The 57671-nt window shown below is 60.0% G+C and carries 50 protein-coding genes, 1 pseudogene and 1 riboswitch (1 of these 52 running past the window's edge); of the genes and pseudogenes, 29 read left to right on the top strand and 22 right to left on the bottom strand.

Features of this window, described 5'->3' with window-relative positions:
- Both AC1DYO_RS27195 and AC1DYO_RS27190 read right to left on the bottom strand, forming a co-directional pair.
- Positions 1–992: the 5' portion of an acetyl/propionyl/methylcrotonyl-CoA carboxylase subunit alpha gene (locus AC1DYO_RS27195; protein WP_477267500.1), read on the bottom strand. It extends 688 nt beyond the left edge of the window; only the first 992 of its 1680 coding nucleotides appear in the window; it begins with the start codon at positions 990–992; its stop codon lies off the left edge, out of view.
- Between the two features lie 21 nt (positions 993–1013).
- A complete protein-coding gene (locus tag AC1DYO_RS27190; protein ID WP_477267499.1) occupies positions 1014–2129 on the bottom strand; it encodes an ABC transporter ATP-binding protein in 1116 nt (371 codons plus the stop codon).
- Between the two features lie 185 nt (positions 2130–2314).
- Here AC1DYO_RS27190 and AC1DYO_RS27185 point away from each other — a divergent pair, with 185 nt between their 5' ends.
- The 10 genes from AC1DYO_RS27185 to AC1DYO_RS27140 all read left to right on the top strand — a co-directional run bounded on the left by AC1DYO_RS27185 (position 2315) and on the right by AC1DYO_RS27140 (position 14211).
- Complete coding sequence (locus AC1DYO_RS27185) at positions 2315–3400, top strand: extracellular solute-binding protein (protein ID WP_477267498.1); 1086 nt, start codon at positions 2315–2317, stop codon at positions 3398–3400.
- Between the two features lie 23 nt (positions 3401–3423).
- Positions 3424–4074 (top strand): TetR/AcrR family transcriptional regulator, encoded by a 651-nt coding sequence (locus tag AC1DYO_RS27180; RefSeq protein WP_477267497.1) that lies wholly within the window; start codon positions 3424–3426, stop codon positions 4072–4074.
- A 32-nt stretch (positions 4075–4106) separates the two neighbouring features.
- Entirely contained in the window at positions 4107–5678 is a 1572-nt protein-coding gene (locus AC1DYO_RS27175) for a class I adenylate-forming enzyme family protein (RefSeq protein ID WP_477267496.1), read from the top strand.
- A 3-nt stretch (positions 5679–5681) separates the two neighbouring features.
- Positions 5682–7229, top strand: coding sequence for an acyl-CoA carboxylase subunit beta (locus AC1DYO_RS27170; protein ID WP_477267495.1), 1548 nt, complete (start codon positions 5682–5684; stop codon positions 7227–7229).
- The gene (locus AC1DYO_RS27165; protein ID WP_477267494.1) at positions 7226–8914 is read left to right on the top strand and encodes an ABC transporter permease subunit; all 1689 of its coding nucleotides are present in this window, start codon (positions 7226–7228) and stop codon (positions 8912–8914) included. The genes AC1DYO_RS27170 and AC1DYO_RS27165 overlap by 4 nt, the downstream gene beginning before the upstream one ends.
- A gap of 16 nt (positions 8915–8930) precedes the next feature.
- Positions 8931–10109 carry a thiolase C-terminal domain-containing protein gene (locus AC1DYO_RS27160; RefSeq protein WP_477267493.1) on the top strand — a complete coding sequence of 393 codons (1179 nt, stop codon included), beginning with the start codon at positions 8931–8933 and terminating at the stop codon, positions 10107–10109.
- Positions 10106–10513, top strand: coding sequence for a Zn-ribbon domain-containing OB-fold protein (locus AC1DYO_RS27155; protein ID WP_477267492.1), 408 nt, complete (start codon positions 10106–10108; stop codon positions 10511–10513). The genes AC1DYO_RS27160 and AC1DYO_RS27155 overlap by 4 nt, the downstream gene beginning before the upstream one ends.
- Before the next feature lies 1 nt (position 10514).
- Positions 10515–10958 carry a MaoC/PaaZ C-terminal domain-containing protein gene (locus AC1DYO_RS27150; RefSeq protein WP_477267491.1) on the top strand — a complete coding sequence of 148 codons (444 nt, stop codon included), beginning with the start codon at positions 10515–10517 and terminating at the stop codon, positions 10956–10958.
- Entirely contained in the window at positions 10958–11695 is a 738-nt protein-coding gene (locus AC1DYO_RS27145) for an SDR family oxidoreductase (protein WP_477267490.1), read from the top strand. Before AC1DYO_RS27150 ends, AC1DYO_RS27145 begins: the two co-directional genes overlap by 1 nt.
- Before the next feature lie 62 nt (positions 11696–11757).
- Positions 11758–14211, top strand: a complete 2454-nt coding sequence (locus AC1DYO_RS27140; protein WP_477267489.1) for a GcvT family protein — start codon at positions 11758–11760, stop codon at positions 14209–14211.
- 202 nt (positions 14212–14413) lie between these two features.
- On the opposite strand, the gene AC1DYO_RS27135 is transcribed toward AC1DYO_RS27140, so the two are convergent.
- The 16 genes and pseudogenes from AC1DYO_RS27135 to AC1DYO_RS27060 all read right to left on the bottom strand — a co-directional run bounded on the left by AC1DYO_RS27135 (position 14414) and on the right by AC1DYO_RS27060 (position 29920).
- Positions 14414–15208, bottom strand: coding sequence for a hydroxymethylpyrimidine/phosphomethylpyrimidine kinase (locus AC1DYO_RS27135; RefSeq protein WP_477267488.1), 795 nt, complete (start codon positions 15206–15208; stop codon positions 14414–14416).
- Positions 15199–15804: a thiamine phosphate synthase gene (locus tag AC1DYO_RS27130; protein WP_477267487.1), complete on the bottom strand. Its 606-nt coding sequence runs from the start codon at positions 15802–15804 to the stop codon at positions 15199–15201. Before AC1DYO_RS27130 ends, AC1DYO_RS27135 begins: the two co-directional genes overlap by 10 nt.
- Positions 15801–16574 (bottom strand): thiazole synthase, encoded by a 774-nt coding sequence (locus tag AC1DYO_RS27125; RefSeq protein WP_477267486.1) that lies wholly within the window; start codon positions 16572–16574, stop codon positions 15801–15803. The genes AC1DYO_RS27130 and AC1DYO_RS27125 overlap by 4 nt, the downstream gene beginning before the upstream one ends.
- Positions 16575–16577: 3 nt before the next feature.
- Positions 16578–16775, bottom strand: coding sequence for a sulfur carrier protein ThiS (gene thiS, locus AC1DYO_RS27120; RefSeq protein ID WP_095486993.1), 198 nt, complete (start codon positions 16773–16775; stop codon positions 16578–16580).
- Positions 16744–17745 (bottom strand): glycine oxidase ThiO, encoded by a 1002-nt coding sequence (gene thiO, locus AC1DYO_RS27115; protein ID WP_477267485.1) that lies wholly within the window; start codon positions 17743–17745, stop codon positions 16744–16746. The genes thiS and thiO overlap by 32 nt, the downstream gene beginning before the upstream one ends.
- Positions 17742–19577, bottom strand: a complete 1836-nt coding sequence (gene thiC / locus AC1DYO_RS27110) for a phosphomethylpyrimidine synthase ThiC (protein WP_477267484.1) — start codon at positions 19575–19577, stop codon at positions 17742–17744. The genes thiO and thiC overlap by 4 nt, the downstream gene beginning before the upstream one ends.
- 103 nt (positions 19578–19680) lie before the next feature.
- A riboswitch (TPP riboswitch) is annotated at positions 19681–19797 on the bottom strand.
- Between the two features lie 108 nt (positions 19798–19905).
- A pseudogene (gene panD, locus AC1DYO_RS27105) lies at positions 19906–20351 on the bottom strand (aspartate 1-decarboxylase).
- Between the two features lie 65 nt (positions 20352–20416).
- Positions 20417–21400, bottom strand: coding sequence for a beta-ketoacyl-ACP synthase III (locus tag AC1DYO_RS27100; protein WP_477267483.1), 984 nt, complete (start codon positions 21398–21400; stop codon positions 20417–20419).
- Positions 21397–22662 carry an adenosylmethionine--8-amino-7-oxononanoate transaminase gene (locus AC1DYO_RS27095; RefSeq protein WP_477267482.1) on the bottom strand — a complete coding sequence of 422 codons (1266 nt, stop codon included), beginning with the start codon at positions 22660–22662 and terminating at the stop codon, positions 21397–21399. Before AC1DYO_RS27095 ends, AC1DYO_RS27100 begins: the two co-directional genes overlap by 4 nt.
- Entirely contained in the window at positions 22662–23297 is a 636-nt protein-coding gene (gene bioD, locus AC1DYO_RS27090) for a dethiobiotin synthase (RefSeq protein WP_477267481.1), read from the bottom strand. The genes AC1DYO_RS27095 and bioD overlap by 1 nt, the downstream gene beginning before the upstream one ends.
- On the bottom strand, positions 23294–24433 hold the full coding sequence (locus AC1DYO_RS27085; protein ID WP_477267480.1) for an 8-amino-7-oxononanoate synthase: 1140 nt from the start codon (positions 24431–24433) through the stop codon (positions 23294–23296). Before AC1DYO_RS27085 ends, bioD begins: the two co-directional genes overlap by 4 nt.
- Entirely contained in the window at positions 24430–25371 is a 942-nt protein-coding gene (gene bioB / locus AC1DYO_RS27080) for a biotin synthase BioB (protein ID WP_477267515.1), read from the bottom strand. The genes AC1DYO_RS27085 and bioB overlap by 4 nt, the downstream gene beginning before the upstream one ends.
- Positions 25372–25527: 156 nt before the next feature.
- Positions 25528–26382 carry a carboxylating nicotinate-nucleotide diphosphorylase gene (nadC, locus tag AC1DYO_RS27075; RefSeq protein WP_477267514.1) on the bottom strand — a complete coding sequence of 285 codons (855 nt, stop codon included), beginning with the start codon at positions 26380–26382 and terminating at the stop codon, positions 25528–25530.
- Positions 26382–27923: an L-aspartate oxidase gene (locus AC1DYO_RS27070; protein WP_477267479.1), complete on the bottom strand. Its 1542-nt coding sequence runs from the start codon at positions 27921–27923 to the stop codon at positions 26382–26384. The genes nadC and AC1DYO_RS27070 overlap by 1 nt, the downstream gene beginning before the upstream one ends.
- On the bottom strand, positions 27920–28894 hold the full coding sequence (nadA, locus tag AC1DYO_RS27065) for a quinolinate synthase NadA (RefSeq protein ID WP_477267513.1): 975 nt from the start codon (positions 28892–28894) through the stop codon (positions 27920–27922). The genes AC1DYO_RS27070 and nadA overlap by 4 nt, the downstream gene beginning before the upstream one ends.
- A 66-nt stretch (positions 28895–28960) precedes the next feature.
- Positions 28961–29920 (bottom strand): NUDIX hydrolase, encoded by a 960-nt coding sequence (locus AC1DYO_RS27060; protein ID WP_477267478.1) that lies wholly within the window; start codon positions 29918–29920, stop codon positions 28961–28963.
- A 766-nt stretch (positions 29921–30686) separates the two neighbouring features.
- On the opposite strand from AC1DYO_RS27060, the gene AC1DYO_RS27055 reads away from it, so the two are divergent.
- Positions 30687–30902 (top strand): hypothetical protein, encoded by a 216-nt coding sequence (locus AC1DYO_RS27055; RefSeq protein ID WP_477267477.1) that lies wholly within the window; start codon positions 30687–30689, stop codon positions 30900–30902.
- A gap of 83 nt (positions 30903–30985) precedes the next feature.
- Here AC1DYO_RS27055 and AC1DYO_RS27050 read toward each other — a convergent pair whose 3' ends face one another.
- Together AC1DYO_RS27050 and AC1DYO_RS27045 are read right to left on the bottom strand one after the other, a co-directional pair.
- Positions 30986–31876, bottom strand: coding sequence for a LysR family transcriptional regulator (locus AC1DYO_RS27050; protein ID WP_477267476.1), 891 nt, complete (start codon positions 31874–31876; stop codon positions 30986–30988).
- Positions 31877–32147: 271 nt separating this feature from the next.
- A complete protein-coding gene (locus tag AC1DYO_RS27045; protein WP_477267475.1) occupies positions 32148–32978 on the bottom strand; it encodes a putative hydro-lyase in 831 nt (276 codons plus the stop codon).
- 667 nt (positions 32979–33645) lie between these two features.
- Between AC1DYO_RS27045 and AC1DYO_RS27040 the strand changes: the two genes are divergently transcribed.
- The 11 genes from AC1DYO_RS27040 to AC1DYO_RS26990 all read left to right on the top strand — a co-directional run bounded on the left by AC1DYO_RS27040 (position 33646) and on the right by AC1DYO_RS26990 (position 48134).
- Positions 33646–35313, top strand: a complete 1668-nt coding sequence (locus AC1DYO_RS27040; protein WP_477267474.1) for a GMC family oxidoreductase — start codon at positions 33646–33648, stop codon at positions 35311–35313.
- On the top strand, positions 35310–35744 hold the full coding sequence (locus AC1DYO_RS27035) for a hypothetical protein (protein ID WP_477267473.1): 435 nt from the start codon (positions 35310–35312) through the stop codon (positions 35742–35744). The genes AC1DYO_RS27040 and AC1DYO_RS27035 overlap by 4 nt, the downstream gene beginning before the upstream one ends.
- 220 nt (positions 35745–35964) lie before the next feature.
- A complete protein-coding gene (gene gloA / locus AC1DYO_RS27030) occupies positions 35965–36375 on the top strand; it encodes a lactoylglutathione lyase (protein ID WP_477267472.1) in 411 nt (136 codons plus the stop codon).
- Between the two features lie 111 nt (positions 36376–36486).
- The gene (locus tag AC1DYO_RS27025) at positions 36487–37440 is read left to right on the top strand and encodes a C-terminal binding protein (protein WP_477267471.1); all 954 of its coding nucleotides are present in this window, start codon (positions 36487–36489) and stop codon (positions 37438–37440) included.
- A gap of 276 nt (positions 37441–37716) precedes the next feature.
- On the top strand, positions 37717–39132 hold the full coding sequence (locus AC1DYO_RS27020) for an FAD-binding oxidoreductase (protein ID WP_477267470.1): 1416 nt from the start codon (positions 37717–37719) through the stop codon (positions 39130–39132).
- 454 nt (positions 39133–39586) lie between these two features.
- Positions 39587–40852 carry an aspartate aminotransferase family protein gene (locus tag AC1DYO_RS27015; protein ID WP_477267469.1) on the top strand — a complete coding sequence of 422 codons (1266 nt, stop codon included), beginning with the start codon at positions 39587–39589 and terminating at the stop codon, positions 40850–40852.
- Between the two features lie 61 nt (positions 40853–40913).
- The gene (locus AC1DYO_RS27010; protein ID WP_477267512.1) at positions 40914–42989 is read left to right on the top strand and encodes a hydantoinase/oxoprolinase family protein; all 2076 of its coding nucleotides are present in this window, start codon (positions 40914–40916) and stop codon (positions 42987–42989) included.
- Between the two features lie 109 nt (positions 42990–43098).
- Positions 43099–44859 carry a hydantoinase B/oxoprolinase family protein gene (locus AC1DYO_RS27005; RefSeq protein ID WP_477267468.1) on the top strand — a complete coding sequence of 587 codons (1761 nt, stop codon included), beginning with the start codon at positions 43099–43101 and terminating at the stop codon, positions 44857–44859.
- Between the two features lie 109 nt (positions 44860–44968).
- A complete protein-coding gene (locus AC1DYO_RS27000) occupies positions 44969–45388 on the top strand; it encodes a nuclear transport factor 2 family protein (RefSeq protein ID WP_477267467.1) in 420 nt (139 codons plus the stop codon).
- 174 nt (positions 45389–45562) lie between these two features.
- A complete protein-coding gene (locus AC1DYO_RS26995) occupies positions 45563–47149 on the top strand; it encodes a GMC family oxidoreductase (RefSeq protein WP_477267466.1) in 1587 nt (528 codons plus the stop codon).
- A 97-nt stretch (positions 47150–47246) separates the two neighbouring features.
- Positions 47247–48134, top strand: a complete 888-nt coding sequence (locus AC1DYO_RS26990; protein ID WP_477267465.1) for a fumarylacetoacetate hydrolase family protein — start codon at positions 47247–47249, stop codon at positions 48132–48134.
- A gap of 129 nt (positions 48135–48263) precedes the next feature.
- On the opposite strand, the gene AC1DYO_RS26985 is transcribed toward AC1DYO_RS26990, so the two are convergent.
- Together AC1DYO_RS26985 and AC1DYO_RS26980 are read right to left on the bottom strand one after the other, a co-directional pair.
- Entirely contained in the window at positions 48264–49199 is a 936-nt protein-coding gene (locus tag AC1DYO_RS26985) for a MurR/RpiR family transcriptional regulator (RefSeq protein WP_477267464.1), read from the bottom strand.
- A gap of 185 nt (positions 49200–49384) precedes the next feature.
- Positions 49385–49705: a hypothetical protein gene (locus tag AC1DYO_RS26980; protein ID WP_477267463.1), complete on the bottom strand. Its 321-nt coding sequence runs from the start codon at positions 49703–49705 to the stop codon at positions 49385–49387.
- A 536-nt stretch (positions 49706–50241) separates the two neighbouring features.
- Between AC1DYO_RS26980 and AC1DYO_RS26975 the strand changes: the two genes are divergently transcribed.
- The 7 genes from AC1DYO_RS26975 to AC1DYO_RS26945 all read left to right on the top strand — a co-directional run.
- Entirely contained in the window at positions 50242–51357 is a 1116-nt protein-coding gene (locus AC1DYO_RS26975; RefSeq protein ID WP_477267462.1) for an ABC transporter ATP-binding protein, read from the top strand.
- Between the two features lie 78 nt (positions 51358–51435).
- Entirely contained in the window at positions 51436–52908 is a 1473-nt protein-coding gene (locus AC1DYO_RS26970; RefSeq protein ID WP_477267461.1) for an extracellular solute-binding protein, read from the top strand.
- The gene (locus AC1DYO_RS26965) at positions 52905–53822 is read left to right on the top strand and encodes a carbohydrate ABC transporter permease (RefSeq protein ID WP_477267460.1); all 918 of its coding nucleotides are present in this window, start codon (positions 52905–52907) and stop codon (positions 53820–53822) included. Before AC1DYO_RS26970 ends, AC1DYO_RS26965 begins: the two co-directional genes overlap by 4 nt.
- 63 nt (positions 53823–53885) lie before the next feature.
- Entirely contained in the window at positions 53886–54752 is an 867-nt protein-coding gene (locus AC1DYO_RS26960) for a carbohydrate ABC transporter permease (RefSeq protein ID WP_477267459.1), read from the top strand.
- A gap of 90 nt (positions 54753–54842) precedes the next feature.
- Entirely contained in the window at positions 54843–55820 is a 978-nt protein-coding gene (locus AC1DYO_RS26955) for a thiamine pyrophosphate-dependent dehydrogenase E1 component subunit alpha (protein WP_477267458.1), read from the top strand.
- A gap of 13 nt (positions 55821–55833) precedes the next feature.
- Entirely contained in the window at positions 55834–56841 is a 1008-nt protein-coding gene (locus tag AC1DYO_RS26950; RefSeq protein WP_477267457.1) for an alpha-ketoacid dehydrogenase subunit beta, read from the top strand.
- A gap of 6 nt (positions 56842–56847) precedes the next feature.
- Positions 56848–57671, top strand: an 824-nt coding sequence (locus tag AC1DYO_RS26945; protein ID WP_477267456.1) for an acetoin dehydrogenase dihydrolipoyllysine-residue acetyltransferase subunit, incomplete at its 3' end; no start/stop codon positions are given.

The raw sequence follows: 57671 nt of genomic DNA, 5'->3' as shown, positions 1-57671 counted from the left end.
GCGTGCCCGCGTGCCGCAGGGAAGCTCTCCGGCAAGCGGTCGCCCTCGGCGATCCTGAACATCTCACGAATGAGGTCGACCCCTGTCACTTCCTCCGTCACCGGGTGTTCGACTTGAATTCGTGTATTTACCTCTAGGAAGAAAATGTCGCCGTCGCCGGTCAGAAGAAACTCGCAGGTTGCGGCGCCTTGATATCCGACCGCTGAAAGGACGGCCACGGAAGCCTCTGTCAGCCGCGCGATTTGCCCCGGATCGAGGAAGGGAGCCGGGGCTTCCTCCACCAGCTTTTGATGTCGCCGTTGCAGAGTACAATCTCGCGTCGATACAACGACCACCCGACCGTAAGCATCTGCCAGGCATTGCGTTTCGACATGTCGGGCGTGCTCGACGTACCGCTCGATAAAGCATTCGGGACGCCCGAAAGCGAGTTCGGCTTCGCGGCGCGCGGCGGCGATCTGCGCTTCAAGGTCAGCGTCCTGGCGAACGATCCGCATCCCCCGTCCGCCGCCGCCATTCTGCGCCTTAACGATCACCGGCAGGCCGTGCTCCTCGACGAACACGCGCGCTTTCTCGGTGGTCAGGTCATCGCCCTCCCAGGAAGGAAGCAACGGCGCTCCGGCGCGTCGGGCAATCGCGCGAGCCGCCACCTTGTCACCCAATTGTGCGATCGCCTCAGGCGAAGGCCCGATCCAGGTCAGACCAGCCGCCAGCACGGCTGCGGCGAATGTTTCGTTTTCTGAGAGTAGTCCATAGCCCGGATGCACGGCATCGGCCCCGACACGTGCCGCGACGGCAAGAATTGCCGCCTGGTTCAGATACGTCTCGCGCGGGGCGGTGCCTTTCAGGATATGGGATTCGTCAGCACTTCGGACATGCATAGCCTGGCGATCGGCCTCCGAAGCAATGGCAACTGAAATGTAGCCGGCATCCTTGCAGGCGCGCACGATACGAAGTGCGATTTCTCCACGATTGGCGATCAGGATTTTCTTCATTGTGTCGGCCTATCGAGTTCGTCAGCTGTCGAGAAGAACAGTAGCCGAGCGGTCCCACGTAATCGACACATCGTCGCCTGCTTTCGGGACGTCGGACTTGTTGCACTCGACCAAGATCTCGCTGTCATCCGGCGCCAGGACTGTCACAAGGCATCTGCTGCCTAGAAAGAGAGTCCGACATACGTTGACTTTTAGGGGTCGCGCGAGCGCCGCGTCAGCCGTCCGGCCCGGATTAAAGAGGATGTCCTCTGGTCGCACCAAAAGCGCCGGGCTGGAAGTTTTCCCGCGCTCGGCGGTCTGGCTGAGGCTTACCGGGCCATAGGCAGTCAGGGCGATATTGTCTTGCATCGACTGGACATCGATCAAATTCGCTTCACCCAGGAACCTCGCGACGAACCGCGATCGCGGTCGTGAATACAGATCGCTTGGCGTCGAGTATTGCAAAATCTCGCCGTGCGACATGACGGCAATCTTGTCGGAGAGAATGAAAGCTTCCTCCTGATCATGCGTCACGTAGACCGCGGTGATGCCAGTTCGCTGCTGCAGTTCGCGAAGATCTGCTCCGAGTTGCTGCCGCAGGCGGCGGTCCAATGCACCCATGGGCTCGTCAAGAAGCAGAAGCGAGGGACGATAGGCCAATGCGCGCCCAATCGCCACCCGCTGCTGCTGGCCGCCACTCAGTTGACCGATAGTATGCCCGGCGGCATGGGGCAACTCGATGAGGTTGAGGATCTCCTTGACGCGGGCCTCCCGGTCAGCGGCGCTCCAGTTGTGCAGTTTCAAGGGATAAGCGATGTTTTCTGCGACATTCATGTGCGGAAAGAGCGCGTAGTTTTGAAACACGAACCCGATGTTGCGCGCCTGGACCGGCAACGCCGTGACGTCGGTATCGCCAATAAGAATATGTCCCCGGGTAGGAGCGATCAAACCGGCGAGCGCGCGCAGGAGTGTAGTCTTCCCCGAGCCGGAAGGCCCGAGCAGGGTGCAAAACTGGCCGCCTGCCACGTCCAACCTCGTGGACTTTAGGCCGACGAAGCCGTTTGGGAAGATCAATTCAAGCCCATCAATCGTGATGCTGTTCGCGGTGGTCGGCGATCTTGCGGGGTCAACGGTCTGGGGAACTCGCATACGATCCATTTATAACGGTTGTCCAAAATAAGTTCGGCTTGGGCGCGTCCGACTAGCGATCATAGCGCCCGTCCCTTCGCAAAATCAAGCCGACTCGGTCAACTGTGTCAATAATCATGATTTTCGGCTTGACGAAGCCTCCGCCGCGGTGTTTTTAATATAACAGTTGTAATAAAACAACGAAGGGGAATGGCATGACATCGCTTAAGGCACTTGCATGCGCGCTGCTTTGCAGCGTTGGAGCACAGTCGGTTGCACTTGCGGCAGACGTTTTACCCAAGGATCTGCGCGACAAGGTCAAGGGTGAGCTGGTCTGGCATGACGCATCTGGGGGTGCGACAACCCGGGCCCGCGACGAGACTACGAACAAGAACTTCGCCGCCGAGACCGGGATTACAATCAAGTCGGACTTCAATGCCGATACGACGAAGTTCTTCGCTGCAGAGGATTCCGGCGCTCAGATTCCCTGGAGCTTGATTGAGTTCCCGACCAAGGGCGATTTCATCCGCGCCCGCGATGCCGGTTACGTTGAGAAGCTCGATCCCTCCATTGTGGACTTCTCCAAGCTGGATAAGGGCGCTTACGACGATTACGGCGTTGACGTGATGCGTTACGGCATTGTGCTGACCTACAATACCGAGAGGTTTTCCGCAGCTAGTGCGCCGACAAGCCTGCGTGACCTGTATGACCTTGCCAAGTTTCCGGGAAAGCGCTGCATGTTCAAGTACCCGCAATTCGGAGCGGTGCTTGAGTCCGCGCTTCTGGCCGACGGCGTTTCGCGCGAAAAGCTTTATCCACTTGATCTCGACAAGGCCTTCGCCAAACTCGATTCAATCAAGTCAGACATCCTTTGGTGGAGCAATGGCGACGATGCGATCCGTCTCTTGTCGAGCGGTGAGTGCTCGATCGGCGTAGCCTGGAGCGGTCGCGTCTACAATGCCGTGAAGAACGACAAATCGCCACTGGCGATCGCCTGGCAGGACTCGCTCTATTCCTCCGCTGTTTATGCTGTGCCCAAGGGCGCTCCCAACGCCATCGCGGGACAGGCAATGATTGCTCACTTCATCGGCGATACGGAAGGCCAGAAGGCTCTGGTGAAGAAAATCACCTACGCAACGGGCATCGCCGGCCTGTCGCCGTCCGACTACGGCGAAGACGTTGCAGCGTGGATCGTGGCGGGCGACAATGCCAAGAAGGCGATCCTGGAGAATGCCGACTACTACGCGAAGAATCTTCCAGACGTAGTTGATCGGTTCAATCGTTGGGTCGCCCTGAACTGATCCCAAGGGAGGGCCTCTACATCATGCCACGGATTGTGGACCACAACGAACGGCGACGCCAGATCTGCGATGTCCTTCTGGATATCGTGGCCGAGTCCGGGATGGCGGGCGTCACGATCCGTGCTGTGGCGGAACGCTCAGGCTGGTCGACTGGCGTCATTGGTCATTATTTCCATGGACGCCAGGACCTATTGCTCGGCGGCTTGCGCCGCGCGGCGGAAATTCTGGCGGAGCACAATACACGCGTCCTCACGACGCTCGATGGCCTGCAGGCGCTCGAGCAAATCCTTGAGGGCAGTGTTCCGCTGGATAGCCGTCGACTGGCGCTGAGCCGGATCTTCTTCTTCTTCTTCGTGGAAGCGATAACAGATAAGGGGTTGCGTGAGGAGGTCGAGTCCTACCTAGTGGGCTGGCGCAAGTCAGTCGCTACGGCCTTGCGCCGGGCTCAAGAACATGGCGATCTTCCAGACGATATCGACCGCAAGGCAATAGCGACGGACCTTGTCGGACTGGCAGACGGTCTTAGCCTGCATGCTCTTCTCGACGAGGATGTGATGGCCCGATTGCGCGAGCAATCGCCGGTGCGTTTCTGGATCCGACGCCTCACAACAGTTGCGGCTTCTGGCGCCGCTACCGGTCTGCCCTCGGCAGAAGAAATTCGCGCGACTGGCTAGGCCACTCGTCTAAACTTTATGGAAGCAACACTATGGTCAGCTCCAATCTGGGTGCGCTCGGCTGTGTATCGTCAATCCTTGGCGATTACGGCCCGCAAGCATTGCAGCACCCCGGCAAAATTGCGCTGGTATGGGAAAATGGCTTCCGGACATATGGCCAGTTGCGGGAACGGGCTCTTAGGCTTGCCGGGGCGCTGCGCGAGATGGGTCTGCAGACCGGCGATCGGGTGGCGACCCTGCTGTTCAACCGGGGCGAGACATTTGAGCTTTATTTTGCCTGCGCCTACGCAGGGCTGACTTTCGTTCCAGTCAGCTTCCGGCTGACCTCTCCCGAGATCGCGTCGATCCTTAACGACTGCGAAGCGACCGTGGTCTTCACCGAAGCTGATTTGATGGCCTCGCTCGAAGGCGCGTTGCCCTCCCTCGAGCGGCGACCTCGCATCATCATGCTGGAGACTGATGCTGGAGGAGCCGGGTTTGAAGGCCTGGCGACGACAACCCCACCGATTGGGGCCCCCATCCCGAATGATGTGCATATGATCCTTTACACATCGGGCACAACCGGGCGCCCGAAAGGCGTCGCCATGCGGTCTCAGGCGATCGTGTGGTGCGCCATGCAGCAGGTCACGCAGTTCCGCCGCCTCGACCACAAATCTGTGATGCTGCTCAACGCGCCAATGTTCAACACGGCGGCGATGAACGAGAGTTCCATACCCACCTTTTTCGTGGGTGGCACGGTGGCGATCATGCCCAGCCGCGGTTGGAGTGCCGGGCGTCTGATCGATTTCATCAAGCAGTGGCGGGTGAGCCATGTGCTGATGTTTCCTTCGATGTTTCGCGATCTAATTGCCGCGGACAATGAGGAGCGCGTGCCTCTCGATACCATGTTGTGGTGGTACACCGGGGGCGAGAATTGTCCGCCCGCGCTGATGGCTGAAGTCCGTCGGCGCTGGCCGCATATCAGCCTGACGATCTCATACGGCTCGACCGAATCCGGCATGGCGACGCTCATCGAAGGCGATGACATCGAAAACCATCCCGGCTCGGTCGGCAGGGTCGCGCCGGGACAGTCGATCCGTCTTCTCGATCAAGAAGGGGTTGCTGTGCCGGTCGGAGAAGTCGGTGAGGTCTGGACGGCGGGCCCCTCGGTGATGACGAACTATTGGCAAAGCCCTCAGCTCGACGCTGAAACGGTCAAGAATGGTTGGCTCAAGATCGGCGATCTAGCCCGCATGGACGAGGGGGGCTGGATTTACATTGTCGGTCGCACCAAGGACCTGATCATCTCCAAAGGTCAAAATATTTACCCGGCCGAGATCGAGAACGCGTTGCGCCAGCATCCCGCAGTTCTCGATGTCGCAGTCGTCGGCGTGCCTGATCCTGAGTTCGGCGAAGCCGTGTGCGCCTGCGTGATGATGCGCAAGGGAGAGGTCGCTGGAAAAGACGAAATCCTCAGTCTCGCGCTGCAGCGGCTCGCCTCATACAAGAAGCCGCGTCACATGTTTTTCATGGACGCTTTTCCGGTCCGCAACGCGACCAAGATCGACAAGGCCGAACTCGCGCGCCTGTGTGCGACGATGCTTTCCGACAGCGTAGGAGCATGATCAATGGCCAACCTTCCGCATCCTGAATGGGCGCCGCTACTCGAAGAACTGGAGCGCCGCAGGCTCGTCGCCATGGCGTCAGGTGGCCCTGACCGTGTCGCACGCGAGCACAAGCACGGTCGATCGACCGCGCGTGAACGCATCCTGAAGCTGGCCGATGACGGGAGCTTCCTGGAGATTGGGACTTTTGTGACCACCCCGACGAAAGACGGGTCATTGCTGGCGTCGACCTTCGTCTGCGGGCTCTGTGAAATCGACGGGCGTCCGGCCGCCATTGGGGCCGAGGACTACAGCGTCGAGGGGGGAGGGGTTGGCGTCCACCTGCCGCGCTACAAGGGCGGTTGGACGGGTTTCATCGAAGAATTCGCACTCGGCTATCGGATTCCCCTGGTGTTGCTGATCAACGGCGTGGGCGGATCCGTAATCCTGCAGGAGGCGATCGGCTATCCTGAACTGCAGGCAGCCAAACCGACTTATCCCATGTTCGATATCATGGAGCATGTGCCGGTTCTCACCGCCGTCCTCGGACCCACCGCGGGCAGTTCGGCCGCGCGTGCCCACATGTCGCATTTTTCGGTGATGACCAAGGATAACGGCTGCCTGTTTGCGGGCGGGCCGCCAGTGGTCAAGCAGGCGCTGGGGCTTGAGATCGACAAGTTTGCCCTGGGCGGCGTCGACGTGCATGTACGCACCTCAGGCATTATCGACAATCAGGCCGCGAACGAAGACGATGCCCTGGCCATGTTGCGGCGGGTCTTTTCCTATCTCCCCAACAATGTGAGTGATCGTCCTTCTGTCCTGCCGACCTGGGCGGCTAATGACCAAGAGGAGATTCTGGCGATCGTCCCTCCCAGTGCCCGGCGTATTTATGATGCGCAGGCATTGTTGCGCTGCGTGGCAGACACCGACAGTTTCTTCGAGATAGCGCCCGATTATGGCCGGTCAGTGCGCACCGGTCTCGGGCGTATCGAGGGGCATGTGGTTGGTTTGATTGCTTCGGACAATCGGTTCCTCGCCGGCTCGCTTGATGTGTCCTCGTCGCTCAAGCAAACGAAATTTGTCGAGTTATGCGACCGTTTCCACATTCCGATTGCGTACCTCGCGGATGTGCCGGGCTTTCTGGTCGGCCCGAAGGCGGAAGAAGCGGGCGTCCTCAGGTTTGGTGCAATGGCGCTGCGCGCGATCCAGAAGGCCGAGGTCCCCGTCTACACAATTCAGGTTCGTCGCTCCTATGGTCTCGGCGGTGTGGCCACCGGCAGTGCCAACCCCATGAGCCTACGCTTGAGCTGGCCAAGTGCCGCTTGGGGCGACATGCCGATCGAGGGCGGAGTCGAAGCCGCATTCCGTGCTGATTTGGACGCCGTTTCCCCCCAGGACCGACCCGCGTTGAAAGAGAAGCTCACCAAGCGTTTTGAAGCGCAGGCTTCCGTTTGGCGCGCGATCGAGAATTTCTCCGCTGAAGAAATGATCGATCCCCGTCACACCCGCGGTCACTTGGCCCGGCTCGTCAAGTTGTTCTACGGCCGCCCAGCCACCAGTCCCGCCTCATGACGACCACAGCCGCAGTCGTTAGCGGGCGCCTTGCCGTCCGCACTGGACGCCTCGCTTTGGTGGCGCCGGCAGCTGTGCTGTTTGGCCTGATGCTGTTCTGGCCGCTCTACAGCATCCTGCTGCGCAGCCTCAACCAGCGTGGGCGGGCCGTCTTCGACAGCATTTATTGGGGCAACTATATAGCGATCGCGAAGGACGATCTGCTCCGGCAGGTCGTATTGGAAAGTCTGATGCTCGCGATCGTGGCGACGGTGATCACCGTCATCTTGGCGTTCCCAACCGCCTACCTCATTTCGCGCATGTCGCGTCAGATGTCATCCCTCATGATGGTCGTGATCTTGATGCCGTTTTGGGTATCGATCATCGTCAGGCTCTTTGCGTTTACGACAATCCTGGGGCAGCAGGGAATCGTCAACGCCGGCCTTGCCGTCTTCGACCTTGGCCCGCTGCCGCTCCTTTACAACACCTTTGCCACCATCACCGGCATGGTCGCGTATTTGCTCCCGTATTTGATACTGGTGCTGGTCTCTGCCATGCGATCGATTGACGTGTCGCTCCTGACGGCCGCTCGCACCATGGGCGCAGCGGAGCGCAGCGTTTTCCTAGATGTCTATTTCCCTCAGATACGACCGACATTGCTGAGTGGGACGGTGCTGGTGTTCGTACTGGCGCTGGGTTTTTTTCTCACCCCGGCGATTCTTGGCGGGCCGCACAACCTAACGATCCCCATCTTCATCCAACAGCAAATCCAGATTTATCAGTGGGGCAAGGCCGCCGCGATGGGGGTAGTTCTGCTGCTCGTTTCCACGCTAGGCTATCTGGTCGCGTTGCGCGTCGGCGGGAAGGGAATATTGACGCCCGTACAGTCCGGCACGCGCGGTGCTGCGGCAGATGAGCCACTTAGGCTTACTGCGACCACGGCGCTTTGCGTAGTGGCCCTCGCCGCCGTTATGGTCATTCTGATCTTGCCGCTTCTGATTGTCATCCCGACAGCCTTTACCGAAACCACGCAGATTCGCTTTCCGCCTGTCGGATTTACCTGGAAATGGTTCGCCGAAGTCGTGACATCCGACACTTGGATCGAAGCATTCTTGAAAAGCGTGCGGGTTGGCCTGGCTACCGCTGTGGTATCGACTTTGTGCGGCTTGGCACTGGCGCGCGCCGGTTCGCGCTTGGGCTCCAGTTTCTGGCAAGGCGTGATCCAGGTCGTCGCGATCGCGCCGCTGATCGTGCCTGTGATCCTCCTCGCGATCGGCATCTTCGACGTTCAGGGCCGGCTGGGGCTCATTGGCACTGATGCAGGACTCGTTCTCGCACATGCTGTGCTGTGCATTCCGCTTACGTTTTTGGTGCTGGCCAACGCCTTGTCCTTTGTCGACGTGTCCATGGAGCAGGCGTCGTGGACCATGGGTGCTGGGAACATCAAGGCTTTCTGGTCGATCGTGGTTCCAAGCATCATTCCGTCCATCATCGGCTCCTTGATCATCTCCTTCGTGACCTCCTGGGACGAAGCGGTCATCGCGATGTTCCAGACCAGTTTCGACAAGACTTTGCCGGTCACCATCTATTCGCTGCTGCGCAGCGGCATCACGCCGGCTGTATCGGCCGTCGCGGCGATTGTTACCGCCCCGGTTCTTGTCGGCGCGCTGATTTACGGCGTTCGGTTCGCCAGAAAAGCCGGCTGAAAAGAAAGGAACTCGAATGAGCGCAAACGACAGTTTTCCAAGCGGCTCTGCCTGCATTGTCGGTGCGTATGAATCGCCACGGCGAAAAGCACCCGACATCCATCCGTTCCAGATCCACGCGGAGGTGATCGCAGGAGCGCTGGCGGATGCGGGCCTGACCGTCGCCGATGTCGATGGCTTTGCTACGGCCGCTTCGTTTCCAGCCGAAGCTGGCTGGCAGCTATCCGCCGTCGAGGTCGCGGAATATGTCGGTCTACGCCCCTCGTGGCTGTGCAGCACCGACATCGGAGGAGCAATGACGCTGAGCCACGTCGGCAACGCCGTTGCTGCCATCCGGGCCGGCCTCTGCAAGGTGGCCGTCATCAGCTACGCCGCCTCAGGAAGATCTTGGCGCCTGCCGGCTAGCGACTTCAATACAGGCCCCACGGGTCCAGGCCAATATGAGGTCCCGTACGGCGTGTCGACGATCTCGGCCTATGCGCTTGCGGCGACCCGCTACATGCACCAGTTCGGATTAAAGCCGGAGCAATTGGCGCAAATTGCGGTGCAGATGCGGGCATACGCCAACCGCAATCCGCATGCCATGTATCGCGACTTGATCAGCGTCGACGACGTTTTGTCGTCGCCCGTGATTTCCACACCCCTGCACAAGCTCGATTGCTGCGTGGTCAGCGATTCCGGCGGTGCTATCATCGTGACATCGCGCGAACAAGCGCGAGATACACGACGCAGTGGCCCTGCGGTTCTCGGTTTTGGCGAAGCAATTAGCCACGGGCAGATAAACCAGATGGCCGACCTTACAACCACGGCCGCCGAGTACTCCGGTCGCCGCGCCTTTGCCAGCGCTGGACTGGGGCCGGAGGATATCCGTGTCGCCCAGATCTACGACTCCTTCACGATCACCGTGGCATTGACGCTGGAGGCCCTCGGATTTGTCAAACGCGGCGAGATTGGCGATTTTGTCGCCAGCGGCCAGCTCGGCCCCGAGGGGCGCCTACCGATCAATACGGACGGCGGCGGTCTTTCGTCCAACCATTCCGGGCGTCGCGGCATGTATGCCGTGATCGAAGCGGTGCGCCAGCTGAGAGGTGAAAGCCCCGGACTGCAACTTCGTTCGCCCGAACTTTGCCTCGTCAACGGAACCGGTGGCTGGCTCTCCGCCACCGCCACGCTGATCTTGGGGAACGCAGCATGACCGAACTGGATTCGATCCTTCCCGTCCAGGACGCTGTGTCCACAGTCTGGTTCGACGCCGCGAGGAACGGCACGCTCCTCCTGCAACGCGATCCGGCCAGTGGACGCTTTCAGTATTATCCACGCGCCCACGTCGTTGGTGCTCCCGACCGGGAGCCCGAATGGGTCAAGGCGTCGGGCGCGGCGACGCTTTACTCCTATACGATCGTGAAGCGCTCCGTTCATCCACAGTTCGCCAGCTACGTTCCCTTCACCCTGGCCGTCGTCGAATTGGCCGAAGGGCCACGCATGACGTCCTGGATCGTGGATGTTCCAGAGGAGGAACTCCGCTGCGACATGAACCTCACGGTTGTTTTCCGCGAAATTCACCCTGGGCTGATCATGCCCTGCTTCACAAAGGTCTAGTATGGAAATCACATTCGACAGGATCGAGGTCGGTACCGAATACGGATCCGTAGGCCGCACGGTATGCGAAGCCGATATCGTCAACTTCGCCGGGGTCACAGGCGACTTCAATTCTCTCCACATGGACGAGCAATGGGTTCGCTCGAACACCCCATATCCAACCCGCATCGCGCACGGACTTTTGGTTCACGCCATCGGTGAAGGACTGCGCTGCGGAGAGTTGGACAGTTGGAAGATCCTCGCTTTCCTGGAGACGCAACGAAAGATGCTTCTGCCGGTGTTGCCGGGCGATCGGATCCAGCAGAACTACCGTGTGGCTTCCAAGAAGCCGACATCTAAGGACCCGTCGAAAGGTGTCGTCGAAGTTGAAGTCACGGTGACCAATCAAAAAGGCGAGACCGTGCAGTCCGGATACAACAGATACCTGATTGGTGGAGCAGCGTGATGCGTGGCCTGAAAGACAAAGTCGTCGTCGTCACGGGCGCGGCACAAGGCATCGGCAGAGCCACTGCGCAACGCCTCGCACAAGAGGGGATGGTCGTGGCGGTGTCGGACCGCAATTTTGCGGGCGCTGAGCAGGTGGCCGAAACAATTTCGGCTGCAGGCGGCCGGGGCCTGGCGTTGTCACTGGACGTGACAAGCCGTGAAAGCTGGAGTGAATGCATCGGGCGTGTGGTCGACGCGTTCGGTGGCATAGACGGGCTCGTCAACAACGCAGGCATGACGCGCGACAGCTCGCTTCTAAAGATGAAAGATGCGGACTGGAATGACGTGATCGATGTCAATCTGCGAGGACCTTGGCTGGGCTGCCAAATTGCGGTTCCCCACATGACCGCCAAGGGCGGATCCATTGTCAATCTTTCGTCGGAAGCACGGTGGGGGGCGTTCGGACAGTCCAACTATTCGTCGGCCAAGTCTGGACTTGTGGGTCTGACCCGTACCGTAGCCTTCGAGCACGCGCGCCATCGCGTGCGGGTAAACGCGGTCGCACCCGGAACAGTGACGACGGCGATGGTCGAAGCGGTTCCGGACGATGTCCGCAAAAGCTGGCTGCAGAACATCCCAATGCGCCGGGAGGGGGACCCATCGGAAATCGCTTCCGTGATCGCATTCCTTCTCTCCGACGACGCAAGCTATGTCACCGGCCAGATCATCGGCGTGAATGGTGGCTCGATCATCTGACACTCGCATTGTTGGTGCCTGCTGGACCGCCGGGCCGAACGACAAAATCAAGGGCATGAGTCATGAATATTCCTTCCAAGGCTGACGTCGTGATCGTTGGCGGTGGGGTCGCCGGGTGCTCGATCGCCTATCACCTTACAAAGCTCGGCATCACGGATGTGGTGCTTTGCGAGCGCCGTCAATTGACGTGCGGCACCACTTGGCATGCTGCAGGCTTGGTCACTCAGCTGCGCGCAACGCAACGCATGACCGAACTGGCGAAGTACACTGGCGAACTGTTCGCTCATCTTGAGGAAGAGACCGGTCAGGCAACCGGCTTCAAGCGAAACGGTTCCCTGCGCGTTGCCACGACCTCCGCACGCTATGAAGAACTTGCCCGGGGCGCTTCCATGGGCCGCAATTTCGGCTTGCCGGTCGAAGCGGTGACAACAGGCGAAATCAAGGAACGTTGGGCTCCCGTCAACATCGAGGGGATCGTCGGCGGTTTCTGGTTCCCGCACGATGGCCAGGTCAACCCGGCCGATGTGACGATGGCTTACGCGAAAGGCGCCCGCAGCGGAGGCGTGCGTATCATCGAGAACCTGCCGGTCACACGCATCCTCGTTGAGAATAGCCGTGCTGTGGGGGTAATGACGGAGCACGGCAGGATCGATGCGCGCACCGTGGTGATCTGCGGCGGAATGTGGTCGCGCGATCTGGCTGCCGAGATCGGGGTAACCATACCGCTCCACGCGGCTGAGCACTTTTACGTGGTCACCGAGGCAATTCCCGATCTGCCACGCAATCTTCCCGTTATGTTCCTCGGCGACGAGTGGACATACTATAAGGAAGATGCCGGAAAGCTGCTCGTTGGCTTTTTTGAGCCGGTTGCAAAACCATGGGGTCAAAACGGCATCTCGAGGGACTTCTGCTTCGACGCGCTTCCAGACGACATCGACCACATCGCGCCGCATTTGGAGACCGCGGCCGGTCGCGTGCCGCTGCTGGCGCAAACTGGCATGCAGCTGTTTTTCAACGGACCCGAAAGCTTCACCGCGGACGGCCGTTATCTGCTCGGCGAGACGGCTGAAGTTTCTGGCCTGTACTGCGCCACCGGTTTCAATTCGCTCGGTATCCTGTCGTCGGGCGGGGTGGGAAAGTCGCTTGCTTCCTGGATCCGCGATGGTCGGCCGCCGGTCGAACTGATTGATGTTGATGTGCGTCGCACACAAAGCTTCCAGCGAAACCGCAAGTACCTAGAGCATCGTACCGTGGAGACCCTGGGCCTCAATTTCGATATGCATTGGCCGGGCCGGCAGTTCGTCTCCGCGCGCGGCGTGCGGCGCTCGCCCTTCCATGACCGGCTGGTCGCGGCGGGTGCGTTCATGACCGAAACGGCGGGCTGGGAACGGCCTGGGTTCTTCGGCACCGCCGAAGAAGTCGCCAACATCGAATATTCTTACTATCGCCCAAGCTGGTTCGCCAATGTCGGTGCCGAATGCCACAACACGTCACAGAATGTGACACTGTTTGATCATAGCTGTTTCGTGAAGTACCGGGTCGAGGGTCCCGACGCGCTCAAGACAATGAATTGGATCTGCGCCGGCGACTGCGATGTTGGTATCGGTCGCGTCGTCTATACGCAGTGGCTGAACGAGGCTGGCGGCATCGAGGCTGACGTCACGGTTACGCGCCTGGCGGAAGATGCATTCCTCATCGTCACGGTGGCGGTCTCGCAGCGACGCGATCTGACGTGGTTCAAAAGGCATCTGTCAGAAGGCGCTCACGTACATATCACAGATGTCACCTCGGGCTTGCCAATGATTGCGTTGATGGGCCCAAAGACGCGTGAACTGATGTCGCGCCTGTCGCCGGACGACTTCACCAATCAGGCATTCCCCTTCGGCACGAGCCGCGAAATAGATCTTGGCTATGCGCGTGTACGTGCGAGCCGGCTGACGTTCGTCGGTGAACTCGGCTATGAAATCTATGTAGAGAGTGAGTTTGCCGCGCATGTCTACGAAGAGATCATGAAGGCCGGACGAGATCTGGGGCTTCGACCCGGCGGCTTCTTCGCTCTGAATTCCCTGCGCATGGAAAAGGGATATCGCCATTGGGGTCATGACATGGGCGAGGAGGACACGCCCTACAATGGTGGTGTGGGCTTCGCCGTCGCGCTCGATAAGCCCGGTGGCTTTCTTGGCCGGGATGCTCTCGTCAAGCAGAAATGCGACGGGCCGATCAATCGCCGACTGGTTCAGGTAAAGCTCTCGGGCGGTCCAGACATGCCGATGCTCTATCATCACGAGCCGCTTGCGCGCGATGGCAACCTGGTCGGCTCCATTACATCTGGAGCCTACGGACACCGAATTGGCGCCTCACTTGGGCTCGGCTATGTGAATAATGCCGATGGCGTGACCAAGGAGTGGCTTGCCGCTGGAAAATGGGAGGTCGAGATTGCTATGGAGCGTCACCCTGTGGAAGTTCAGTTGGGGCCTTGGTACGATCCGCAGAACCATCGCGTGCGTAACCAATAGCACTACCCGGCGGTCTTTCTACAGCACGGGCTGTCCAGGACCACACAAAGGACCGGCGCCTTTGTTGGTGCCGCAAGGATGCAATCTCGGGTGAAAAATAGGCTGCGTCGCCGGATCAGCCGTCGCCGGAAGCGATCGGAAGTGTCGTCCCGGACTCATGATATATGTCGGATCAAATGCCCTTTTGATAGCTGCCATCGCCTCAATCGCAGAGCCGTGCCCCAAACAAAGCACCGTTATTCGACTTCTTCCCTTGGAGCTTCTCGAAAACAAACAACTTGCCTTCGCGCACGCCGTCTTCGAGTGGGCTCGCTTTCGCCATATGCGCCGCAATCGCACTGGCCAGCATGCATCCCGTCCCGCGCATCGACGTAGCCAGACGCGGTGTGTCGAAGCGGACTGGTTCGTGATCGGAGCGCAACAGAACATCGGTTGATCGAGGTCCCGATGCATGGCCGCCCTTGATCAGCAGGGCCTGCGCTCCGGCGTTCAGCAATTCCTGGCCTTGCCACACCGCGCTGTCTTCATCCATCGCCAGTTCCGAGCCAACAAGGAGCGCCAGTTCGATGAGATTGGGCGTGACGAGACGGCAAAGCGGCATCAGACTGCGCTTCATGACGGCGATGGCATCTGCTTCCAGCAACGCCCGGCCTGAGGTCGAGGCGAGCACGGGGTCGAGGATTGCCGGCACCTGCGGATTCTCGCGGAGCACGCCGGCAACGGCAACAACGATCTCGGCCGTTGAGAGCATGCCGATCTTGATGGCTGCCACCGTGTTGGCCTGCAGCGCGGCGCGCATCTGATCGGCCACAAGATCGGGCTGCGAAGGATGGATTTCCATGACGGCTTCGTGCGTCTGCACCGTCAGCGCGGCAACGGCAAGACAGGTGCGCACGCCAATCGAAGAGATCGTCTCGATGTCGCGCGCAATTCCGGCTCCGCCGCTGGAGTCCGACCCACCGACGACGAGCACATAAGGGTCTCGCCTCAGCGCCATCGGCCTGTCTTTTCGATCCATTCTCGCGTGCGCGCTTCGGGGTCGTCGTTCAGCGTGATGTCGGTGACCACCGCCGCGCTGTCCGCGCCAGCCGCAAAGACACCGTCGAGCCGGTCCGGGTTGAGACCACCAATGGCGACCAGGGGAATCGGTGCGACCCGGCGCTTCCACTCGCTGATCCGTTCGACCCCTTGCGGCGCCCACTTCATGTTCTTCAGGATGGTCGGATAAATCGGGCCGAGCGCGATGTAGTCGGGCCCGGCGGCAACAGCGATTTCCAGTTCGACATCATCATGTGTGCTCAGTCCAAGCCTTAGACCGGCTGCCCGAATCCGCGCGAGGTCGGCGGTTTGCAGATCCTCCTGGCCGAGATGGACGAAGTCGCAACCTTCCTCGATCGCCAGCCGCCAGTAGTCATTGATGATGAGTTGGCATTCGTGTTGGGCGCAAAAGGCCTTCGTCCTCTGGATTTCCGCGCGCAAGCCGGCCTCATCCATGGTCTTGATGCGAAGCTGCACCAGCTTCACGCCGAGCGGCACCAGCCGTTCGATCCAGGCAGAGCTGTCGACGATCAGGTAGAAGGGATCGAGCTTCATGAAAAAACGGCCTTGCCGATCATCGGTGTCGATGGCACGGCGAGGTCGCGCGGTTCGAGCATTCCCGAACTGAAAGCCTCACGACCGGCGTCGACCGCCTTGCCGAAAGCACGCGCCATGCCGACCGGATCGGCCGCCTTGGCGACCGCCGTGTTCAGGAGCACGGCGTCAAAGCCGAGTTCAATGACGGTGGCCGCGTGCGACGGCCGTCCGAGCCCCGCATCCACGATCAGCGGGACGTCAGGGAAATGTCCGCGCAGCGAACGCAGCGCCGTGATGTTGACCGGCCCGAGCGCCGAACCGATCGGTGCGCACCACGGCATCAAGACCTTGCAGCCCACCTCCAGCAACCGCTCGGCGACGACAAGGTCATCGGTGGTATAGGGGAATACATCAAAACCGTCCTCGCACAGGATGCGGGCGGCTTCGACAAGGCCGAACACGTCTGGTTGCAGCGTGTCGTGGTTGCCGATCACTTCGAGCTTGATCCAGTTCGTACCGAAGACCTCACGCGCCATTTTCGCGGTCGTGACCGCTTCCCTGGCGGAGTGACAGCCGGCAGTGTTGGGCAGGATTCTGACACCCAGCGACCGGATCAACGACCAGAATTTTTCGCCGGCCCTGCCGCCTGCCATCTCACGGCGCAACGAGACCGTCACCACCGACGTGCCCGACGCCTTGACCGCCTCGGCAAGGATGGTCGGCGAACGATATTGAGCGGTGCCGAGAAGCAGACGCGACGGAAGCTCGGTTCCATAAAGCTCGAACATGGTCTAGCCTCCCTGCATGGGTGAGAGGATTTCGATCCGGTCGCCGTCGCTCAACTGGAATTCCGCCCGGTTGGCTTTGTGCACGAGGTCGCTGTTGACGGCAGTGGCGAGCCAATCGCCCTCATAGTCGAGCGCGGCAAGCAGCTCCGCCAGCGTGGTGGCGGCAACCTCATGCGCTTCGCCGTTGACCATCAGTTTCATGAGCAGGTTCCTTGGGTCCGTCTTGATTGAAAACCAGGTCGACAGCCTGGCGCGCCATGGCGGGGGCGAGGAGAAAACCGTGGCGATAGAGCCCATTGATCGCGACGGTGTCTCCGCTCGTTTCGACGCGGGGCAGGTTGTCGGGAAAGGCCGGACGAACGCCGACACCGGTTTCAACGATCTCGGCCTCGCCAAAGGCCGGATGGAGGGCATAGGCGGCACCCAGCAGCTCCATCATGGAACGCGCCGTGACCGGCCCGCCGGACTGGCTCTCAATCATCGTCGCGCCGATCATGAACTGCGTGTCGGCACGCGGCACCGCATAAAGCGGAAAGCGCGGATGCAGCAGCCTGACCGGGCGCGACAGCGAGACATCAGGCGTGCGCAGGATCAGCATCTCGCCGCGAACGCCGCGCAGCCTGTCATCGGCTGCTGCCAATCCCGTGCAGTCGATCTGACGATCGAAACCGGAAACATGCCCGGCGTCGGCGCCAAAGTGGAATTCGACACCCATGGCGGCGAGCTTGCCTTGAAGTGCCGCCATCGCCTGGCGCGGGTCGAGATGAGCCTCATCGGGAAACAGCAATCCGCGCCGGAAGCGGCCGGCGAGGCCGGGCTCCAGGATCGCAATTTCGTCTTCATCGACACGCCGATGCCCCGACGTGCGACTGGCGAACCGGTCAAGCTCACCGGCATCACGCGGCATGGCCACGACCAGTGTTCCGGCCCGTGTCACCTGACCCGGCAGCACCGCATCCCACCAGTCGGCAGCGTCACGTCCGAGATCCAGCACCGGCTGCTCGGCGCTTTCACGCTCGCACCATGGCGCCAGCATGCCGCCGGCGAACCACGATGCATTGCCGCCAACACCATGCCGGATCTCGGCGACTGTGACCGTCGCGCCGCGGGCGGTGAGTTCGAAGGCCGCGGTGAGGCCGGCGACGCCGGCCCCTTTGACCAACACCCTCATGATGGTTTCGGCGCCTCTGGCATGAGTGCTACGCCGGTCTCGTCAGCCGGCATGTAGAGATCGCCACCCTCACGGTATTTCGCCGCCATCGCCGCCATGCCCTCCTTCTGTGCTTCGGCGCGAATGTCGTGGGAGATGCGCATGGAGCAGAATTTCGGTCCGCACATCGAGCAGAAATGTGCCACCTTGTGCGCCTCCTTGGGCAAGGTCTGGTCGTGGAAAGAGCGCGCCGTTTCGGGATCGAGCGACAGGTTGAACTGGTCCTCCCAGCGGAACTCGAAGCGCGCGCGGGAAAGGGCATCATCCCTGACTTTCGCTGCCGGATGGCCCTTCGCCAGGTCGGCGGCATGGGCGGCGATCTTGTAGGTGATCACGCCAATCTTGACGTCGTTGCGATCGGGAAGGCCGAGATGCTCCTTGGGCGTGACGTAGCAGAGCATGGCGGTGCCGAACCAGCCGATCATGGCGGCGCCGATGCCTGAGGTGATGTGGTCATAGCCCGGCGCGATGTCGGTCGTCAGCGGTCCAAGCGTATAGAAGGGCGCCTCGCCGCAGACAGCGAGCTGCTTGTCCATGTTCTCCTTGATCTTGTGCATCGGCACGTGGCCAGGCCCCTCGATCATCACCTGGCAATCCCTCGCCCAGGCGATCTGCGTCAACTCGCCGAGCGTTTCCAGTTCGGCGAATTGCGCCGCGTCGTTGGCATCGGCGATCGAGCCGGGACGAAGGCCGTCGCCGAGCGAGAAGGACACGTCATAGGCGCGGCAGATGTCACAGATCTCCGCGAAATGCTCGTAGAGGAAGCTTTCCCGGTGATGGTGCAGGCACCATTTGGCCATGATCGAGCCGCCGCGCGAAACGATACCCGTGACCCGGCCAACGGTCAGCGGGATGTAGTGCAGCCGCACGCCGGCGTGGATGGTGAAATAGTCCACGCCCTGTTCGGCCTGCTCGATCAGCGTGTCGCGGTAGACCTCCCAGGTCAGGTCCTCGGCAATGCCGTTGACCTTTTCGAGCGCCTGATAGAGCGGCACCGTGCCGATCGGCACCGGTGAATTGCGCACGATCCATTCGCGGATGTTGTGGATGTTGCGGCCAGTCGACAGGTCCATCACCGTGTCGGCGCCCCAGCGGATCGCCCAGACCATCTTTTCGACCTCTTCGGCCATCGACGAGGTGACGGCGGAGTTGCCGATGTTGGCGTTGATCTTGACCAGAAAATTGCGGCCAATGATCATCGGCTCGCTCTCGGGATGATTGATGTTGGCTGGAATGATCGCTCGTCCGCGTGCCACCTCGTCGCGCACGAATTCCGGCGTGACGAAATCGGGAATGGCCGCGCCGAAGCTTTCGCCGTCGCGCGGCAGCTTGCCGCGCAGGACCTCGCGGCCGAGGTTTTCGCGGATTGCGACGAACTCCATCTCGGGCGTGATGATGCCGGCGCGCGCATAGGCGAGCTGTGTCACCGCCTTGCCGGCCTTGGCTCTGAGCGGCCGGTTGCGAATGGGAAATTCCGGCGTCAGGCGCTCGCCTACCGCGAATCCATTGTCTTCCGGCCGGACATGGCGGCCGTCATAGGCTTCGACATCGCCCCGCGCCTTGATCCATTCATGGCGAAGCCGGGCGAGGCCTTTTTCGATGCTGGTTTCGACAGTCTGGTCTGTATAGGGACCTGACGGATCGTAGACGATGACAGGCGGTTCGCCCGCCGTAGGATGGACGGAGATTTCGCGCATCGGCACCTTGATGTGCGGATGGAGGACGCCAGGCTTGTGGATTTTCCGTGAGGCAGGCAGCGGTCCCGTTGAGACGGCTGGGGTGAGGGCATTCATCGTGAGGCTCCTTTGCTCATGCATTGGAGACCCAGTTCTGTGCCGGAAGGATGAAAAGACGCTTCTGTCGACCTGCCGAAACAGGACCTCGGGCGTAAACTCCCGCAAAGCGCTTGCACCGTCCCTACGCCAGTATGAACTGGATCAGGTTCAACGGGTCACTGCGCCGCGATAGCCAGCAGTATCTCAGCCCCTTGCCGGGACTCCCCTGGTGAATGTTTTCGAATTGACCGAGCCGACACTGCTTTGTCAAGCGCATTTCCACCTGCGGCGGTGATCGGCGACTAACGAACCCCCGCGCAAAGCACGGGCAAATATCGAGAGGAAGTCACGCGCCGGAGACCAGCGCAGGAATGGCCAAAGCCTCATTCGCCTCGTCAAGGATCGAGAAGCTGTAACGCCCATGTGCGTCAAGATCGACGGAGTAGCTCAGGCGATCGAGCATGTGATTGTCCTGGTCGAAGGTGATGATCCGCGGCTTCAACGAGGTGATTCGTCCAGGTAGATGGAGTTGCAGACAATGATCTGGTCGTCTGGCTGGCAGGCGCGGGCCGCCGCCCCGTTGAGAATGCAGCATCGGGAGCCGCGTTCGCCCAGAATGACATAGGTCGAAATCCGCGCACCGGAATTCTTGTTCCATATCTCCACGACTTCCATCGGCAGGATCCCGGCTGCCTCGCAGTGGTCAGGGTCGAGTGTTATCGAGCCGTGGTAGTCGAGGTTCGCTTCGGTGACGTGGATGCCGTGCAGCTTACCGGCGACTATTTTTCGCATTGGTCTTGTTTCCCATCATCATGGATGACTTGTCCCGCCATCCTCTGGGCGGCCGGGTCGCCCCGCTAAATTCCAACGACGAGGGCGCCGCCGCTGAGACCCGCGCCCGCGGCCGTCAGCAGGATTTTCTCGTCCGGCCGAAACGGCTGCGTGCGATGGGCGAGCGACAGCGAGAGCGGAATCGTCGCAGCAGAAGAATTGCCGTATTCGACGATCGTCTTGACGATCGCTTCATCCGCAATGCCGAGGTTTCGCCCGACCGCATCGAACATGCGGGCATTGGCCTGGTGCGGCACGAACCGGTCGATGTCTTGCGGCCGCATGTGGGCGGCAGTGAGCGCGTCCTGAGAACAGGCAGTCATCATCTCCACGGCCTTGGCGAACACTTCGCGGCCATCGGTGATCGTCATCCGGGTCTGCTCGAGGTCGAGGCCGTCATGGAACGGATTGTTGCTTCCTCCCGCGGGTATCTGGATCAGGCCGTAGCGTGAGCCGTCGGAATCCACCGAAGCGCCGAGAATGCCTCGATCGGCATCATCGCAAGGACCGATCACCACCGCGCCGGCGGCATCGGCAAACAACACAGCGCTTGCGCGCTCGGCCGGGTTGATGCGGCGGCTGAGGATGTTGGCGGCAATCACAAGGGCTGCCTTGCCATGCAGGCGGGTGAAACCGTCGGCGAACATCAGCGCATAGATGAAGCCAGCACAGGCGCCGGTCAGGTCGATCGCGCCGGCGCGGCAGAGCCCGAGCCGATGCGCTACCAGGGGTGCGCTCGGCGGCAGGAGGTGATCGGGTGTCGAGGTGGCGAGCAACAACAGGCCGATGTCTCTCCGGTCAATGGCGGCGCTCGCCAGCGCCATGTCGCCCGCTTGCGTGGCGAGGCCCGACAGCGTGTCTTCGTCGGTTGCCCAGAAGCGCGAACGAATTCCGGTGCGCCGCTCGATCCAGCCGGGTTCGAGGCCGAGACGGTTTTCGATTTCCGGGTTCTCGACCTTGCGCGACGGCGCATGATGGCCAAACCCGAGAATGCGCGACGATCTGCTCATGGCCTCGAGCCGAAGCGGTCGCCGGCCTCCTCGATGGCGTCATAGAGCCCGTCCAGTTCCTCGCCGGTGATGCAATAGGGTGGCAGAAGATAGAGGACATTGCCAAGCGGACGCACGAGCAGGCCGCGCTCGAGGAAAAAAGCGCGTAATTTCGGCCCGATCTCGGCCAGATAACCGGCCGAGCCGGTGCGCAGATCGAGGGCCGCGATCGTGCCGGTCGTCCTGCTGTCGGTGAAGTTGGCATTGTCACGAAAGCGCCGAAGCCCGGCGGCCTGCATCGCACTCAACGCCGCGACCCGCTCGGCCACAGGCTCGTCGCGCCAGATCTCGACATTGGCGAGTGCTGCCGCGCAGGCAATCGGATTGGCGGTGTAGGAACTCGAGTGGAAGAATGTCTTCTTCCGGTCCACCGAATAATGAGCCTGAAAGATCGCATCCGTGGCAAGCGTTGCGGCCAGCGGGATTACGCCGCCAGTCAGGCCTTTCGAGGTGCACAGGATGTCCGGAGAGATCGATGCCTGCTCGCAGGCGAACATGGTCCCGGTGCGTCCCCAGCCCGTCATAACCTCATCGGCGATCAGCAGCGTGCCGGAGGCCTCAGTGATCTTCTTCAATTCAGCCAGAACCCAGGCCGGATACATCAGCATGCCGCCGGCGCCAAGCACGAGTGGTTCGACGATCAGCGCGGCGACGCGCCGGTCGCGGCTGACGGCCTCGAAACGATCCAGCGTTTCCTGTTCGTGCCCGGCGGCCGGGAAGGGGATGGTGTCGACCTCGAACAGCAAAGGCTCGTAGGCAGCGTTGAACACGCCGCGGGCGCCGACACTCATCGTCCCGATCGTGTCACCATGATAGCTGTGCTCCATGACGACGATGCGCGAGCGCGGTGCGCCGATGTTGCCGAAATAGCCGAGCGCCATCTTCAGCGCGACCTCGACCGAGGTCGAGCCGCTGTCGGAATAGAACACCCAGTCGAGTCCGGGCGGAGCGAGGCCGACAAGTGCGCTGGCCAGGCGTTCGGCCGGCTCATGGGTGAAGCCGGCGAAGATGATCTGGTCGAGGCTCGCCGCGGTCGTCTCGATAGCCTTCATGATTCGGGGATGGCGGTGCCCGTGCGTGACGACCCACCAGGAAGAAATGGCATCCAGGATGCGCCTGCCGTCGGCCTTGTGGAGATAGGCGCCTTCCGTCCGGACGATTTCAGGAATGGTAGGTTCAAGCGCGTGCTGGGTGAAGGGGTGCCAAACCTGGGACTGCGGCATCATTCGCCTCCCGCGACCGCTGTGAGGTCGAAGCCGGCAACCATCGCTTCCCGCAGCGTTTCACTCGTCAGCGGATCGATGTGCGGCAGCCTGCCAAGCTGTGGCACGCTGCTGAATTCCACAATTGTTCGCTGCGTATCGGCCACTTCATCGCCGATGAAGGCAATGCCGATGAGCGGGATAGAGCGGGCCCTGAGCGCCTCGATCGACAGCAGGGTGTGGTTGATCGTGCCGAGCTTGGTACGGGCGCATAGAATGACCGGCACCCGCCACTGAGCGAATATGTCGATGAACTTGGTGCGCCGGTTGAGCGGCACCATCAGTCCCCCGGCACCTTCGATGACGATCGGACCCGGCAAGTTCGGAAGCGAGAGCTCTGCGACGTCTATCGCAACGCCGTCGAGTTCGGCTGAACGATGTGGCGACAGTGGCTCCTTCAGCCGATACACTTCGGGCAGCACGCGCCCCGGCGGCAGGCCTGCGAGCCGTTCCACGACCTCGCTGTCGGTTTCGCCGTCGAGGCCCGATTGCACCGGCTTCCAGTAGAAGCCGTCGAGCAAACCGGCGAGCCCGGCCGAAAACACTGTCTTGCCAATGCCGGTGTCTGTTCCGGTGACGACGATGCGTTTGGTCATGCCGATCCCAGCACCTCGGCAAGTGCCTCGACCATCGCCGAAATGTCGGCTTCGCCGACGTTCAGCGTCAGCGAAATGCGCAGGCGCGATGTGCCCTCGGGAACGGTCGGCGGACGAATGCCGCGAATGTCGAAACCGCGTGCCTGCAGCGCCGCCGCCACCGCCATGGTGCGTCCGACATCGCCGATGACAAAGGGCTGGATCTGCGAGCCGCTGGGTGCCACGCCGCAGCGCTCGGCCAGTTGGCGGCCCGCGAAGGCAACGCGCTCCTGCAACTGGACACGGCGTTGGGGCTCATCGGACAGCATGGCAATCGCCTCTCGAGCCGCGACCGCCATTAGCGGCGATGGCGCGGTGGCGTAGATGAATGGCCGGCAACGGTTGACGAGATAGTCACACAACGTCCGCGGTCCGGTGACGAGTGCGCCGGACGCGCCGAGCGCCTTGCCGCAAGTATGGAGCGCAATGATGTTGTTGCGGCCCTCGAACGCGGCGGCCAGCCCGCGGCCGTCCGGTCCCCAGACACCGGTGGCATGCGCCTCATCGACGACGATGAATGCCTCGTGCCGATCGGCGAGCGCGATCAGGCTCTCCATCGGCGCACGGTCGCCATCCATGCTGTAGAGGCTTTCGATTCCGATCCAGGCGCGCCCCATGCCGCCTTCGGCACGCCAGCGGGTGATCGCATCCTCGACAGCATCGACGTCGTTGTGCGCGGCGAGCTTGAACTCGGCGCGGCCAGCGCGGGCCCCCTCATGCATGCTGGCATGGGCGAGTTCGTCGAGAACCAGAAGGTCGCCCTTCTGCGGCAAAGCGGTCAGGAGAGCGAAGTTGGCGATGTAACCGCTACCGAAGAACAGCGCGCGTTCGGCTCCGAAGAACACCGCAGCATCCGCCTCCAGGGCCTCGTGTTCCGGGGCATTGCCGCGCAACAGCCGCGATCCGGTGGCGCCGACCGGCGTGCCCCGCGCGATCGCCGCCGCAACCGCATCGCCAAGCCGTTTGGAAGCGGCAAGTCCGAGATAGTCGTTCGAGGAGAAGTCGAGACCGGCGCGCGGCGACAGCGTCCGCAGCCGGTCCTTGCGCGCCAGTCCCTGCAAGGTCGCGTCATAGCGGGCAAGCGGTGCCCCGTTCATTGCGCCTCGAGTTCCATAGGCTCGATGCCGAGGCGCCGGAACAGCAGAATATCCTTGTCTTCGCCAGGATTGTCCGCCGTCAGCAGCGTGTCGCCGACGAAGATCGAATTGGCGCCGGCAAAGAAGCACAGTGCCTGCATCTCGTCGGTCATGGCGGTGCGGCCGGCGGAAAGACGGACATGCGATTTCGGCATCATGATGCGCGCCAGCGCGATCACGCGTACGAATTCGATCGGCTCGATCGGCTTGGCTTCGGCAAGCGGGGTGCCGGCGATCGGGATCAGCATGTTGATCGGAACGCTTTGCGGATGCTCCGGCAGATTGGCCAGCGTCACCAGCATGTCGATCCGGTCTACCGGTTCTTCGCCCATGCCGACAATGCCGCCGCTGCAGACCTTTATGCCGGCCTGGCGAACCTGCTCGAGCGTATCGAGCCGATCGGCAAAGCTGCGCGTGCTGATGATCTCGCTGTAGTAGCGTTCCGACGTATCGATGTTGTGGTTGTAGTAGTCGAGACCCGCCTGTTTCAGACGAGCGGTCTGCTCAAGATCGAGCATGCCAAGGGTCATGCAGGTCTCCATGCCGAGCGCCTTGACGCCTTCGACCATGGCCACGACCGCATCCATGTCGCGCGCCTTGGGGTTTCGCCAGGCTGCGCCCATGCAATAGCGGGTGGCGCCGGCGTCGCGCGCCTTGGTCGCCTCTGTGATGACGCGCTTGACCTCCATCAGCTTCGACGCCTTCAGGCCGGTTTCGTGGTGCGCCGACTGGCTGCAATAGCCGCAATCCTCGGGGCAGCCGCCCGTCTTGATGCTGAGAAGCCGGCTGAGCTGGACCTTGTTGGGATCGAAATTCTGGCGGTGAACGGTTTGCGCCTGAAACAGCAGGTCGTTGAAAGGCGCGTCGTGGAGCGCCTGGGCTTCTTCCAGCGTCCACATCCGATGGTGGTCGAAGGATTGAGCTTCAGGCAGGGTCTTTTCCGAAATTGCTGCGCGCATTTCCATCCTGTTCCTTGCGTTGTGCGACACGGGCGCCTTTGAAAGGGCGGACACGGTCGAGAGAAGCTGGGTAGGCTAGATGGTCAGCCTCGAGGGTCAAGTCTGACGGTAGTCGAGGCCGATATCGAGGATCGGCGCGCTGTGAGTCAACCAGCCGATGGAAATCAGATCGATGCCGGTTGCGGCAACGGCTGGCGCAATCGCGGCGGTGATCCTGCCAGACGCTTCGGTGATTGACCGTCCCGCAACCAATGCCACAGCCTCGCGCAACTCATCGATCGACATGTTGTCGAGCAGGACGGCGTCGGGGGTGAGGCCCATGGCCTCTTCCAACTGGACCAGCGTATCGACCTCGACTTCGATCTTGACGAGATGGCCGACGCTGCGTCGCGCACGCTCGATTGCCGGGCGAATTCCGCCGGCGATGGCGATGTGGTTGTCCTTGATCAGGATCGCGTCGTCGAGACCGAAACGGTGATTGGAACCGCCACCGGCGCGCACGGCATATTTTTCGACAGCTCGCAAACCGGGCGTCGTCTTGCGCGTACAGACGATCTTTGCGCCGTGGTCGCGAACCGCCGCAACGACCGATGCCGTCGCCGTGGTGATGCCGCTCAGATGACAGAGAAAATTGAGCGCTGTCCGTTCCGCCGTGAGTATAGCGCGGGCCGGGCCGCTGACAGTTGCGATGACCTCTCCGGGCGCCACTTCGCTGCCGTCCGTACGATGCACCTTGATGTCAACGTTCTGGTCGATGAGCCTGAAGGCAAGCGTCGCCAGATCGATCCCGGCGACTGTTCCGGCTTGGCGCGCACTCAGCACGGTTGTCGTATGATGATCCTTTGGCACGATGGCATCGGTGGTCAAGTCGCCAGCCCTGCCGAGATCTTCGAGCAGAGCTGCCCGCACCAGAGGCTCGAGCATGATTGCGGGAAGCGGTGAGAGGTTCATCATGCGACGCTTTCCAGCGCTGGCGAGGATGCAAGTTCCCGCGCCGCAGCAATGGCCGCATCGAGCGTGATTTCGGAACGGCGAGCCACGGTTGCATGATGCGGAAAGTCGGTCCGGAAATGAGCGCCGCGGCTCTCCCGGCGCAGCAAGGCGGCAATGGTGATCATCAACCCGACGGCGGCGGGATCGGACGCCGCATCGTGGCGTTCTGCGAGCGGCAACAAGGCGCTTGCGGCGGCTTTCAAGGCTTCGCCATCCCGCACGACGCCGAGCGCGCGCGACAAAAGAGAGCGCACTGGTATCGGATCGGGCGAAGGGCAATCGCTTGCAATCGCCGGCGTTGCTCGGCGGGCAGGGGTTCCCGCCAGGCTTTCCGCAACCCAGCGCGCGCAGACCACGGCCTCGGTCAAGGAATTGCTGGCAAGCCGGTTGGCGCCATGCAGCCCGGTCGAGGCGACCTCACCGCAGGCCCAAAGTCCCGGGATCGACGTGCGCCCGGCCAGATCCACGGCGACGCCGCCCATGTGGTAGTGCTGCGCCGGCCGGATGGGAATGAGGTCGCGCGCCGGATCGATGCCGGCCTTGCCGCAGGCTGACGCGATCGTCGGAAACTGCCGGGCGAATGCAGCACCCGGCTTTTCCCGCGCGTCGAGGAAGACTAGATGACCGTCCGCGAGATGCTTCCAGACTGCGCGCGCGACGATGTCGCGCGGTGCGAGTTCCGCCCCTCGCACAGTGTCGAGGAACCGTCTTCCTGTCTCGTCGACGATTGTTGCACCTTCGCCGCGAACGGCCTCGCTGATGAGCGGCATCGGACGGCCGGGCCCGTCAAGCGCGGTCGGGTGGAACTGGATGAACTCCAGGTCGGCAAGGACAGCGCCCGCACGCGCTGCGAGCGCAAGGCCCTGTCCGCAGCTGCCCAGCGGGTTGGTTGAGTCATGGAACAGGCCGCCGATCCCGCCAGTGGCGAGGACGACCCCTCCCGTGGCGAGGAACACTGGACCTGTCGAACAGTTCGCCAGAACGCCGGCGATCCTGCCGTCCTCCACGGCCAGCCGGCGTGCTTCGACACCCTCGACGACCTCTATAGTCGGCGTCGATCTCACGGCGGCGACCAGTGCGCGCATGACCTGCCGGCCGCTCCCGTCGCCTCCGGCATGAACGATGCGTCGGCGGCTGTGCGCGGCTTCCAGTCCGAGACGAAGAGCGCCCGCCGGCGTCCGATCGAAGCGAACCCCACGGCGCGCCAGATCCTCGATCGCGGCGGGCGCGGCGTGTACGATGCGCGTTGCTGCGTGCGCATCGCAAAGACCATCACCCGCGAGAAGCGTGTCGGCAAGATGGAGCGCTGGTTCATCATCGTCGCCCAGGCTCGCGGCTAGACCGCCCTGCGCCCACGCGCTCGATGCATCCGCGCCGAGCGGTGATCGCGACAGGAGAAGCGCCGGTTCGGGCGCCAGCTGCAGCGCCGTCATCAGCCCGGCTATGCCGCCGCCGATGATGACCGGCCGGCCCGAGAGATCGCGAAACTCCATGCTCATACCGCCAGCATCCGCTCGACGGCAAGCCGCGCGCGCCCGGCAATCTCCGGTTCGATGGTCACGACATGGCGGTTCTGCTCGAGTGCGGCACGGATGTTGGCCAGCGTTATCCGCTTCATGTGCGGGCACAAATTGCAAGGCCGGATGAACTCGACATCGGGGTGCTCGACCGCGACATTGTCGCTCATCGAGCACTCGGTCATCAGCACGACCCGCGCCGGCTTTTGCCTTCCGACATAATCGGACATGGCAGCCGTCGAGCCGGAGAAATCCGCTTCCGCGACCACTTCCGGCGGACATTCAGGATGCGCCAATACCGTGACGCCAGGATGACTTTCGCGCAACTGGCGGATGTCGGCGGGCGTGAAGCGCTCATGCACCTCGCAATGGCCTTTCCAGGCGATGATCTCAACGTCGGTCTGGGCGGCGATGTTCTGGGCCAGATACTCGTCCGGCAGCATGATCACACGGGGAACGCCAAGCGACTCGACGACGGCCTTCGCGTTGCCTGACGTACAGCAGATGTCGGACTCCGCCTTCACCGCGGCGGATGTGTTGACATAGGTGACGATTGGCACGCCGGGATAGTGTTGGCGCAGCAGGCGGATGTCGTCGGCGGTAATGGAGTCCGCCAGCGAGCAGCCGGCCCGTAGGTCGGGAATGAGCACCGTCTTTTGTGGATTGAGCAGCTTCGCCGTCTCGGCCATGAAATGCACGCCGGCCAGCACGATGATATCGGCTTCGACCGTCATCGCCTTGCGCGCGAGCGCCAGGCTGTCGCCGACGATGTCGGCCACGCAGTGGAAAATTTCCGGCGTCTGGTAGTTATGCGCCAGGATGACGGCGTTTCGCTGCCGTTTCAGTTCGAGAATGGCCTCGATATCATCCGCGAATGCCGGCCATTCAATAGGCGGAATGACTCGCCGCACCCGGTCGTAAAGCGAAGCCGTGCGCACCGAGGCGCTGTGCATACCCTGCATGCTTATGCTCCAAGTGAGTATAACGGAGACATATGCTTAACTTGAGCATAAGGAAAGTCAAGCGCGTGAAAGTGGCAATTTCGTCCCTGCGACAGCTCGTTCAGCCAGAACCGTCTGACGGAAACGGAAACGCTTCGCCGGGCGCCCGCCTGTGTCCGACATCGTCTCGCCTGTCTCCTCGACCAGGTCCTGCTGTTCGATAAGGCGCCGGAAATTCTGCTTGTGCACGAGCCTGCCGGCGAGCGCTTCGACCGTGCGCTGCAGCTGCAGCAGCGTAAATGTCGGCGGCATCAGCTCGAACACGACCGGGCGGTACTTGATCTTTGTGCGAAGCCTGGCGATTCCGGTCGCCAGAATGCGACGATGATCGGCGATCATCGACCGACCGGGCATGGGCGACCGACTGTCGCTGCCGTGTTTCGCCTCCGCTACCAAGGCTGCTTCATAAAGCAGTTCGTACCGCTGCAGGACGAGTTCTTCGTTCCAGTCGCGATCATCCAGCCCGAAGGCGTATGCCACACGCTGCCGGCGGTCGCGGCGCATCCCTGGATCTTCCACGTCGTCGGCCCAGGCCAAAAGTCGGGGCATGAGGACGTCAAGCAGGATAGGTGGCACTCCTGCGCGGTGATCTTCCCACGGAAAGTAGTCATACCAGGCGCGCCAGCCATGCGTTGCGAATTTCTCGCCCTGCTCTTCGCGTGTCAGACCGAGATAACTGATGGAGATCTGCACGCGCTCATCACCGGTGCGATCGCGATCGGCAAAGGTGTAGAGCTGTTCGATATAGCCCAACGGGTGACCGGTCTGCCGCTCCACCCACGCCCGTAGGCCCGACTGCAAGGAACGATGGCCAAGCTCAAAGGGACCCGATGGCAAAGCTTGAGCCTGACTGATGGTGAGGACACGTGGCTCACCATCGGTCACTGCAATGACCACCGCGATCAGGTCCGCGCTGACGGTCTGGCTCTGTTTTTTCTTTCCAGCCTGCCGCGTCGTCAGAGATTTCTTTTCTTGCATTGGGTTCCGATGGCATTCCGATATGAAACGGCGCTCGGATAACCAAGCACGGCGAAGGTGAACTGCCGCACGCCGCCCGTCAACGCTCAGCGCGGAACGATGGGTGAAAACAGCACAGGCAGCCGCGCCGGTTACTTATTGTTGGGAACTGGGCCGTGGTTGGCACCGACCGACAGATCGGCGCATGATCCAAGACAGGCCTAAATAGGCAGGCCCAATGGATACTACGAGAGCTCGGGGCGTATGGGACAAGCAAACTTGTGACTTGTCTGTCACCCGACTAACTGTAAGGCGATACGTCAGTCGAACGTCAAGCGACGTTGACGCTCGAATGCCCTCCTGGTCCGTGCACGCGCCATAGCGCTCAGCAGATCTTGGCAGAGCGGGTCAATTTTGGCGTCAATCGTGATTGCCGTCGGGGGCAGCCATTGTCATTGGATACCCCGTGATATCTGCGGCCAGGGCATTTGATTGGCTGACCAATCCTTGCTGGGTTGGCTGAATACTGCAGGCGGCCAATACGGCCTTCAGGCCGATTGGCCGATAGAGCGCTGTAAACGCAGCGTAGTCAGATCTTCGAGCAGCCCCGGGGGCCTCTGGCGCTTGCTTGGCCAATCCACGAGCCATCTTTCCACTCCGATGGGTTGATGGTCCAATATCTCATGGATCCACGCTTATGTAAACGTTGACATTGGGATTCTTTGCCACTTATATGTTGGCATAGCGCAGCTTCCCGGCCACCTTCGACGGCAAGCAGGGGGAACGAATGGTCTTAAGGGGAACCAGGCTTTTAGCGGCTGCAACGGGTCTTCTGCTATTGGCCTCGGTGGACGGTTTGGTGTTTGATTGGCGCTTGAGTGCAGGCTTGCGCGACATAGTCGAGGCCAGCGTGGAGAAACAGGCAGAAACGGCCGAGGCCAAGGTGCAAATATACGATGCACTGTGGGCAGGCCTGCTCGGTATCCCGGAAAAAAAACGGTAACGTTTCTCGCGGCGCCTTTAGCGTCGCGGTGATCATGCAGCGGACCGAGTGATTCAATATCAACTCCGCCAGACTGCTTATCCTTAGCCTTTGTATTGACTTGCCACTTGTTGGGCGATTTCGGCGACGATCGAATTCAACGGCATGTTGGCTCGCTTGAAGAAGCTTGCCGTAAACGACAGTACGGGCATGTCATCGCTGGTTTCGACAATACGCAGCTGACCTGCCGCCAGTTGCTCGCCAACGACTTGACGTGGAATCGCCGCAACGCCGATGCCGTCGATCGTCATGCGGATGATTGAGGAGAGCGAAGAGTTGGCAAAAATGCGGACCTTGTGCAGATGCGCTTTCTCAAACAGTTCCCGTAGTTGCCAATAGGGTTGGGTGCGACGGGCAAAAGTAATGATTGGGTATGCGGCCAGGTCCTCCAGGGCGACAGGATTCGAATTCAGTGGCAAATCCGCCGGCACAATCCAACTTATGGGGTAGTCGCAAAGCGGCAAATTTGCAGCATTGCCAACATTGACGGGTCCAATGAGCAGGGCGACGTTGATACTGCCCTCGACCAGTGCGGAGGCTAAGTTCGCCGATCCGTCGACACTGATTTCAAGTGTGATTGAAGGATATTCATGATTTAGGCGCTTCAGCAAATCTGGAAGCCAGGTATGCGCAATCGTATCTGAGACACCGAGCTGAACCGTGCCACCAAGACCATCCCGACCCGCGATGGCTAGGACCATCTCAGTTCGAAGCGCCATCATGCGCTCAACGTAAACCAGTAGCTCTCGACCTTTGGGAGTTAGGTGGCTACCGCGCTTGTCTCGCTCGAGGAGCCGCACTTTGAGTTCCTGCTCGAGTTGAGCAATTCTGGCGGAGACAGCCGGCTGTGTCGTGTTGAGCTTCTCGGCCGCGCGATGAAACCCCCCAGTCTGGGCCACCATATAAAAGGTCTCGAGCGTTCTCAGGTCGATCATGGGCACCATTCCCTTTGCACTAGTTAGCGCCAAGGACTCGAGAACCCAAGCCGAATTAATGACGTTCGCGGATACTTGCCCAATGACCTCCGCGGGGAGCGAGTTGCACGATCTGCATCCAGGCAAGCTACTCTGACAGGGAGACGAACTAGGATGGGGAATCCGACTGGATTGCAGAAACCTTTGGTTGAAAGGGCTTTACGAGCTGTTGCAACCAACGAAGCTAGGACACTCCCTACCGGTTTTGCGCGAATTGATTCTGTCCGACCCTTCAAGTCGAAGCTGGCTCAAATTGGAAGCGGCCGCTTAGCAGATCTTTTTCCTGGATATCCGTAATGAGCATACAGCCAGGGCTGTGGGTAATGGCGATTGGCGGCTTTGCTTCTGCCAAGGCCACCTGCGGAGTTACACCGCATGCCCAGAACAGCGGGATCTCACCTTCGTGCAAGGGTACGGCATCGCCGTAGTCTGGTCGTGAGAGATCCTTGATGCCGATCACCGCCGGTTCCCCGAAATGCACAGGAGCCCCGTGGACTTGAGGCAATCGAGCGGTGATTTCTATCGCACGGATCGCGCCCGCCGGCGTCATCGGTCGCATCGACACGACAAGTTTTCCCGAAAAGCGGCCTGCTGGGGCGCATTCGATGTTCGTGCGGAACATTGGCACGTTGCGACCCAGATCGATATGACGCACGGCAATTCCGGCGTTCTGCAAAGCCCATTCGAATGAGAACGAGCATCCAATCACGAAAGATACGAAATCGTGGCGCCAGTGGCTTGAGATATCTGGCGTTTCCTCAACGAGCCTGCCGTCCCGGAACACGCGATAGCTTGGCACATCCGAGCGAATGTCGATGTCTGAGCCAAGGGTCGGCAAAGTCGGATCTCCCGGCTTGCCGACTGCGAGCAAGGGACAGGGCTTTGGGTTTGCTTGGCAAAAGCGAAGAAAATCGGTTGCCCAGAGCTTCGGCAATATGACCAAGTTGCCTTGCGCAGAACCTGGAGCCATGCCCGACGTCTGATGTGTTATGCGGCCGGCACGTATATCAGCACGAATTGTCTGCGCATCGCGCTTAGCGCTCGACTCCTCCGCATTTGCCATGGCCCGCTTGATCCTTTTTTTGAGTGCCTTTTGGGCGAGAGAATTCGTCGTCGCCGCAGACAGCGTCAAATCTCGATACGCGATGACCCCAGATAGAATTTCTTGATCACGAGCTTTCGGAATTCTGGGCTCGAATTACAGACGTGCCTCGCGGGCGGCGGATGTCTGCCGCGGGCACGGCATCTGCGTTGTGATCTTCCACAAGTTCCGGGCCGGCCATGGTGGATGGACGTGTCGGCCCAGGAGGTGATCGAGAAGGGGAACGGCTGAACCTGTGCCGGCCGAGCAGGTGCTCGAGAAAGCGATCCTGGAGGGAGTTGTGTCGCCTACGCCGAAACGACGTGGCAAGCCCATGGCCGCATGGACTCTCCGCGCGGGTCCGCAGTCCAGGTCTATGCGCCAACGAGGAGTCTTCAGAAACTAAAATCACAATTGGATCATATGATCCTCTTGACATGCGATTGGATCATAGTGTTTACTCCGTCAATCGAGACTGAAGTGCCCAAGAAATGCCAGCTCTTGACCTGGCAGCGCTGCACTTGGCGACATTTTTATGGAACTGCTCAGCGAGGAGACTCCAAGTATCTGCAGCAGGAGCACGACACGCGCCAGCAGAACCCTCCACAGTGCGCCCACTCCGCAAGAAAATCATGGGGATTTAGCGTCGATGACGAATGAAAGCCGACCAGCCATCTACGACGTCGTGATTGTCGGTGCTGGCCCATCCGGGGCGGTGGCCGCAAAACGCCTGGCGGAAGAGGGAATGTCCGTCATCTGTCTTGAGCAGGGTGAGTACCCCGACTACACGAAGCTTCGACACTCTGGCTTCGAGTTCGAGCTGACAAAGAACCAGTATTTCGCCACAAACCCAAATCGGCGGAAGGCACCCTCGGACTATCCTATCGACGTCAGCAGTTCCGATGTGGAACCGCTGATGTGGAATGGTGTCGGCGGGAGTTCTGTACTTTATGCTGCCGCGTGGCATCGACTTAAACCCAGCGATTTCCGGGTGCGCACCGTTGACGCAATCGCCGACGACTGGCCTTTGAGCTACGCGGACCTTGAACCTTATTACACGCGGGTCGAGAATGATTTCGCAGTTTCGGGGGTAGGGGGCGACCCAGCCTATCCGCCTGGGTTCGATATACCGCTGCCGCCGTTTCCTTTGTCAGAAATGGATAGGAAGATCGCGGCGGCCCATGATCGGCTTGGCTGGCATTGGTGGCCAGGCAGCAATTCCATCGCGACGGTGAAGCACAACGGACTCTTGCCCTGTGTGCGACGTGGTGCGTGCACATGGGGTTGCTTTGATGGCGCCAAGGCTTCGGTCGACCGTACGCATTGGCCAACATGTATCAAGCTTGGAGTGAAACTCGTCCAGAACGCGCGCGTATTGCGCGTCGAAACGGGATCCGACGGTCTCGCCACCGGCGTTACCTATGTCGATAGGAAAACGGGGCTTACCCATTTTCAGCCAGGCCGCACTGTCATTGTCTCGGCCAACGGCGTGGGTACGCCCAGGCTGCTTTTGAATTCCGCTTCGAGCGACCATCCGAACGGATTGGCCAATTCCTCCGGCCTGGTGGGCAAACGATTGATGATGCACCCCTATGGCACCGTGAGCGGCCTGTTCGATGACTTTTTTGAAAATTGGCAAGGACCCTACGGTCAGCGTTCCTATTCTCTGGAGTTCGCCGAAACCCGGAAGGACACAAACTTCTACCGCGGCGCAAAGTGGCAATTGATGGGAATGGGTGGCCCGCTTGCAACGGTGGGCACCTGGCCATGGGGCGCCAACGGCGATGTGTGGGGTGAGAACTTCCATGCCACCGTGCAAAAGCGGTTCGGCCGTTCCGCATACTGGGGGATCATGGCCGAGGACCTTCCGAATGAGGAGAATATGGTTTCTCTCGATCCAGACCTGACCGACGCCGATGGTATGCCGGCGGCGAAAGTCACATACAAGGCATCGCAAAACACCTGGGATCTCCTCAACTACAACCAAGCGCGCGCTGTTGAGTCCATGCGGGAGGCAGGTGCCTATGAAACTGCGGTGATGCCGCTTCAGCGGGAGACCGGCTGGCATATTCTTGGAAGTGTGCGTATGGGCGACGACCCGCGCACCTCCGTCGTCGACGCTTTTGGCCGGTCACACGACGTGCCCAACCTTTTCGTCATGGACGGAAGCGTCATGCCCACGTCCGGAGCCGTAAATCCAACCGGAACGGTTGCTGCGCTGGCGCTGCGAAATTCCGAAGCGATCATTGAAAACAGGCGCACACAACCGGTCAGTAGGGCCGCCGAGGCGCTAAAAATTGGGACTGTGAGCCCATGACTTACAACATCGATGATTTTCGGGCCAGGATCGCCTGGGTCTCGGACACCCTAATCCCGTCAGACCCCAAATCCGGGATGCCCTCTGCTACGGAAGTTGGCGTCCCCGAACGTTTGTTACCCCGCGCTCTGAAAGAGCGTGATGATATGGCCGCGCCATTCTTTGGGGCATTGCTGCGCCTGCCCGAGGCCCGTCCAAAAAATGCTTTGGACGCGATCCGCGCTTTGGGCGCCCAAGACTTCCACACAATCTCGTTCCTGATCGCGGGGGCCTATTTCCTGGACGAGACGGTCAACCAAAAACTACGTTATCCGGGGCAGGAAGCGCTTTACGAGACACCAGACTACGACGAGATCATGGAAACAATAGAGCGGGTCCAGGCAAGAGGCTCGGTTTATGTGGATGTCCCGGAAGGTCGCGGATCCGCTTGACGTCCCAATACCGAGGCGGCGTTCTGGTGAGGCGGCCGGCAATACAACACCGGTTGTACCCATAAACGGCTGTTGCCGGGACGGAAGAGACAACCGTCATCGATGAAGCTGACTGCATGTTGGTGCTCGTCGAGACGGCTGCCATAAGCATCACGCCGAGCGGCTTGAGCATAAGACACCAGCCCCTGTTGTGAGATCAGTGATTATAAGGAATATGACGATGAGCGAACCGAAATTCCGGGTGATGCACACGATGGTGCGCGTGAAGGACCTTGAAAAATCCATCGATTTCTACACGCGCCTATTGGGTATGCGGATGCTGCGCAAGATGGACTTTCCCGAAGGCAAGTTCACCCTCGCTTTCGTCGGCTATGGTCCGGAAGAAAGCCAAGCGGTCATCGAGCTGACCCACAACTGGGATCAAGACAAGGCATACGATCTTGGCACCGGCTATGGGCACATCGCGCTTGGCGTGAGGAATATCTACAGCATCTGTGAAGAGCTGCAAGCAAGCGGCGCCCGGATTCCTCGCCCTGCCGGGCCCATGAAGCATGGCACCGCCGTGATTGCCTTCGTGGAGGACCCCGATGGATACAAAATCGAGCTGATCGACCTCGATACGCTGAGCTAGCGATCAGCCAATCGAGCAGGTTTGCGACCCGATTTATCGCCCGCCCCCACACGGGCCGCAGCATGAAATCGATTTTACAGTAATTCTTGTTCAATGCGGAGAATTGGAAATATGGCAACGGCAAATAAAGCGGGGATTATCTTGATCGCGCCCCATCGCTTCCCGAACCTCAACAGGGAGCGCGCATTGGCTGAAAGCTTCGGCCGCGAGATCGTGGTTGCAGAAGATCAGGCCTCATTTCGCAGTCACATGGCTGAGGCGGAGGTCGTAATGGTCACGCCCTATGCGAAGATGACTGCCGATGAGTTTGCACTGTTGCGACGCTGCAAAGCCGTGGTGCGTTATGGTGTTGGCTACGACAATATTGACGTCGCCGCGGCATCTCGGGCGCAGGTGCCGGTGACGATCGTTCCCGATACGGCATCAGAGGAAGTGGCCTCGCATGCCCTGGCGATGGGCTTGTGTCTGGCTCGGCGGATTCCGCAAGGCCAATCGGCCATCCGCTCGGGCGAGTGGGCGGGCGTCATTGGTCTCGATGTGCCCAAGCTGTCGAACCTGCAAGTCGGGGTTGTCGGAATGGGGCGCATAGGTCGCCTGGTCGCAAAGTGGTGGACCGCGATTGGCGCGAAGGTCCACGCATTCGATCCGATGGCGACGTTCTCCGATGTCCCTGGGGCGACCTTGAAGCAAGTTCTGGAGGAGTCGGATGTCGTGTCTCTTCACCTGCCTCTCGGTGCGGAGACTCGCAATCTCATTTCCGCCGAGGTGCTGGATCGTATGCGCCGCACTGCGGTGCTCGTGAACGTTTCGCGCGGCGGGCTTATCGATGAAGAAGCATTGGCCGCGGCCCTTAACGCCGGCAAGATCGCTGGCGCGGCGCTCGATACCTTCGCACTGGAACCATTGCCTGCTGATCACCCGCTCCGAAGCGCTCCGAATACGGTTTTCACGCCGCACGTCGCTTGGCGCTCCAACACGTCCCTGGATGCCTTGCAAGAGCAAGCCGTTGAAAGGGCGCGGCGCGCGCTGACGGGTGAGCCGCTCCCGGATGTCGTCACTCGCTGACGATGGTTCGTGGAGGGTTTCATCGTAGCGGCCGAAAGAAACCGGAAGCAGCCAAGGGTCGGTTACGAGAACCTCATTTTCATTGCCTATGTGGATCGCTAGCGAAAACGACGAATTGGGATGCCGCACGCTGAGCCGCTGTACTTAGAACGCGATGCGATCCATGTCTCGATGGGCGGCCAGAAAACGTCATACGTTCGGGGCAGCAAGCAATGGTGCTCGAGGCGACGCCTGTACAGTACATTACGCGTTGTCTGAGGAGAGGGGTAGCGGACAATGGGTCGGATCGATTGTGTACTGTCGGACCTTCCGCCAGATATTCTGACGACGGACCAGGACATCATTTCCGGATACACCACAGACCACCGGCGGCAATATCATGGCAAAACAGATGCGTTACTTCGGCCTCGAACGACTGAAGAAGTGCAGCAAATCGTTCGCGCCTGTGCAGCGCACCGCGTTGGGCTTGTACCGCAAGGCGGCAATACGAGCTATTGCGCCGGTGCTACGCCAAGCGAAAGTGGTGATGAACTCCTGCTGAGCCTCGAGCGTATGACTGCGGCACGAGAAATCGATGCTGCCAACCTATCTATTACCGTCGATGCCGGAATGATCCTCAGCGAATTGCAGGAGGTCGCGGCCAACGCCGACCTTATGCTGCCACTTGTTCTCGGCTCACAACATTCGTGTAGAATCGGCGGCAATCTTTCTACTAACGCGGGGGGAATCAATGTCGTCCGTTATGGTGTAGCGCGGGATATCGTCCTAGGCCTGGAAGTAGTTCTCCCAGACGGGTCCTTATTCAGCGAGCTTACACCTATAAGAAAAAATAACTCTGGCTATGACGTCAAACAACTATTCATCGGGGCGGAAGGGACGCTTGGGATTATAACGGGAGTGTCGCTCAAGCTTGCTCGTAAGCCTCGACAAATAATTACGGCCTTCCTTGCGATCAACACGATTTCGAGCCTAACATCGATATTCAATCAAACGCAAATTGATACCGGTGAAGCTCTATCGTCGTTCGAATATATATCACGTTCCGCTCTACAGTTGCTCCTGGAAAAGGATCCGCATCTCAGCCATCCGCTGCAGAAGAACAGTGAACACTACGTGCTTCTGGAAGTTGCGACGGTGTCGCCCGTGTTGAACCTCGAAGACACGACCAGCGCGATGTTGGCTCGATTCTTTGAGGCCGGCCTGATTATCGACGGCACTATCGCGGCCAGTGAAAGGCAAAGGGCCGAGCTTTGGCATCTTCGTGAGAACATTCCTGAGGCCGAGGTGCTAAATGGAGGTTCATTGAAGCATGACATTGCCGTTCGGATTTCTCATTTGCCTGCATTCATTGAGGCGGCGGCGGCCATCGTGAAACGAGAGGCGGATGACGCGATTCTGTCGGTCTACGGGCACGTGGGAGACGGTAATGTGCACTTTAATGTCGTACCGCCCCCCTCGGCCAACAGGACAGTTTTCAAGGAGCGCTTCGAACGCGAGATCTCACCAAAAATATATGATTTAGCCTTCAAGATGGGTGGCACGTTCAGCGCAGAATACGGCATCGGGCGGGTTAAACTGGATCTTCTCAGACGGTATGGCGCGCCAGGAAAGATTGAATTGATGAGGGTCTTGAAGGAGGCTCTTGACCCTCTGTCGATTATGAATCCCGGGAAAGTTGTTCCTCGTGACTGAGAAGGCGCTCTGAAGACCTTTCTCGAGAAGAGTTCAGCCGGTTCTCTGAGGACGTCCCGCGATTGGAGGGAGTGATCCCCCTCTGCTCACCAGAATGGATTCCTAAACCGCCAGTTTTGGCTGTTCGGGGGTTCAAACGCTCGTGGGCCCGACTAACCGCGGCCGCAGCGACGGATCGGCCCCAATCAGATCAAGGACCGATCGCCACACGCCTGCCCCTCAGGCAGACGGGTTATCTGGAGTGATTGCGTACAAAGAACGAAGAAACCTTACTTGGATCACATGATCCTATTGACATCAGTGTGGATCATAGTGTTCACTGCCTTCATTCAAATAGCGGATGGAGAGCAGGATGACCCTCGGGACAGACCAAAGCAGCGATGTGGGTCCCGTCGTTGGCAACCACTCCGAAGCCGCGTTCTTGCGCGAGCGAAGGGTTGTTCCGGGAGGATCCATGCGTGCTGCGTCCTGGTTTCAGCCACATCCCCCGTATGCAGCACGCGGTGAAGGCTGCTGGGTCATCGATGTCGATGGGCAGCGTCTCTTAGACTGCGCCAACAACTTCTTTTCGCTTATCCACGGCCATGCATTCGAACCGGTTCTTGATGCCGTGCGCGGCGCGATGGTGAAGGGAACAGCCTTCGGAATGCCCACCGAGAGCGAGATCGTGCTGGCCGAAACGCTGGCAGCCAGGAGCCCGAGAATGGAGCAGACGCGCTTCTGCAATTCTGGGACTGAAGCGGTGTTGGCAGCGATCAAGGGCGCGCGCGGCATAACCGGCCGAGAAAGAATTGCCAAATTCGAGGGCTGCTATCACGGAGCCTATGATTGGGTTGAGGTCAGCCTTGATCCCGCACCTGCCAATTGGAGTGATAAAAACGGCGATCCCGCATCCGTGCGCTGTAACGCTGGTACGCCCGACTCGGTGCTGCGCGAGACGGTGGTTCTGCCTTATGACGATCCTCAGCGTTGCGCCGACATCCTGCGTCGCGAGGGTCGTTCCTTGGCTGCCGTCATTATCGATCCTCACGCCTCGCGGGCCGGGACAGTGCCGATGTCGAGGGAAACCGCTGCCGTCGTGCAGGAGGCTTGCCGTCGAGATGGAATAATGCTGATCGCCGACGAAGTGATCAGTTTCCGCCTGTCGTTCGAAGGCGCTTCGCCACTTTTTGGCCTTGAGCCAGATCTGGTCACCACTGCCAAGATTATTGGCGGGGGATTGCCCATTGGTGCGGTTTCAGGACCGGCCGACCGCATGTCGGTCTTCGACCATTCCGCAGGAAAACCCAAGGTATCAATGGGCGGGACCTTCAGCGCTAATCCGCTGAGCATGGCGGCGGGCCTGGCTTCGTTGACGCACTATTCCCGATCTGCCGTGGATCGGATGAACGCTCTGGGCGACAGGCTTCGTGAGGAGCTTCGCCGGGGGTTTGCCAAAGCCGGCGTGGCGGCGACCGTGACCGGTATGGGGTCACTGTTTCGAATGCACATCGGATCGGGCGAAGTTACTGGCTACCGGAGTGCGTTTGCTAGTGCAGAGACAGCCAAGCTAATCCGCCGCATTCACTTGGCAATGCTGCAGGAAAACGTCCTGCTGACGCCCAACTGCTCAGGAGCACTCTCCACGCCGATGACCGAAGTCGAGGTTCTTTCGATAGCAGACAAACTCATACACGTCGTTGAAAGAGAACTTGGCGACCGCCGGGGCGCGGTGGCTTAAGGACGTAGTGTCGCCAAGGCCCTTGGCGAAGATTATCCGAAGCAAGGACAGTTGGACGCCAATGTTAGTTTCACCTTACCGCGTCGGAGTTGACATCGGCGGCACGTTTACGGATCTGGTCATGGTTGACGCCCGGGGAGCCGTGCGGGCATTCAAAGCGCCTTCGGTGCCGTCCGATCCGACAGAGGGCGTCCTTTCCGCGATCCGGCTGGCTGCAGACGCCTTGGCTATCGACATTGGGGCCTTCCTTTCCAATACCGAACTATTCGTCCACGGCTCGACCATCGCCACCAACACCTTGCTCGAAAAGAAGGGCGCGAAGGTCGGGCTTCTCGTCACCGAAGGCTTCCGTGACTCGCTCGAAATCCGGAGATCCATCCGAGAGAACGTGTGGGATCATCGAAAACCGTTTCCGGAGGTTCTGGTTCCCCGCTACCTGCGCCTCCCAGTGACTGAGCGCGTAGAGCACGACGGCACCGTGCGCACCCCATTCGATCCGGACTCCGTCGCAGCCGCGGCACGCGTCTTTGCGGAGGAGGGCGTGGAGGCAGTGGCGATCTGCTTCTTGCACTCCTATGCCAACCCAGCCCACGAGCGGGCAGCGAAGGCCGAGCTTAAGAAGCATCTTCCCGATGTCTGGGTTACCGCATCGTCGGAAATCTCGCCGACGATCGGCGAGTACGAGAGAACGTCCACGACCGTCGTCAATGCCTATGTTTCGCGTCGGGTTGTTCCTTATCTCGAGAGCTTGGCCGCACGGCTGGCGTCGCTAGGGTTGCCTCGCAAGCTGTTGATGATCCAGTCGAACGGCGGCGCGATCTCGATAGACGAGATCGGCTATGCACCCGCGAGCCTGGTTCTATCGGGACCCGCCGCCGGCGTCGGTTCGCTGAAATTTTTCGGTGAGGACACCGGATCAGAACACCTGATCTCGATCGAGGTGGGCGGAACGAGCTGCGACGTAACCTTGATGCAACACGGCATGGTCTCCATGACCGATCAGATCGTGGTCGACGGCTACCACCTGAATATCCCGTCAGTTGACATCTATACTGTGGGCGCCGGTGGCGGCACGATTGCATCGGTTGATGGCGCAGGCCTACTGAAGGCCGGACCTGAAGGCGCGGGCTCGACCCCCGGACCTGCCTGCTATGGTCGTGGCGGCGAGCGTCCAACGGTGACGGACGCTCAGCTTGTGCTGGGCCGGCTAAAGCCTGGCCCATATGCCGGCGGCGCGATCACCTTAAGCTTGGAAAAGGCCGTTGAGGCGATCGAGACCCATATCGCCAGGCCGCTGGGCCTCAGCGTCACGGATGCCGCGGCCGGCATCATTCAACTTGTCGAGCAGAACATCCTTCATGCGGTGGAGAGAGCCTCCTTGGAGAAAGGCTACAATCCAAGGACATTCACCCTGGTGGCCGCCGGCGGTGCGGGCCCCTTGCACGGTCCCTCGACGGCGCGCTTGCTCGGCAGCCCAAGTCTCTATATCCCGCGACTTGCCGGCGTTTTCTGCGCATTCGGAATGTGCAATTCCGACCTTCGCCACGACTTCGTGCGAAGCTGGCTCAGGGATCTTGATAAGACGGCAATCTCGGGACCGGGTCAGCTCGAAGACGCATTCGAGGCGATGCAGGCAGAAGCGCGTGAAGTTCTGGCTCGTGAAGGTTTCACCGGAAGCAAGGCGCAGCTGAGGCGAGCTTACGACCTGCGCTATTTCGGTCAGCAATGGACCATCGCAGTTGAGAACTCCTCGACGGATGCCGCGACCATACGGGCGGCTTTCGAGCAGGCCTATCAACGCCTTTTCGGCTATGTACAACCGTCGGGCGCTATCGAGATCGTAAATCTGCGATTGGCCGCGATTGGCAAGCTGGATGCCTTGGATTTGGCGAAAGTTCCTCCCCTTGTCTCCGACCCGGTAGCACATTCACGCCGGCCGGTGTGGATCGACAAGAAGGTGGGTTTCGTCGATACCCCTGTCTACGACGGGACTGTGCTGACGTCGCACCAGCAGTTGGTCGGCCCTGCGATTATCGAGGAGGCGACCACGACGCTCATTCTTGGGATGGGCGATAAGCTCACGATGACCGATGCCAGCAACTACCACGTCGACATCGCGCATGGCGAAGCGCCATGAGAAGGCATTCCGCCCTTTGGCATTTTTCGGCAATCGCGACACCTGCCGCACGACAGCAACAGATATGGGTCCAGGCAAATCGCTTGATGCAATGGGTTAAGGTGAAACCATGAGCACTGTTTCGTCTACCGAATACGATCCGGTTCTGATTGCCATCTTGCAGCGACAGCTGGATCACATCAGCTTGCAGATGGGAACAATCATGATCCGCACCGCGCGGAGCCCCATCTTTAGCCAGAGCCATGATTTCTCGTGCTTTTTGAGCAATGCGGATGGCGAGACGATTGCGCAGGCCGATGGCTTGCCAATTCACTCCGGCAGTGGCGGCTTTGCGGTGCGCGCGGTGTTGAGGGATTTCGCCGGCCGTATTGAGCCGGAGGACGTTTTCATCCTGAGCGATCCCTACGCGGCTGGCGGTAACCACCTGCCTGACTGGACCCTGATCCGCCCCGTTTTCGTAGATGGCGAGATGATTGGATTCTGCAGCAACCGTGCCCATCAGTCAGATATTGGCGGCGGTGCTGCCGGCACCTACAACGCGAAGGCGACCGAAATCTTCCATGAGGGGATTCGACTGCCTGTTCTCAAATTGATCGAAAAAGGCGAGCTACGTGATGATCTGTGGCGCTTGCTGCTGCTCAATTCGCGGTGCCCGGATCTTTTGGAAGGTGATCTCGGTGCGATGATAGGCTCGACGCGTATCGGCGCCCAGCGTCTGGCCGACGTCATCAGCCAGTTAGGCGTCAAGAAGGGCAATGCCTACCTCGATGCTCTTCTCGACTATGGCGAACGGCGGATGCGCCAAGCCATATCGGAACTTCCAAGCGGCACATGGGAAGGATCAGACGTAAGCGATACAGACTGCTTCAAAATCGTGGACGTCGAAACCCGCGTCAAGCTGACCATCGACCATGATACGATGACTTTTGATTTTGCGGGAACGTCGCCGCAGATAAGAGGCTTCAAGAACAGCGGGATCGCCAACACCCATTCGGCCGTGTACTGCGCTCTTTCCGCGTTCCTGGACCCCGACATTCCGCATAATGAGGGGACCTACCGGTGCGTCAAGATTATCGCGCCCGAGGGGACGATCGTGAATGCGCTGGCGCCTGCGCCGATGACGATGAATACGGTCTATCCGGCAATCGACATCATGAACGCCTGCTGGGGTGCATTGGCGCAAGCCGATCCCGAGCGCGCTTGTGCAGGCTGGGGCAAATCCGTATTCGGCATTTCCTCCGGCAAGAAGCCAACTGGTGGCGTCTTTGTTCTGTACCATTGGCATGGCAGCTCGGGTGGCGGCGCAGTCAAAGGGCGAGATGGCTTTCCCACCACCAGCCATCAGATGACACTCGGCGGAATGTTCATACCGAACATCGAAACGTATGAACAATCCTATCCGATGCGCGTGCATCGCTATCAGATGCGAAGCGATACCGGCGGGGCTGGCCAGTACCGGGGTGGAACCGGAGTGGACTATGTGGTCGATGTCCTGGCAGGCGGCGAACATCTGTTGCGCGGAGAAGGCGCTCGCAAGCCAACGGGGGCCGGCGTCAATGGCGGACAATGGGGCGCCAAGGGATCAATAAAGGCATTCGATCTGGGCAGCGGTGAAGAACTTCCCTGTCCGCCCTATGGCGTTGAGGAGGTCGAACCGCTCCATCTTGTGATTGAGGCTTCAGCGGGTGGCGGTTGGGGCGATCCCCACCTGCGTGATCCCGAGGCCGTTCTGCGTGACGTGCGGGATGGCGTGGTTTCTCGACACGCCGCGCTGCAGACATATGGCGTTGAGATCTCGACGGACGGAAAGTCTGTATTGTCGACCGGACCTAGAGTAAAGACGCCGGCGGCCGCGCCTCATGTGCAATGAGCCCTGGAGCGTGTTCGGGTGCTTCGGTCGCGGATCTGACGTGGCAGCTTCAAATGCCTGTGAAGCCCTTGCGTAGCGCTTTTCATTGGTAACAGGAGGTAGGATCAAGATGAGCAAGAAGCGGGCAAAGGATATCCTTCGCGATTACCACGATGCGTGGTCGAGTGGGGACATTGAGAGAGGCTGCAGCTTCTACGCCGATGATCTGGTAGTTCACATGGGTGGTAACCATCCGGTTCTTTCCAGAGACTTTCACGGCGCAAAAGATTTCCTCGACGGTTGGGTCAACAAGGTCGCATCCTTCACCGACAAATGGATTACCGGAGGCGAGGCGGGTCATGACGAAGTCATCGCCGATTCTGACAACTCGATCCTGATCATGGTTCATGAAATCTGGGCGCGTGGCGACAAGCGGGTCCGCACCGACCGCCTTGCGGCCTATCGTTTCGAGAACGAGAAGATCGTTGAGTGCTGGTTCTGCGATATGCGCCAGGCAGAGGTCGACAGTTTCTTCGCAGGTATTCGCTAGGGCCGGAAATAGCGGCCTCGTCCGTTTGACGGACAGTGCCTTGAGCGCTGCAGCATGCGGCCTGTCGCCGGTCTTGATGAACCGGTTCGATTTGGTCCTGGGCGATTGCCGGTTGCATTCAAGGCTGCCGTGGGCAGTTTCGGGCAAACCTAAATTGGAAGGAAAGAAAGGGCAATGCCCGACTTTATCGTAGTAGGTGGAGGATCCGCAGGATGCGCGGTGGCAGGCCGATTGAGCGAGGATCCCGACGCGTCTGTCACGTTGTTCGAAGCGGGTCCGCGAGACAGCAGCATCTGGATTCGCTTCCCCGTCACCTTCTACAAGTCGTTCAAGAGCTCTTTGCTGCAATGGTACAAGATCGAGGCACTCAAGCATCAAGCCGACCTCGAAACGCGAGTGGGTCAGGCGCGGGTGCTGGGCGGCGGAAGTTCACTCAATGCAATGATCTATATGCGAGGAGCGCCCTCAGATTACGACCGGTGGGTGGCCCACGGGGCGGAAGGCTGGAGCTACAAGGATGTTCTTCCGTATTTCCGCAAAGCAGAAAATAATGAAGTCTATTCGAATGATGCGCACGGACAGGACGGGCCGCTAAGCGTTTCGAACCAGCAGCATACACTTCCGCTGACCAAGGCGTGGGTAAAGGCCTGCCAGGAGGCCGGAATCCCGTTCAATCCGGACTTCAATTCTGGAGAGCTCAAGGGCGCCGGTCTATATCAGCTGACCACGAAGAACGGTCGTCGATGCAGTTCAGCGGACGCCTACATTCACCCAGCTCGAAAACGTCGAAACCTGAACATCGTAACGAACAAGCAGGTTACCAAGATCGTCGTGGAAGGCGGTCGCGCAATCGGTGTTCAGTACCTCGACAACGGCCGCCTGGTAACGATGCGCGCGGAACGCGAGGTCGTAATCTCCTCAGGAGCCATCGGTTCGCCTCGTCTCTTGCTGCTTTCTGGTATCGGGCCAGCATCCGATCTCCAGCGCGTTGGCGTTGACGTGGTTCATAACCTTCCAGGCGTCGGCCAGAACCTGCAGGACCATACGGACTGCTTCCTCATATATAATCTTAAGTCGAACACCAGCTACGACAAGTACAAGAAGCTGCGCTGGCAGGCGGCTGCGGGCTTGCAGTATGCGCTGTTCGGCAACGGGCCGGTAACCTCGAATATCTGCGAAGGAGGTGCCTTCTGGTGGGGAGACAAGGCCGATCCCACTCCCGACCTGCAATATCACTTCTTCGCCGGTGCCGGCATCGAGGAAGGCGTTGAAACGACGGCTAGCGGCAATGGGTGCACCCTCAACGTGTATGCCTGCCGCCCGAAATCGCGGGGGCAGGTGGCGCTTCGATCGTCGGACCCGACCGTTCCGCCGCTTGTCGATCCGAATTACCTGAGCCACCCATATGACGTGGACCGCCTCGTTGACGGCATCCGGTTGGGGCAGGAGATCATGGCGCAGCCATCGATGCGAAAGTTCGTCAGCGAGGCGCACCTTCCCGAAAAGCCACTTTCAACGCGCGCTGAGTTCGAGGCCTTTGTCAGAAAGTACACGCAGGGAGCCTACCACCTAAGCGGCGCCTGCAAGATCGGGACGGATGAGATGGCCGTTGTCGATCCACAATTGCGGGTCCATGGCATCGATGGTCTGCGCGTCGCCGACACCTCGGTCATGCCGTTCGTCACATCGGGTAACCTGAACGCACCGGCGATCATGATCGGTGAGCGCGCCGCCGATTTTGTGAAGGGAAATCGGATTTGACGGCCGTCCGCTCAGCAAGCGTCGGGATGCGGCCGACGACCCCGGCCCGTCATGCCTGTTTTGAATCAAGAGCACCCGAAGGGATGCAGGAGAACCAATGAAACTCGTTTCCTATGAAATTTCTGGCTCTTGGCGGCCAGGCATTGTCGTCAATTCCACAGTCTTTGACGTTGCAACATTGCTCGAAAGTGCTAGCGGCGCCGACCCTCGTCCGGTTCCCTCCATGAGCGATCTGCTGCGCGAATACGGGGCAGCGTTGCCCGCGCTCTCAAAGCGGCTGATCGCAGCCGCCGGCGAAAACCCGAAGGCCGCGGTTGGCCCACTTGAAACGACGCGGCTCGGGCCGCCCGTCATCGACCCGGCGAAAGTGCTTTGCATCGGCCTCAACTATAACGACCATGTTGCCGAGACGGGTCGGGCGCTCCCATCTCATCCCGATGTCTTCGCGAAATTCGCCAGCACGTTGATCGGTCCGTTTGACGAGATCGACTGCTCAACCATCACCGAAAATTTGGATTTCGAAGGCGAACTTGCGGTCGTGATCGGCCGGCAATGTCGTGGCGTTGCCGCGGAGGAGGCGCTCGATTACGTCGCTGGCGTGATGGTTTTGAACGATATCACGGCACGTGATCTTCAATACCGCGGCACACAGTGGTTGGCGGGTAAGGCTGTGGACGCCACGACGCCTTGCGGCCCGGCGCTCGTCACATTGGACGAGGTAGGAGATGTCCAAAATCTCGATATTCGAACTCGCGTGAACGGTGTCCAGGTCCAGTCATCCAACACGCGCCATATGATATTCCCGGTGCGCGATTTGGTCTCTTACATCTCGTTCTTCCTGACTCTGTCGCCTGGCGACATTATCACGACAGGTACACCACAGGGCATCGGAGCCAAGCGGCAGCCCCCTTTGTGGTTGAAGCCCGGCGATACAGTCGAAGTCGAACTCCAGCAAGTAGGCTCGCTGCGCAACGTTGTCCGGTAGCGACCATGAGGTAGACTCGCCGAAATGAACGGAGCCCCGGGCCGGAATTGACCTTCCTGCCCGCGATGCACGATCGGTTCATCAAAATCCGATCTCTCGGTCCAGATTGTCTTGCCGCATGGCATAGCGTCAGCTTGTTTCTGAAGAGCGCCGGCCTCTCTTAGGAGCGCCCGACAGCAGGTACTCACCCGAGTTCACCAGAAACCGCTCATTCTCGCGGATCCTGTGTTGTGCAACCTCGCCGAGCTTGCTGATGGTCAAAGCAGCAAGGATGTTTGCGATAGCTATTGCCCCTAATGCGGATTCGGGAAACGCGCGACCGGAACTTTGCGCTACGAAATGCAATGGGTCCGCGAACTTGCTGATAGGTGCAGCGAAACTGTCAGTGATCGCAATAATTTTCGCACCCGAATGTGAAGCCTTCTCGGTTAACCTGTGGACCAGCCTGTTGAACGGCGCAAAGGTTACTCCCACAAAAGCGTCACCTGGTCGAACATCGTCCAGCGCTCCCTCGGGTGCTCCACCCGGCATATCCAACAGAACTATGTTGGGTCGAGCTTTTTGCAAAGTGTAGGCAAGAGTGAAAGCGGGAGTGAACGCGGTTCGCCTCCCTATGACATAGATTTTTGGGGCGTGTACCAGCAGCTCGACGGCACGCTCGAGTTTTTCTTCTGAGAGATGCGATCTTGCCTGCTCGACAACGGCGAGCTCGGTCGCAAAGAAGGCATCGACGAAAGCCTTGAGCCCACGGCTTTTGCTCATTTCGGTGATGAGTGTGCGTGCGCTGGACTCGTTGCGGCTAACGGACTGTCGATCGCGCTGATTGCGCTCCTGTGTCGCGTCGATAAACTGCTGCCGAAATTCGCCGTACCCAGCAAATCCCAACTTCTGGGCCAGCCTTACCAGGCTCACAGGTTGGATGCTCGCTCGGCGAGCGACCTCTCGCATCGTATAGAACGGGATCTCGTCCGCGTTGTTTATCACATAGTGGGCAGCGTCCACCGTTTGCCCAGACAGATCGACGCATATCTTCTTAAGGCGTTCAAGCAGGTCGGTTTCGGCCAAAGTTCTCTCCGGCAATTCAAGGACAGACAATGTCCCAGCAGGCTAAGCAGTGCACTCTTGACACATTTCAAACATCACTTGCAACAATTGATCCGCGAGATTGTTTCCACGGTCGAGATAGCGAAGCTTTCATTTCGGTGCTTGGCTATTTTCGACGACGGCGTGCACTTGGCAGTGCAATGCCGTCAGCCCGGCGAGCTATTTGCTCCGGTATCGGGGAGGTCGGCTGTTACTTTCGCCTTAAAAGAGAAGCGGTTAGATGTCAAACCGGGGCGCCGGTCTAAAGTCGGCCAATTGTTGCGAACACGCAGAACCGACAGCGGATGCCGGCTCCGATGGGAATTTCCAAACGCTTCCTGGGGCAGGAACAAAAACGCCGGTAGGATCACATGATCCACTTGACAAGTGGTTGGATCATGATGTTCACTGTCGCCAACTAAGAGCATTGAAGGCGAGACGGGCTGGGTCTTGGGGCTGATGGCGCTACCGACGGTATTCATGCGCATCGAGAGTAGGACTTCCCTGTGGCCCGTGCAGTTCGCAGAATTTGTTCATCCTCGCGACGGAGCCAAGGTTCGCAGGAGACTGGAAAGCAATCACATTCGCTGGTTCTGATAAAAATGGCTTATCTCCTCCCATCAACGATCAAAATTTGACAGTGGGGGGCCTCCGTCCGAAGGTAAATGAAAACAGGTAAGTAACTGCGGCTTGAGGGCTCTCGGGAGAACGGGCCTGGCTGGCAGGGGAACGAAGAGATGAAGACGCCACCAGCAATCGGTCGCGGGCGCGGATAGACAGCCGCTCGATATGAAGCGCTTTGCGCGCGCACCGGCTCGCAATCGCGTTCGCTAGACCAGTCTGAAGACTTTCGTGCTGTGCCGGCCCGGGCAGCAATCGGAGACCTATTGCGTAATCGAATGCCCCGAGGCGAGCGAGTGTCAAAAGTCAGAACTGCCAATGCAAGGAGCTGGCCGCAGATAGGGCAACTGCGCATACAGTTACAGAAACAACACAAAGAACCGCCGAGAGATAGCACCAAGTCATGGCATCAGTAACTTTCCAGAATGTGTGGAAGCGCTTCGGCGAATTGACGATCATACCTGACCTGAATCTTCGCATTAATGATGGGGAGTTCATCGTTTTCGTCGGTCCTTCCGGCTGCGGCAAAACCACAACGCTCCGGATGCTGGCAGGACTTGAGACTCCTACGTACGGAAAGATCTTTGTAGACGACGAGGATGTGACGCTCACACCGCCCGGTCGCCGTGATGCGGCAATGGTGTTCCAAAGCTACGCGCTCTATCCGCACATGACAGTTCGGAAGAACCTGGCATTTGGACCTGCCATACGCGGGGAGGCCAAATCCGATATTGCCCGAAGCGTCGATAAGGTTGCCCAGTTGGTCGGGTTGGACAAGCTGCTGGACCGTCGGCCTGCGGAATTGTCTGGGGGGCAGAGGCAGCGCGTGGCCCTTGCACGGGCCATGATACGCCGGCCCCGTGTCTTCCTTCTCGACGAGCCGCTTTCCAATCTCGACGCCAGCCTGCGCACACAGATGAGGGCTGAAATCACGCAGTTGCAACGGCAACTCGGGGTCACGACGGTTTACGTCACTCACGACCAGGTAGAAGCCATGACGATGGGCGACAGGATCGCTGTTTTCGACAAGGGTCGCATCCTCCAAGTCGCAACTCCGGCTGAATTGTACCGTTCACCGGCCAGTAAGGCGGTGGGGACATTCATCGGGTCGCCCAACATGAACATATTGCCTGCTTCACTGCAGCACGAGGGGGAGACTGTTCGGTTTGACTGCCTCGGAACGTCATTTGGGTTAGCGGCTCGCGAATTTTCGGGGAGCCTTCCTCAGATTGTCGAGCTGGGTCTTCGGCCAGATGAGATTCACTGGACGAAAGATGCTCCCTCCCGTTGCTCGGAAAAGATAAGCGGCACCGTCACGTCAATTGAAACAACTGGATCTGAGACCTTCGTCCTGGTCGATGTGGCAGGAACACTCATCAATTCAAAATTCCCAAGCTTCGCACCGATTCATCTGGGTGACCAAGTAAACTTGGTGTTCGACGCAGATGATCTTTACTTTTTCGATGGTGTCTCCGGGGTGAACCTGAGGCTCGGTTCAAAGGAGCCGTCGGTGGTCTGAAGAAGTACTGCCATCTCAGTTTGGCGGGGATCAGTCATGGGTAGAACGGAAAAAACAGTGAGAGAGGAACCACCAGTGATGAACATCAATAAGGAGGAAAACTTGGATATCCAGAATCCGGTGCACCGCTTTGACCGGGCCCAGAATCGCCGGCTGCTCCCGAAGACCATCGCAACTGCCGCCTGGCGCAAGGCAAGCCGCGGATTTCTCAGTGCGGCTTTGATTGCTTTGGCTGCCGGCACTGCGGGCTTTGCGCATGATGCTAAGGCTGCCAACGTCAAAGTCGCGTTCAGTCTGAACTGGACGTTTGCCGATCCCAAGCTCGCCGAGAAGTGGTTCGGTGGCGTCAAGACCCAGTTCGAGGCCGCCCATCCCGGCGATACGATGGAACTGATTCCGATCCCTGGTACCTACGACGATTTTATCACCAAGCTGAGCCTCCTCTACAACTCCCCGGACACAGCTCCGGATGTGGTGGAATATTTCGACATCAATGTCGGACAATTCGGCGGCAGCGGACTTCTAGCCCCTCTTGACGACAAGGTCGCCAACGCACCTTGGTGGCAAGAGACGCCTGATCCGGTGAAGGAATCCAGCAAGTACGATGGCAAAGTCTACTCGGTCCCCCAAGGTATCAATACCTACGCAGTCCTCTTTGACCGCACCTTGACCGACAAGGCGGGATTGCCGAAGGACTGGAAGCCGAAGACCTGGAACGAGATCCTCGACGGTGCGCGGGCGATCAAGAAATCCTCGCCCGATGCCTCGCCGCTCTATATCATCACCGGCACCTCGCAAGGCACTTTCGGCGTTGTCGCGGGCCCGGGCATCCTGCTTTCCGCGTCCAGCACACCGACGATTTATGACCAGGCAACGGATAAGTGGGTCGTCGACAGCAAAGGCATTCGCGAGGTGCTTGGCTTCTACAAGACGGCCGCGACCGAGGGGCTTTTGGCACCAACGTCCCAGATCATGGATCCGAACGGGGCAACGCATCCGGCACAGGCACTACATGATCACAAATTTGGCATCACCTTTGCCGGAAACTGGATCCCGGTCTTCTGGAGCAAGGACATTTGCGCTCCCTGCTGGGACGACAAAGAAGAGACGATCGGCTTCACTCAGGTGCCAACTTCCGAAGGCCAAGCGCCAGGGACGGCGGCGAGCTTTAACGGAGTTGTGCTGTCGATCTCGAAGAATGCTTCGAATCCCGACCTGGCCTGGGCCGCGATCGAGATCATGCAGCAGAAGGAGAACCTTTTGAAGATCGCCGCTTGGGTTCCGGTTGTTCCGGCGCCGACCTCGCTGCGAACCGAACCCAGCTATCTCGCTCTCAGCCGGGCGCCTTTCCAGGCGGGGTTCGCCGACCTCAGTTCGTCGGCCAAAAGTATGCCCTCCCACCCTGAATTCCCGATCTGGGGCAATGCATTCCAACAGGCAACGCAGGCCATGGTGCTGAAGCCGCAAACGACGATCGATGAAGGAGTGGAGATCTTGCGCTCTTACATGGAAAACCAGGTTGGGGCTGACCGCATAGAGACCCTGCCGTGAACTCAACCCGCTCTCCCGCGGCTAACCAGGCGCACGCTCATCGCGTGCGCCTGGATGTTCCGCGCGTCGACCCGGTAAGTTTCGTTTTTCTTGCCCCGGCCGCCCTGCTTCTTTGTGCCCTTTTCATGGGGCCGGTGATTTACGCGATTTATCTCGGCTTCACCAATCTGCAGCTGATCGGAATACATGCCATAAATTACCGCTTCACCGGCTTGAGCAACGTCATCTTCCTCCTGCATGACGAGATCTTCTATCGGTCGCTATGGTTGACGGTCGTATTCGTGATCGGCTCGGGCGCGATCGGGGCAACCATGCTCGGCCTCGTCTTGGCCTTGGCCTTGCAAGGCTGCATGCCATTCGTAAGATGGATCAGCAGCGCTGCGGCCATACTGGCCTGGACGCTGCCGCCGACTACCATCGCTTTTGTCTGGATGGCGACAAGCACACAGTCTGGTCTTATTTCGTTGCTGGCAGGAAACCGGCAGTTCGACCTGCTTTACAGTCACGCAATGCTGGTGGTTTCGCTCGCCAATGCTTGGTCCCTGGCTGGCATTGCCATGACGATGTTCTCTGCGGCCCTCCGCAATATTCCAGGCGACCTCATTGAGGCGGCCAAGCTCGAGGGTGCATCCCTGCGGCAGATCCTAACACGGATCACACTTCCGCTGCTTAAGTCGACCATCGTCACCTGCGCGCTTTTGATGATGCTGATGACTTTCGGCAATTTCACACTGATTTATCTGATGACTGGCGGAGGGCCGGCCAATGATACGAACATCCTCCCCGTCTATACATACTTGCAGGGCTTCAAGTTTCACAACTTGGGATATGCAGCTCTTCTCGGAAATGTTGTAGTGATACTGTCAGCAGTCCTTGGGGGCCTATTCGTGAGCGTTACTAAGTCTCGCCGATAGAGGCATCGCCGACTGATACTGGCCGCGGCTCAAGCGAGACTTCGAATCGAAAGGTTGTTGCGTATGCAAACCTCCACTGAATTGTCTTCTAACCCTCCGGCCGACTTGAAGGTCAACGAGCCACAGATCCTGACCGGAGGCCGGGTTATCAGCAACTTGACCGCGGTCGTGCTCGCCATATTCTTTGCACTGCCGATGGTGTGGATGGTCCTCGCTTCGGTCGATAGCGAGGCGACAAACCAGCTGAATCTGCCGCACTTGACTGCAGCCCACTATTGGGTCGCGGTGCAGTCGGAGAATCTCAGCGCGCTTGGCAACAGCCTGATCATTTCGACAGTTGCAACGGTGGTGGGAACAATGGCGGCGTTCCTTGCGGCTTACGTTTTGTCGAAACAGCACATCCCTTTCAAGAATCCGCTCCTGCTGACGGTTCTTTTCCTTTCAGGTGTTCCGATCTCAATCTTGATCGTTCCCATCTATAAAATGTTCGCAACGCTTGGATGGTTGTCCATCATCCCAACGGGCATCTTGCTCGGCGTAACCGCTCTTCCCTTTCAGATCTACCAGCTGAAGAACTTCATCGACGCGATACCGGTCGAGCTTGAGGAGGCGGCCGTGCTGGAGCAGGCCAGCAGCTTCCAAATCCTGTGGAAGGTTATCTTCCCGCTTGCCAAGCCTGGTCTGGCCTCGGCGGCGATCTTCGGCTTCGTCAATGCCTGGGGCAATTTCTTGATGCCGGTCGTCCTCATCAATCGCCTGGCCGATCAGCCCGCCCCTGTCCGCCTTTTCGGCTTCATGGGATCGAACTCGATAAACTACGGCGTGATTGCGGCTTATTCGATCATCTACTCACTTCCGGTCATAGTGTTGTTCTTCGGCATGTCACGCCAGTTCACAGCCGGATTTTCGCTTGGTGGGGCGGTCAAGTAACCGTCGCCGCGGAAAAAGCGAGCAGCTGGAGAGCCTTGTCCAGAAGCTGAGTGCCAATGGATTGAACAGTTGGGTTTGAGCGAGGAACCAATGTCAGCGTTGCAGTTGTCGCATGACGAACTTCTAAAGGTCTATCGAACGATGCGGACGATCCGCCGGTTCGAGGAACGGGTGATGGAGGAGATGGGAACCGGCGACATTCCGGGCAACACCCATCTCTATGCCGGCCAGGAAGCGAGCGCGGTCGGCGTCTGTTTCCAGCTCAAGGATGAGGACTACATCTCCTCGACGCACCGTGGTCATGGTCACTGCATCGCCAAGGGCGTCGACATCGACGGCATGATGGCGGAGCTGTTTGGCCGCGCCAGCGGCACCTGCGGCGGCAAGGGTGGCTCGATGCACATTGCCGATCTTCGCAAGGGAATGCTTGGGGCGAACGGGATCGTTGCGGCGGGCGCGCCGATCACCTGCGGGGCGGCGCTGAGCATGAAGCTGCTTGGCTCCCGGCAGGTCGCGGTGGCCTTTGCCGGTGACGGCGCCATGAACGAAGGGGTGATGTCGGAGAGCTTCAACCTGGCCAAGATCTGGAACCTGCCGATCGTCTTCGCGATCGAGGACAATGGCTTTGGCGAGGCGACGGCCAATGAACTTGTCTCGGCCGGCAGCTTCACCCGGCGCGCCGAAAGCTATGACATCCCCAGCATCGAGGTGGACGGTACGGATGTGTTTGCCGTCTACAGCGCGGCAGGCGAGGCGGTGGAGCGGGCTCGYGCGGGCGGCGGCCCGACGATGCTGCATATCCATGTGCCGCGCTACTACGGCCACTACAGCGGCGATCCCGACACCTACCGCACGCCCGAAGAGAAGAAGGCCATGCGCCAGGAGCGCGACTGCCTGGTCAACTTCCGCCGGCGCGTCAACGAAGTGTCGCTGCTGGAAGAAGCCGAGCTCGACGCGGTCGACAAGGACGTTGAAGCAGCAATCGATCATGCCGTCAGCGCGGCAAGGGCAGCCCCGTTCCCGCCGCTGTCGGCGCTGACGAGCGATGTCTATGTGAAGTATTTGTAAGGGGCTGCGGACCATGGCACAAAAATCTTTTCGGCAAGCCCTCAACGAAGCGCTGCACTTCGAGATGGCGCGCGACCCGCGCGTCATCATGATGGGCGAGGATCTTACCGGTGGCGCCGGCGCCAACGGTGTGAAGGATGCCTGGGGCGGGGCCTTCGGGGTCACCAAGGGGCTGCTGGGGGCGTTCGGGCCCGAGCGCATCCGCGACACCCCGATCAGCGAGGCGGCCTTCATCGGTGCTGCCGCGGGTGCTGCGCTGACCGGGCTGCGGCCGATCGCCGAGATCATGTTCGTCGACTTTGCCGGTGTCTGCCTCGACCAGATCATGAACCAGGCGGCGAAGTTCCGCTACATGTTCGGCGGCCGCGCCAAGACACCGATGGTCATCCGCGCCACCTATGGCGCCGGCAGCCGCTCCGGCTCGCAGCACACCCAGGCGCTGCATTCGATCTTCACCCATATCCCCGGCCTCAAGGTGGTCATGCCGGCGACGCCCTATGACGCCAAGGGGCTTCTGCTGCAGGCGATCCGCGACGACGATCCCGTCATCTTCCTCGAGCACAAGATGCTCTACGACACGATGGGGGAGGTGCCGGACGGCGCCTACACCATTCCCTTCGGCGAAGCGCGCGTGGCGCGCGATGGCAAGGATGTGCTGATCATCGCGCTCGGCCGCATGGTCAGCGTCGCCGAGGAGGCCGCCCGCCAGCTTGCGGCCGAGGGGATTTCCGCCTGCATCATCGATCCGCGCACCACCTCGCCGCTCGATGAGGATACGTTGCTGGACTTCGCCGAGAAGATCGGCCGCGTCGTCATCGTCGATGAGGCCAACCCGCGCTGCAGCGTGGCCACCGACATCTCGGCGCTGCTTGCCGACAAATGCTTCGATGCGCTGAAGGCTCCGATCAAGCTGGTCACCGCGCCGCATTCGCCGGTGCCTTACGCGCCCAATCTGGAAGACGCCTACATTCCCACGGCCGCTGCCGTGGCGAAGGCGGCGACTTCGATTGCCAGGAGGTAGATTCAGATGTCGCTGATCGAGGCCGTGACCGTGCCCAAATGGGGCATGACGATGACCGAGGGCACCATCATCCAATGGATGGCCAAGGAAGGCGACAGCATCGCGCGTGGCCAGGAAGTGCTCGAGATCGAGACCACCAAGGTCACCAACGTCGTCGAAGCGGCGGCGAGCGGGATCCTGAGGCAGATCGTGCTGCAGGAGGGAACGACCGCGCCGGTCGGCGCGCTTGCCGGTGTCATTGCCGACGAGACCGCCACGCAAGACGAGATCGACGCCTTCATCGCAACCTATGCCGACCGGATCGGCGCGGGCGAAGGTGGTCAGGCCGCCGCCGCGCCGCGCGCCATCTCCGTGGGCGAGGGCGTGATCAACGTGCTGGAGGCGGGACTGGCGGGCGAAGAAGCGGTCGTCTTCCTGCATGGCTTCGGCGGCGACCTGTCGACCTGGCTGTTCAACCAGGCGGCCGTCTCGGAGGCGCTGCATACCATCGCGCTCGACCTGCCTGGCCATGGCGCGTCCTCGCCGATCATGGGCGATGACCTTCTGGCCAGGATCGTGGCCGCCGTAGAGGCTGCGCTGCAATCGGTGGCTCCCGGCAGGATCCATCTGGTCGCTCACTCCTTCGGCGGCGCCGTCGCGGCAGCAATCGCTGCCCGACAGCCCGACCGCGTCGGCTCGCTGACGCTGATCGCGCCAATCGGCCTTGGCAAGACGATGAGCCGCGACTTCCTCACCGACTTCATCGCCGCCGAACGCCGGCGCCCGCTGTCGAGCGTGCTTGAGCGCCTGTTTGCCGATCCCTCCAGGATCACCAGCGACATGGTCGAGGG

The sequence above is a fragment of the Mesorhizobium sp. P2_F5 genome (genome assembly GCF_056403715.1).
The sequence above is the reverse complement of the archived record's forward strand: the minus strand, read 5'-3'. Positions and strand labels throughout refer to the sequence as shown.

Excerpts from the sequence above, each read along its gene's own strand:
- AC1DYO_RS27055 (WP_477267477.1), top strand. The coding sequence starts at position 30,687 with ATGGTCTTAAGGGGAACCAGGCTTTTAGCGGCTGCAACGGGTCTTCTG.
- thiC (WP_477267484.1), bottom strand. The coding sequence starts at position 19,577 with ATGAATGCCCTCACCCCAGCCGTCTCAACGGGACCGCTGCCTGCCTCA.
- AC1DYO_RS26950 (WP_477267457.1), top strand. The coding sequence starts at position 55,834 with ATGGCACAAAAATCTTTTCGGCAAGCCCTCAACGAAGCGCTGCACTTC.
- AC1DYO_RS27035 (WP_477267473.1), top strand. The coding sequence starts at position 35,310 with ATGACTTACAACATCGATGATTTTCGGGCCAGGATCGCCTGGGTCTCG.
- gloA (WP_477267472.1), top strand. The coding sequence starts at position 35,965 with ATGAGCGAACCGAAATTCCGGGTGATGCACACGATGGTGCGCGTGAAG.
- AC1DYO_RS27185 (WP_477267498.1), top strand. The coding sequence starts at position 2,315 with ATGACATCGCTTAAGGCACTTGCATGCGCGCTGCTTTGCAGCGTTGGA.
- AC1DYO_RS27130 (WP_477267487.1), bottom strand. The coding sequence starts at position 15,804 with ATGAAGCTCGATCCCTTCTACCTGATCGTCGACAGCTCTGCCTGGATC.
- AC1DYO_RS27025 (WP_477267471.1), top strand. The coding sequence starts at position 36,487 with ATGGCAACGGCAAATAAAGCGGGGATTATCTTGATCGCGCCCCATCGC.
- AC1DYO_RS27050 (WP_477267476.1), bottom strand. The coding sequence starts at position 31,876 with ATGATCGACCTGAGAACGCTCGAGACCTTTTATATGGTGGCCCAGACT.
- AC1DYO_RS27095 (WP_477267482.1), bottom strand. The coding sequence starts at position 22,662 with ATGCCGCAGTCCCAGGTTTGGCACCCCTTCACCCAGCACGCGCTTGAA.
- AC1DYO_RS27020 (WP_477267470.1), top strand. The coding sequence starts at position 37,717 with ATGGGTCGGATCGATTGTGTACTGTCGGACCTTCCGCCAGATATTCTG.
- AC1DYO_RS27010 (WP_477267512.1), top strand. The coding sequence starts at position 40,914 with ATGTTAGTTTCACCTTACCGCGTCGGAGTTGACATCGGCGGCACGTTT.
- nadA (WP_477267513.1), bottom strand. The coding sequence starts at position 28,894 with ATGCACAGCGCCTCGGTGCGCACGGCTTCGCTTTACGACCGGGTGCGG.
- nadC (WP_477267514.1), bottom strand. The coding sequence starts at position 26,382 with ATGAACCTCTCACCGCTTCCCGCAATCATGCTCGAGCCTCTGGTGCGG.
- AC1DYO_RS27145 (WP_477267490.1), top strand. The coding sequence starts at position 10,958 with ATGCGTGGCCTGAAAGACAAAGTCGTCGTCGTCACGGGCGCGGCACAA.
- AC1DYO_RS26990 (WP_477267465.1), top strand. The coding sequence starts at position 47,247 with ATGAAACTCGTTTCCTATGAAATTTCTGGCTCTTGGCGGCCAGGCATT.
- AC1DYO_RS27170 (WP_477267495.1), top strand. The coding sequence starts at position 5,682 with ATGGCCAACCTTCCGCATCCTGAATGGGCGCCGCTACTCGAAGAACTG.
- AC1DYO_RS27175 (WP_477267496.1), top strand. The coding sequence starts at position 4,107 with ATGGTCAGCTCCAATCTGGGTGCGCTCGGCTGTGTATCGTCAATCCTT.
- thiS (WP_095486993.1), bottom strand. The coding sequence starts at position 16,775 with ATGAAACTGATGGTCAACGGCGAAGCGCATGAGGTTGCCGCCACCACG.
- AC1DYO_RS27060 (WP_477267478.1), bottom strand. The coding sequence starts at position 29,920 with ATGCAAGAAAAGAAATCTCTGACGACGCGGCAGGCTGGAAAGAAAAAA.
- AC1DYO_RS27040 (WP_477267474.1), top strand. The coding sequence starts at position 33,646 with ATGACGAATGAAAGCCGACCAGCCATCTACGACGTCGTGATTGTCGGT.
- AC1DYO_RS27135 (WP_477267488.1), bottom strand. The coding sequence starts at position 15,208 with ATGGCGCTGAGGCGAGACCCTTATGTGCTCGTCGTCGGTGGGTCGGAC.
- AC1DYO_RS27150 (WP_477267491.1), top strand. The coding sequence starts at position 10,515 with ATGGAAATCACATTCGACAGGATCGAGGTCGGTACCGAATACGGATCC.
- AC1DYO_RS27140 (WP_477267489.1), top strand. The coding sequence starts at position 11,758 with ATGAATATTCCTTCCAAGGCTGACGTCGTGATCGTTGGCGGTGGGGTC.
- AC1DYO_RS26995 (WP_477267466.1), top strand. The coding sequence starts at position 45,563 with ATGCCCGACTTTATCGTAGTAGGTGGAGGATCCGCAGGATGCGCGGTG.
- thiO (WP_477267485.1), bottom strand. The coding sequence starts at position 17,745 with ATGAGGGTGTTGGTCAAAGGGGCCGGCGTCGCCGGCCTCACCGCGGCC.
- AC1DYO_RS26970 (WP_477267461.1), top strand. The coding sequence starts at position 51,436 with ATGAACATCAATAAGGAGGAAAACTTGGATATCCAGAATCCGGTGCAC.
- AC1DYO_RS26980 (WP_477267463.1), bottom strand. The coding sequence starts at position 49,705 with ATGCGCATGAATACCGTCGGTAGCGCCATCAGCCCCAAGACCCAGCCC.
- AC1DYO_RS27125 (WP_477267486.1), bottom strand. The coding sequence starts at position 16,574 with ATGTTCGAGCTTTATGGAACCGAGCTTCCGTCGCGTCTGCTTCTCGGC.
- AC1DYO_RS27085 (WP_477267480.1), bottom strand. The coding sequence starts at position 24,433 with ATGAACGGGGCACCGCTTGCCCGCTATGACGCGACCTTGCAGGGACTG.
- bioB (WP_477267515.1), bottom strand. The coding sequence starts at position 25,371 with ATGTGGACGCTGGAAGAAGCCCAGGCGCTCCACGACGCGCCTTTCAAC.
- AC1DYO_RS27155 (WP_477267492.1), top strand. The coding sequence starts at position 10,106 with ATGACCGAACTGGATTCGATCCTTCCCGTCCAGGACGCTGTGTCCACA.
- AC1DYO_RS26975 (WP_477267462.1), top strand. The coding sequence starts at position 50,242 with ATGGCATCAGTAACTTTCCAGAATGTGTGGAAGCGCTTCGGCGAATTG.
- bioD (WP_477267481.1), bottom strand. The coding sequence starts at position 23,297 with ATGACCAAACGCATCGTCGTCACCGGAACAGACACCGGCATTGGCAAG.
- AC1DYO_RS27005 (WP_477267468.1), top strand. The coding sequence starts at position 43,099 with ATGAGCACTGTTTCGTCTACCGAATACGATCCGGTTCTGATTGCCATC.
- AC1DYO_RS27165 (WP_477267494.1), top strand. The coding sequence starts at position 7,226 with ATGACGACCACAGCCGCAGTCGTTAGCGGGCGCCTTGCCGTCCGCACT.
- AC1DYO_RS27070 (WP_477267479.1), bottom strand. The coding sequence starts at position 27,923 with ATGAGCATGGAGTTTCGCGATCTCTCGGGCCGGCCGGTCATCATCGGC.
- AC1DYO_RS27015 (WP_477267469.1), top strand. The coding sequence starts at position 39,587 with ATGCGTGCTGCGTCCTGGTTTCAGCCACATCCCCCGTATGCAGCACGC.
- AC1DYO_RS27000 (WP_477267467.1), top strand. The coding sequence starts at position 44,969 with ATGAGCAAGAAGCGGGCAAAGGATATCCTTCGCGATTACCACGATGCG.
- AC1DYO_RS27190 (WP_477267499.1), bottom strand. The coding sequence starts at position 2,129 with ATGGATCGTATGCGAGTTCCCCAGACCGTTGACCCCGCAAGATCGCCG.
- AC1DYO_RS26960 (WP_477267459.1), top strand. The coding sequence starts at position 53,886 with ATGCAAACCTCCACTGAATTGTCTTCTAACCCTCCGGCCGACTTGAAG.
- AC1DYO_RS27100 (WP_477267483.1), bottom strand. The coding sequence starts at position 21,400 with ATGAGCAGATCGTCGCGCATTCTCGGGTTTGGCCATCATGCGCCGTCG.
- AC1DYO_RS27180 (WP_477267497.1), top strand. The coding sequence starts at position 3,424 with ATGCCACGGATTGTGGACCACAACGAACGGCGACGCCAGATCTGCGAT.
- AC1DYO_RS27160 (WP_477267493.1), top strand. The coding sequence starts at position 8,931 with ATGAGCGCAAACGACAGTTTTCCAAGCGGCTCTGCCTGCATTGTCGGT.
- AC1DYO_RS27045 (WP_477267475.1), bottom strand. The coding sequence starts at position 32,978 with ATGGCAAATGCGGAGGAGTCGAGCGCTAAGCGCGATGCGCAGACAATT.